Source organism: Heliophilum fasciatum (assembly GCF_004341395.1).
Lineage (GTDB): Bacteria > Bacillota > Desulfitobacteriia > Heliobacteriales > Heliobacteriaceae > Heliophilum > Heliophilum fasciatum.
On the sequence record NZ_SLXT01000001.1, the window covers coordinates 1 to 57,671 of the forward strand.

52 protein-coding genes, 5 tRNA genes, 1 rRNA gene, 1 pseudogene and 1 other annotated feature (1 of these 60 running past the window's edge) are annotated in these 57,671 nt (G+C 53.0%); of the genes and pseudogenes, 16 read left to right on the forward strand and 43 right to left on the reverse strand.

The window, feature by feature from the left end; translation table 11 throughout:
- Together EDD73_RS00005 and yunB are read right to left on the reverse strand one after the other, a co-directional pair.
- Positions 1-440: ribosomal RNA gene (locus EDD73_RS00005) — 16S ribosomal RNA — on the reverse strand; the annotation flags it as partial.
- A gap of 237 nt (positions 441-677) precedes the next feature.
- Positions 678-1,379: a sporulation protein YunB gene (yunB, locus tag EDD73_RS00010; protein ID WP_131917557.1), complete on the reverse strand. Its 702-nt coding sequence runs from the start codon at positions 1,377-1,379 to the stop codon at positions 678-680.
- 63 nt (positions 1,380-1,442) lie between these two features.
- Between yunB and EDD73_RS00015 the strand changes: the two genes are divergently transcribed.
- Positions 1,443-1,883, forward strand: coding sequence for an MgtC/SapB family protein (locus EDD73_RS00015; RefSeq protein ID WP_131917559.1), 441 nt, complete (start codon positions 1,443-1,445; stop codon positions 1,881-1,883).
- Positions 1,884-1,921: 38 nt separating this feature from the next.
- Here the strand turns inward: EDD73_RS00015 and tyrS are convergent, their stop codons facing one another.
- Positions 1,922-3,184: a tyrosine--tRNA ligase gene (gene tyrS / locus EDD73_RS00020; protein WP_131917561.1), complete on the reverse strand. Its 1,263-nt coding sequence runs from the start codon at positions 3,182-3,184 to the stop codon at positions 1,922-1,924.
- A gap of 310 nt (positions 3,185-3,494) precedes the next feature.
- Here tyrS and EDD73_RS00025 point away from each other — a divergent pair, with 310 nt between their 5' ends.
- Positions 3,495-5,954 carry a PBP1A family penicillin-binding protein gene (locus tag EDD73_RS00025; RefSeq protein WP_165876218.1) on the forward strand — a complete coding sequence of 820 codons (2,460 nt, stop codon included), beginning with the start codon at positions 3,495-3,497 and terminating at the stop codon, positions 5,952-5,954.
- A 32-nt stretch (positions 5,955-5,986) separates the two neighbouring features.
- Here EDD73_RS00025 and EDD73_RS00030 read toward each other — a convergent pair whose 3' ends face one another.
- Complete coding sequence (locus EDD73_RS00030; RefSeq protein WP_131917565.1) at positions 5,987-8,347, reverse strand: endonuclease MutS2; 2,361 nt, start codon at positions 8,345-8,347, stop codon at positions 5,987-5,989.
- 12 nt (positions 8,348-8,359) lie between these two features.
- On the reverse strand, positions 8,360-10,996 hold the full coding sequence (locus EDD73_RS00035; protein WP_131917567.1) for a U32 family peptidase: 2,637 nt from the start codon (positions 10,994-10,996) through the stop codon (positions 8,360-8,362).
- Positions 10,997-11,317: 321 nt separating this feature from the next.
- Here EDD73_RS00035 and EDD73_RS00040 point away from each other — a divergent pair, with 321 nt between their 5' ends.
- The gene (locus EDD73_RS00040; RefSeq protein WP_131917569.1) at positions 11,318-12,700 is read left to right on the forward strand and encodes a cytochrome ubiquinol oxidase subunit I; all 1,383 of its coding nucleotides are present in this window, start codon (positions 11,318-11,320) and stop codon (positions 12,698-12,700) included.
- Positions 12,697-13,719 (forward strand): cytochrome d ubiquinol oxidase subunit II, encoded by a 1,023-nt coding sequence (cydB, locus tag EDD73_RS00045; protein WP_243116729.1) that lies wholly within the window; start codon positions 12,697-12,699, stop codon positions 13,717-13,719. The genes EDD73_RS00040 and cydB overlap by 4 nt, the downstream gene beginning before the upstream one ends.
- Positions 13,720-13,779: 60 nt before the next feature.
- On the opposite strand, the gene EDD73_RS00050 is transcribed toward cydB, so the two are convergent.
- The 13 genes and pseudogenes from EDD73_RS00050 to EDD73_RS00110 all read right to left on the reverse strand — a co-directional run bounded on the left by EDD73_RS00050 (position 13,780) and on the right by EDD73_RS00110 (position 25,007).
- Positions 13,780-14,556 carry a copper amine oxidase N-terminal domain-containing protein gene (locus EDD73_RS00050; RefSeq protein ID WP_131917571.1) on the reverse strand — a complete coding sequence of 259 codons (777 nt, stop codon included), beginning with the start codon at positions 14,554-14,556 and terminating at the stop codon, positions 13,780-13,782.
- A 93-nt stretch (positions 14,557-14,649) separates the two neighbouring features.
- A complete protein-coding gene (locus EDD73_RS00055; RefSeq protein ID WP_131917573.1) occupies positions 14,650-15,606 on the reverse strand; it encodes a Nif3-like dinuclear metal center hexameric protein in 957 nt (318 codons plus the stop codon).
- 68 nt (positions 15,607-15,674) lie between these two features.
- On the reverse strand, positions 15,675-17,363 hold the full coding sequence (polX, locus tag EDD73_RS00060; RefSeq protein WP_131917575.1) for a DNA polymerase/3'-5' exonuclease PolX: 1,689 nt from the start codon (positions 17,361-17,363) through the stop codon (positions 15,675-15,677).
- A gap of 86 nt (positions 17,364-17,449) precedes the next feature.
- Positions 17,450-17,716 (reverse strand): cell division protein ZapA, encoded by a 267-nt coding sequence (locus EDD73_RS00065; RefSeq protein ID WP_243116730.1) that lies wholly within the window; start codon positions 17,714-17,716, stop codon positions 17,450-17,452.
- Positions 17,717-17,872: 156 nt separating this feature from the next.
- Positions 17,873-20,374 (reverse strand): phenylalanine--tRNA ligase subunit beta, encoded by a 2,502-nt coding sequence (gene pheT / locus EDD73_RS00070; protein ID WP_131917577.1) that lies wholly within the window; start codon positions 20,372-20,374, stop codon positions 17,873-17,875.
- A 34-nt stretch (positions 20,375-20,408) separates the two neighbouring features.
- Positions 20,409-21,431, reverse strand: coding sequence for a phenylalanine--tRNA ligase subunit alpha (gene pheS, locus EDD73_RS00075; protein ID WP_131917579.1), 1,023 nt, complete (start codon positions 21,429-21,431; stop codon positions 20,409-20,411).
- A 60-nt stretch (positions 21,432-21,491) separates the two neighbouring features.
- Positions 21,492-21,740: a binding site (T-box leader), on the reverse strand.
- A gap of 11 nt (positions 21,741-21,751) precedes the next feature.
- Positions 21,752-21,841: a YqzL family protein gene (locus EDD73_RS15555; protein ID WP_131917581.1), complete on the reverse strand. Its 90-nt coding sequence runs from the start codon at positions 21,839-21,841 to the stop codon at positions 21,752-21,754.
- A gap of 83 nt (positions 21,842-21,924) precedes the next feature.
- A complete protein-coding gene (locus EDD73_RS00085; protein ID WP_165876219.1) occupies positions 21,925-22,764 on the reverse strand; it encodes a TrmH family RNA methyltransferase in 840 nt (279 codons plus the stop codon).
- A 62-nt stretch (positions 22,765-22,826) separates the two neighbouring features.
- Complete coding sequence (gene rplT / locus EDD73_RS00090; RefSeq protein ID WP_131917584.1) at positions 22,827-23,183, reverse strand: 50S ribosomal protein L20; 357 nt, start codon at positions 23,181-23,183, stop codon at positions 22,827-22,829.
- Between the two features lie 52 nt (positions 23,184-23,235).
- Positions 23,236-23,433, reverse strand: coding sequence for a 50S ribosomal protein L35 (gene rpmI, locus EDD73_RS00095; protein ID WP_131917586.1), 198 nt, complete (start codon positions 23,431-23,433; stop codon positions 23,236-23,238).
- Between the two features lie 200 nt (positions 23,434-23,633).
- Positions 23,634-24,134, reverse strand: a pseudogene (gene infC, locus EDD73_RS00100) (translation initiation factor IF-3); the annotation flags it as partial.
- A 295-nt stretch (positions 24,135-24,429) separates the two neighbouring features.
- On the reverse strand, positions 24,430-24,750 hold the full coding sequence (locus EDD73_RS00105) for a hypothetical protein (protein ID WP_131917590.1): 321 nt from the start codon (positions 24,748-24,750) through the stop codon (positions 24,430-24,432).
- A complete protein-coding gene (locus tag EDD73_RS00110; RefSeq protein WP_131917591.1) occupies positions 24,747-25,007 on the reverse strand; it encodes a hypothetical protein in 261 nt (86 codons plus the stop codon). The genes EDD73_RS00105 and EDD73_RS00110 overlap by 4 nt, the downstream gene beginning before the upstream one ends.
- Before the next feature lie 262 nt (positions 25,008-25,269).
- Between EDD73_RS00110 and EDD73_RS00115 the strand changes: the two genes are divergently transcribed.
- From EDD73_RS00115 to EDD73_RS00155, 8 genes are all read left to right on the forward strand, one after another.
- The gene (locus tag EDD73_RS00115; protein ID WP_131917593.1) at positions 25,270-26,403 is read left to right on the forward strand and encodes a 3-dehydroquinate synthase II domain-containing protein; all 1,134 of its coding nucleotides are present in this window, start codon (positions 25,270-25,272) and stop codon (positions 26,401-26,403) included.
- A gap of 21 nt (positions 26,404-26,424) precedes the next feature.
- On the forward strand, positions 26,425-27,195 hold the full coding sequence (locus EDD73_RS00120; protein WP_131917595.1) for a 2-amino-3,7-dideoxy-D-threo-hept-6-ulosonate synthase: 771 nt from the start codon (positions 26,425-26,427) through the stop codon (positions 27,193-27,195).
- Between the two features lie 14 nt (positions 27,196-27,209).
- The gene (locus EDD73_RS15145) at positions 27,210-28,304 is read left to right on the forward strand and encodes a hypothetical protein (protein WP_243116731.1); all 1,095 of its coding nucleotides are present in this window, start codon (positions 27,210-27,212) and stop codon (positions 28,302-28,304) included.
- A gap of 15 nt (positions 28,305-28,319) precedes the next feature.
- A complete protein-coding gene (locus tag EDD73_RS00135) occupies positions 28,320-29,567 on the forward strand; it encodes a tetratricopeptide repeat protein (RefSeq protein WP_131917601.1) in 1,248 nt (415 codons plus the stop codon).
- Positions 29,564-30,892 (forward strand): phenylacetate--CoA ligase family protein, encoded by a 1,329-nt coding sequence (locus EDD73_RS00140; protein ID WP_131917603.1) that lies wholly within the window; start codon positions 29,564-29,566, stop codon positions 30,890-30,892. The genes EDD73_RS00135 and EDD73_RS00140 overlap by 4 nt, the downstream gene beginning before the upstream one ends.
- Positions 30,893-30,901: 9 nt before the next feature.
- Entirely contained in the window at positions 30,902-31,660 is a 759-nt protein-coding gene (locus EDD73_RS00145) for an amidohydrolase family protein (protein WP_131917605.1), read from the forward strand.
- A 16-nt stretch (positions 31,661-31,676) separates the two neighbouring features.
- Positions 31,677-32,957 carry a phenylacetate--CoA ligase family protein gene (locus EDD73_RS00150; protein ID WP_131917607.1) on the forward strand — a complete coding sequence of 427 codons (1,281 nt, stop codon included), beginning with the start codon at positions 31,677-31,679 and terminating at the stop codon, positions 32,955-32,957.
- Positions 32,958-33,183: 226 nt separating this feature from the next.
- The gene (locus tag EDD73_RS00155; protein ID WP_131917609.1) at positions 33,184-33,423 is read left to right on the forward strand and encodes a hypothetical protein; all 240 of its coding nucleotides are present in this window, start codon (positions 33,184-33,186) and stop codon (positions 33,421-33,423) included.
- 90 nt (positions 33,424-33,513) lie between these two features.
- Here EDD73_RS00155 and thrS read toward each other — a convergent pair whose 3' ends face one another.
- The gene (gene thrS / locus EDD73_RS00160) at positions 33,514-35,430 is read right to left on the reverse strand and encodes a threonine--tRNA ligase (protein ID WP_131917611.1); all 1,917 of its coding nucleotides are present in this window, start codon (positions 35,428-35,430) and stop codon (positions 33,514-33,516) included.
- A 137-nt stretch (positions 35,431-35,567) separates the two neighbouring features.
- On the reverse strand, positions 35,568-36,476 hold the full coding sequence (gene ytxC, locus EDD73_RS00165) for a putative sporulation protein YtxC (protein ID WP_131917613.1): 909 nt from the start codon (positions 36,474-36,476) through the stop codon (positions 35,568-35,570).
- Positions 36,477-36,606: 130 nt separating this feature from the next.
- Here ytxC and EDD73_RS15015 point away from each other — a divergent pair, with 130 nt between their 5' ends.
- On the forward strand, positions 36,607-37,158 hold the full coding sequence (locus tag EDD73_RS15015) for a GerD family protein (protein ID WP_131917615.1): 552 nt from the start codon (positions 36,607-36,609) through the stop codon (positions 37,156-37,158).
- A 111-nt stretch (positions 37,159-37,269) separates the two neighbouring features.
- Entirely contained in the window at positions 37,270-37,791 is a 522-nt protein-coding gene (tpx, locus tag EDD73_RS00175; protein WP_131917617.1) for a thiol peroxidase, read from the forward strand.
- A 109-nt stretch (positions 37,792-37,900) separates the two neighbouring features.
- Here the strand turns inward: tpx and EDD73_RS00180 are convergent, their stop codons facing one another.
- Both EDD73_RS00180 and EDD73_RS00185 read right to left on the reverse strand, forming a co-directional pair.
- The gene (locus EDD73_RS00180) at positions 37,901-39,313 is read right to left on the reverse strand and encodes a GTP pyrophosphokinase (RefSeq protein WP_131917619.1); all 1,413 of its coding nucleotides are present in this window, start codon (positions 39,311-39,313) and stop codon (positions 37,901-37,903) included.
- Between the two features lie 180 nt (positions 39,314-39,493).
- Positions 39,494-40,630, reverse strand: a complete 1,137-nt coding sequence (locus tag EDD73_RS00185) for a hypothetical protein (RefSeq protein ID WP_131917621.1) — start codon at positions 40,628-40,630, stop codon at positions 39,494-39,496.
- A gap of 214 nt (positions 40,631-40,844) precedes the next feature.
- Here EDD73_RS00185 and EDD73_RS00190 point away from each other — a divergent pair, with 214 nt between their 5' ends.
- Both EDD73_RS00190 and EDD73_RS00195 read left to right on the forward strand, forming a co-directional pair.
- Positions 40,845-41,570, forward strand: coding sequence for a LysE family translocator (locus tag EDD73_RS00190; protein ID WP_131917623.1), 726 nt, complete (start codon positions 40,845-40,847; stop codon positions 41,568-41,570).
- Positions 41,571-41,901: 331 nt separating this feature from the next.
- Complete coding sequence (locus EDD73_RS00195; RefSeq protein ID WP_131917625.1) at positions 41,902-42,612, forward strand: peptidylprolyl isomerase; 711 nt, start codon at positions 41,902-41,904, stop codon at positions 42,610-42,612.
- Between the two features lie 6 nt (positions 42,613-42,618).
- Here the strand turns inward: EDD73_RS00195 and EDD73_RS00200 are convergent, their stop codons facing one another.
- The 21 genes from EDD73_RS00200 to EDD73_RS00300 form a co-directional block, all read right to left on the reverse strand.
- A complete protein-coding gene (locus tag EDD73_RS00200) occupies positions 42,619-43,836 on the reverse strand; it encodes a threonine/serine exporter family protein (protein ID WP_131917627.1) in 1,218 nt (405 codons plus the stop codon).
- Between the two features lie 144 nt (positions 43,837-43,980).
- A complete protein-coding gene (locus EDD73_RS00205; RefSeq protein ID WP_131917629.1) occupies positions 43,981-44,946 on the reverse strand; it encodes a hypothetical protein in 966 nt (321 codons plus the stop codon).
- Positions 44,927-46,063: an AAA family ATPase gene (locus EDD73_RS00210; protein ID WP_131917630.1), complete on the reverse strand. Its 1,137-nt coding sequence runs from the start codon at positions 46,061-46,063 to the stop codon at positions 44,927-44,929. The genes EDD73_RS00205 and EDD73_RS00210 overlap by 20 nt, the downstream gene beginning before the upstream one ends.
- A 126-nt stretch (positions 46,064-46,189) precedes the next feature.
- Positions 46,190-47,473 (reverse strand): ATP-binding protein, encoded by a 1,284-nt coding sequence (locus EDD73_RS00215; protein WP_131917632.1) that lies wholly within the window; start codon positions 47,471-47,473, stop codon positions 46,190-46,192.
- A gap of 12 nt (positions 47,474-47,485) precedes the next feature.
- Complete coding sequence (locus EDD73_RS00220; protein WP_165876221.1) at positions 47,486-48,493, reverse strand: SpoIIE family protein phosphatase; 1,008 nt, start codon at positions 48,491-48,493, stop codon at positions 47,486-47,488.
- Between the two features lie 34 nt (positions 48,494-48,527).
- Entirely contained in the window at positions 48,528-48,917 is a 390-nt protein-coding gene (locus tag EDD73_RS00225) for an anti-sigma regulatory factor (protein WP_207668759.1), read from the reverse strand.
- The gene (locus tag EDD73_RS00230) at positions 48,910-49,305 is read right to left on the reverse strand and encodes an STAS domain-containing protein (protein WP_131917638.1); all 396 of its coding nucleotides are present in this window, start codon (positions 49,303-49,305) and stop codon (positions 48,910-48,912) included. Before EDD73_RS00230 ends, EDD73_RS00225 begins: the two co-directional genes overlap by 8 nt.
- Before the next feature lie 11 nt (positions 49,306-49,316).
- Positions 49,317-50,183, reverse strand: a complete 867-nt coding sequence (locus tag EDD73_RS00235; protein WP_131917639.1) for an STAS domain-containing protein — start codon at positions 50,181-50,183, stop codon at positions 49,317-49,319.
- Between the two features lie 158 nt (positions 50,184-50,341).
- Positions 50,342-50,428 (reverse strand) — tRNA-Leu (locus EDD73_RS00240).
- Positions 50,429-50,546: 118 nt separating this feature from the next.
- Positions 50,547-50,621, reverse strand: a tRNA-Cys gene (locus tag EDD73_RS00245).
- 35 nt (positions 50,622-50,656) lie between these two features.
- Positions 50,657-50,731: transfer RNA gene (locus EDD73_RS00250), tRNA-Gly, on the reverse strand.
- A 5-nt stretch (positions 50,732-50,736) separates the two neighbouring features.
- Positions 50,737-50,812, reverse strand: a tRNA-Phe gene (locus EDD73_RS00255).
- 4 nt (positions 50,813-50,816) lie between these two features.
- A tRNA-Asp gene (locus EDD73_RS00260) sits at positions 50,817-50,893 on the reverse strand.
- A gap of 52 nt (positions 50,894-50,945) precedes the next feature.
- On the reverse strand, positions 50,946-51,785 hold the full coding sequence (gene speE, locus EDD73_RS00265) for a polyamine aminopropyltransferase (protein WP_131917641.1): 840 nt from the start codon (positions 51,783-51,785) through the stop codon (positions 50,946-50,948).
- Positions 51,786-51,809: 24 nt separating this feature from the next.
- Positions 51,810-52,274 (reverse strand): pyruvoyl-dependent arginine decarboxylase, encoded by a 465-nt coding sequence (locus tag EDD73_RS00270; RefSeq protein WP_131917643.1) that lies wholly within the window; start codon positions 52,272-52,274, stop codon positions 51,810-51,812.
- Between the two features lie 143 nt (positions 52,275-52,417).
- Positions 52,418-53,623, reverse strand: a complete 1,206-nt coding sequence (locus EDD73_RS00275; RefSeq protein ID WP_243116746.1) for a glycosyltransferase family 2 protein — start codon at positions 53,621-53,623, stop codon at positions 52,418-52,420.
- Between the two features lie 171 nt (positions 53,624-53,794).
- Complete coding sequence (locus tag EDD73_RS00280) at positions 53,795-54,481, reverse strand: DUF421 domain-containing protein (RefSeq protein ID WP_131917807.1); 687 nt, start codon at positions 54,479-54,481, stop codon at positions 53,795-53,797.
- A gap of 120 nt (positions 54,482-54,601) precedes the next feature.
- Entirely contained in the window at positions 54,602-55,174 is a 573-nt protein-coding gene (locus EDD73_RS00285) for a lytic transglycosylase domain-containing protein (protein ID WP_243116732.1), read from the reverse strand.
- Positions 55,171-55,764, reverse strand: a complete 594-nt coding sequence (coaE, locus tag EDD73_RS00290; protein WP_131917647.1) for a dephospho-CoA kinase — start codon at positions 55,762-55,764, stop codon at positions 55,171-55,173. Before coaE ends, EDD73_RS00285 begins: the two co-directional genes overlap by 4 nt.
- 23 nt (positions 55,765-55,787) lie before the next feature.
- The gene (ytaF, locus tag EDD73_RS00295; RefSeq protein ID WP_131917648.1) at positions 55,788-56,462 is read right to left on the reverse strand and encodes a sporulation membrane protein YtaF; all 675 of its coding nucleotides are present in this window, start codon (positions 56,460-56,462) and stop codon (positions 55,788-55,790) included.
- Positions 56,463-56,534: 72 nt separating this feature from the next.
- Positions 56,535-57,671: the 3' portion of an ABC-F family ATP-binding cassette domain-containing protein gene (locus EDD73_RS00300; protein ID WP_131917650.1), read on the reverse strand. It continues 861 nt past the right edge of the window; the window shows 1,137 of its 1,998 coding nt (coding positions 862-1,998); the start codon falls outside the window, past its right edge; its stop codon occupies positions 56,535-56,537.

The following is a 57,671-nucleotide window of genomic DNA, read 5'->3' on the forward strand; positions in this document are numbered from 1 at the left end:
TTCTTCCCTGGAGACAAGGGTTTACAATCCGAAGACCTTCTTCCCCCACGCGGCATTGCTCCGTCAGGCTTTCGCCCATTGCGGAAGATTCCCCACTGCTGCCTCCCGTAGGAGTCTGGGCCGTGTCTCAGTCCCAGTGTGGCCGTTCGCCCTCTCAGGCCGGCTACCGATCGTCGCCTTGGTAGGCTCTTACCCCACCAACGAGCTAATCGGACGCAGACTCATCTCGATGCGGCTCAAAGCCTTTGATCCGTAAGGATGTTATGCGGTATTAGCAGCCCTTTCGGGCTGTTATTCCCCACACCGAGGTAGATGATCCACGCGTTACTCACCCGTCCGCCACTAAGCACTTCCATCGAAACTTCCGTGCTCCGTTCGACTTGCATGTGTTAGGCATGCCGCCAGCGTTCGTCCTGAGCCAGGATCAAACTCTCCATAAAATATGAAGTGTTCGAGTCAAGCTCGTTTACTTACTAACTGGAATTCATAAATTAAAAGGTTATCACGCTTTTTCCAACTGTTTGATTTTCAAGGACCAAGCTTGTCGATGCTTGTTAAAATTCATCTAACCATTGTTAAAATTTATTTAACCATCTCGCATCGGCAAGGAGTATGATAGCACAACGGCTTCTTATTCGTCAACCCCTTTTTTCAACAATTTAAGATTTCTTTTTCCCTCACTGCGACCCTGGTTGCTGAACAATCCCGCCCGGCGGAATTGTCACTGCACCCTGCAGATAGACATTGGGAACATCACCGTTAATGATGGTTGTTGCGACTGGCACTTGCGTAATCACCGGCAGTTCGGAAGAGACCAATGGCAAGGCTACGCGCATACGAGCTTCGATATCCAAGTTAACAACATACTTAGTTTGATTGATACCGGCATCCTCAAAGGTCTCACGAGCACTCACTTTTACATAACCAATCGGCAGCATCGTAACGGGAATGGCCGGGCCACTGTGCGCCAAAAGGCGCGTTCCGGTTACATGCCCTAAGGGAATCGTCAATTCCGTCAACGGCAATTGGTTCAATGTTTTCTGAATTTCCAGTGTTGTCTCGGCGGCCATCTGTTGGATGCGCAACGTATCCGGTTGTACAAGTACGATGCGTCCTTCCTGATCGGTTTTATAAAAAACAAGCTCTTTGCTGCCGCCAGCAGCGCCAATGTGACGGCGAATCGCTTCATGAATCGCTTCTGTCGCCATGCTTTGTACTTTATCTTCGGCCAGAACGAGTACTGTGGCTTTTAAACTTTTTTCCGCTAAAAATAGCGCCCCAACGATAATCATTAGGCCAACCAGTGCTATAATCAAACAACCGGTAGGTTTGCGGAAAAATTGTGATGAGCCAGGCATTCCGCGATAGCGTATTGACAATTCTGGCCACCCCCCTGCTTCGCCATCTTATGCGAACATGGATAAGGAGGTGCTCACTGCTTGATGGAACTTCAAGATTTTGCCGTACGAACGTTTTTGGCCTTACTCTTGGGCGCCATTATCGGTATTGAACGCCAATGGCACCATCGTTTGGCCGGACTTCAGACCAATGCCCTTGTGGCTGTAGGTTCTGCCTTATTTGTTTTACTTGGCCTCATGACCATACAAGATGAAAGCCCCTTGCGCATGGCCGCCCAGGTTGTCTCGGGGATTGGCTTTATCGGCGCCGGTGTGATCATGCGCGAGGGGATGAACGTACGCGGCTTAAACACAGCAGCCACACTTTGGTGTTCTTCAGCGGTTGGTTGCCTCGCCGGAACCGGCTTACTCGGTGAAGCTTTTATCGCCACAATGACCATTGTCGGTTCTAACGTTTTCTTATATAAAATCGCACGGCACATCAATCGCCAGCCAAAGAATCAAATCGATCATGACGAGCAATAGATGTGCCGTTACTAGGGTTACCCCTTGGGGTATCAGAGTTACTGCTGCTGGGGATTGATGATCCGCAAGAACTTACGTTTGCCCACTTTGATAATCGTGCCATCGGTCAAAGGGATTTCCGCTTCCACTTCTCGGACGGTTTCCTGATTGACCTTTACAGCGCCTTGGGTAATCATGCGGCGTCCTTCCCCGTTGGAAGCAACCATGCCGCCTTCGACCATGATCTTGATGATCCAAGCCGATCCGACCTGCGCCAGCTCTGCCGGAACATGATATTCAGGGATATCATCAGGAAGGTCTTTCTTCTGAAAGATGTTAATAAATTCAGCTTGTGCTTGTTCAGCCGCTTCTGCGCCATGATAATAGGCGACAATTTCTCGGCCCAGACGCATTTTCACATCCCGTGGATGCAATTGCCCGCTGGCCAGTCCCGCTTCAATCGCTTGAATCTCTTCGGTCGGTACCGCTGTGACCAGTTCAAAGTAACGGGTCATCAACGCATCGCTGATCGACATCGTTTTTCCGAACATCTCCCGTGGGCTCTCACTGATACCGATGTAATTCCCCAGGCTCTTGCTCATTTTTTGCACACCGTCGAGCCCTTCCAAAATCGGCATCATTAAGGCCACTTGCGGTTCTTGGCCATACTCTTTTTGCAACACCCGTCCTACAAGCAGGTTGAACTTTTGGTCGGTACCACCCAGTTCCACATCGGCACGAAGGGCCACCGAGTCGTAACCTTGCATTAAAGGATAAAAAAGTTCATGAATACCAATCGGCAGGTTTTCGCGAAGACGTTTGGAAAAGTCTTCCCGCTCCAGCATGCGCGCTACCGTATATTTACCGGCAAGCTGCAAAATATCGGCAAAGTTGAGCGGTTGCAGCCAAGTAGAGTTAAAGACCACTTCCGTTTTTGTCGGGTCAAGGATTTTAAAGATCTGCTCTTTATAGGTTTCGGCATTGCGCAGCACTTCTTCTTCGGTCAGTTGTTTGCGCGTTTCTGATTTCCCGGTAGGATCGCCGATCCGCCCGGTAAAATCACCAATCAGTAAGACCACTTGATGTCCCAGGTCTTGGAACTGACGCATTTTATGCAATACTACGGTGTGACCAAGGTGAATATCCGGGGCCGTGGGATCGAGGCCTAACTTTATCCGCAATGGTCGCTTCTGCAACAATGCTTTCTCAATTTTTTGTGTGAGTTCTGCTTCCGGTACAATCTCCGCCACGCCACGGCGAAGTTGGGCGATCTGGCGCGCTACTTCCGCTTGGATTTCTGCCGGTACTTGCTGATCTGCCATCACGGTTGTTCCCCTTCCTGATTCCATCATCATTCCATCATCTTGCTTCGATCTTGAATGGTCAGCGCCTACCGCTGCTTTATTTTTGTTCCTGTTGGAAAAACTGTTACAGGGGTCTGGCTATTATGCCAAGATATTCTATCACGCTTCTTCCCTGCTTTCAACAAAACCGGGGAAGGCGATTCCCTTTCTCCCCCAGCGGAAAACAATATGTTATAATTAAGTTTGTTTTCGCATCACCAATTACGGATGATGCGCCTATATTACCTGGGGATATGCCGATTCTTATACATATAGGAGGATGAATGATTTGGGACCACCTCGTCGACGATTGAACTATAAGCGCCTATCCATGCTGTTGATCACCATCACCCTGGTGATTACGCTGGGAGTCGGTTCCGGCCTGGTCTTTGCCTGGGCTACGGAAGCACCGTCTTTTGACCCCAATGAACTGGACGTGCAAACTACCAGTGTTCTTTATGACATGAATCAAGAAGAGTTTGCTCGTCTTCACGCCGGTGAGAATCGCACATTAGTTCAATTAAAGGATATTCCCCTGGTCTTGCGTCAAGCCTTCTTGGCCACGGAAGACAGCAATTTCTACGAACATCATGGTGTTGATTTTATTGCGCTGGCCCGGGCTGCGGTGGCCAATGTCACCGGCGGATTCGGTGCCCAAGGTGCTTCCACGATCACCCAACAACTGGTGAAAAATGCTTATCTCACACCGGAAAAAACCCTCAAGCGAAAAGTACAAGAGATGGTTTTATCTTTTCAATTGGAGCGGAAATTCTCCAAAGATGAAATCTTTCAAATGTATCTGAACCGAATCTTCTTTGGTGAAGGTGCTTACGGTGCACAAGCGGCCTCCCAAACCTTTTTCGGCAAAAATGTCGGCGATCTCACCTTAAGCGAAGCAGCGCTGCTCGCCGGCTTGCCCAATGCACCTTCGCGCTGGTCGCCCTACCGTAATCCCGATCTGGCGGAACAGCGCCGTCAGTTGGTCCTTTCCCGGATGGTGCAGCGTGGTTATATCACACCGGCCGAAGGTGAGGCTGCGAAAAAAGCACCGCCCCGCTTGCTCGATCGTCCGAAACGGACCGTTGCCGGCAACGATCTCAGATACCCCTACTTTGTCGATGCGGTGATTGAAGAGTGCATCGATAAATACGGTATCAGCGAGGATCTGCTTTACAAGGGTGGCCTGAAAATCTACACCACCGTCGATCCCCGAGCGCAAAAAGCGGCCGAGGCAGCTTTAGCCGATAAGGCCAACTATCCTCCTGCGAAGGATAATGTACCTGTGCAAGCGGCCATCGCTGTTATCGATAACAACACCGGCGAAGCCCGTGCGATTGTGGGCGGCCGTGAATATTATGCCCGTCGTGGTTTTAACCGCGCCACCGCCTTAAAACGTCAGCCCGGATCTGTCTTTAAACCAATTGCCGTCTACGGCCCGGCGCTGGAAATGGGCAAAACGCCGGCTACCGTCTTGGATGATGTGCCGGTCAAGTACGGCAGTTACGAGCCCGGCAACTATGACGGCTCCTATCGCGGCCTGATCACCATGCGTGAAGCGACGCAGTTTTCCGTAAACGTCTATGCCGTCAAAATGCTCAATGAAATCGGTGTGCAAAAAGGTTTTAATTTCGCCAAAGATCTGGGGATCAATCACCTTGATGAGAAAAACGATATGGTCCTCGGCTTAGCACTGGGCGGCATGTCGCAAGGCACGAACCCCCTCGATATGGCCGGCGCCTATAGCGCTTTTGCCAATCAAGGCGTCTGGAACCGCCCCCACCTGGTGACCAAAATTGTTGACAGTAAGAATACGCCTGTCGTCGATGCCAAGCCGAATCAGAAAAAGGTCATGAAGGAAACCACAGCCTATCTGATGACCAATATGTTGGAAACAGTCGTGAAGGCCGGTACGGGGACCAAGGCACAACTGGATCGACCGGTCGCCGGTAAAACCGGAACAACCGAGCTATCTCAGGATATTCCGCAATTTAAAGGGGTCACCGGCAACAAAGATGCTTGGTTTGCCGGCTATACACCAGAGTTAACCGGCGTCGTCTGGATGGGCTACGATGACACCGATCGTAATCATTACCTCTATAAAACCTATGGTGGTTCTTATCCCGCGCAGATCTGGCGCTCAGTGATGAGTAAAGCGCTGCAAGGCGTACCAATCAAACCGTTTGCTCGCCCTGGTGGCATCACCGAAGTAGCTGTCGATATCAAGTCGGGATTGCTGCCCAGCGCACTGACGCCACCGCAGTTCATCCGGACCGAACTAATGGCAGAAAACACAGTACCGCAAGAAACGAGCAATGTTTGGGTGGCTGCCGATCTTTGTGCCGACACGAAACAACCGCATACACCGGGCGACGGGTGCTCCCAAGTGGTCAGCGGCGTTTTCTTGAGTCGTCCTACGCCCTACACAGGAACCCAAGTGCCGCTCGATGCCGAATTGGAAACACCGATTCCTAAGACGGCTGCCGAAGCAGCACCGCCGCCGGAAGAAGTCACGGGCACGACCAATCCGGCAACACCAACAGCGCCGACATTGCCAGCCACCCCGTCAGCACCAACGTTCCTGCCAGGATCTCAGGAAAGTGGGCAGAAAAATACCGACAGCAAGACGACGCCTCAAGCGCCCGCCCCAGCTGCCGGTAAAGCCCCAAGTACACCTTCGGTTCCTAAAACGCCTTCCGTTACGCCTACATCACCAACAGCGACTACACCGTCACCAACAGTGAACCGATAATCTAACGATTGCCCGGCAGATTTACTGCCGGGCTAATTTTTTATCTCCACGACCGTCACACCCAGTCCCCCTTCGCTGGCATCGCCATTGCGAAAATGTTTGACATAGGCATGCTTTTGCAGGTAGTTACGGATGGCGGTGCGCAGCACCCCGGTTCCTTTCCCATGAATTAAGTAGACCGGAGAAATGCCCGCCAGGTAGGCATCGTCCAAATACTTGGCCACCAGTTCCAACCCTTCATCCACGGTGGTGCCGCGAAAATCAAGCTCTCGCGACATATCGCGAGCTTTATTGCTGGCCATCGCTGCATATTCCGTCTGGCCCGTTCGTTTTTTATCTTCTTTGGCCGCCTGAAGCTCTTGTAAGCGAACGGTCAATTTGAGAATACCGGCTTGAATCTGCAGTTCGCCCTGAGCATTGGGCAGCGTTTGCACCGTACCTTTTTGGTTGAGGCGCGGCACAAAGACCGTTTGCCCGATGCGCACACTGGATAATCCTGCTTCCGGCACGGTGCTTTGCAGTCGTTCACCGCCAATTTCACTTTGACGCCGGCGCAAGCGGTTGCGCTCGTTTTCCGCTTTGGCCAGCACATCACGGGAAGGCGCTTGGGCCAAGGCTTCTTTGAGGGAGCGGACAATCGTTTCGGCTTCTTCTTTCGCCGCCCGCACCAGCGAATAGGCTTCTTCCCGCGCCTTCGCCAGTAAGGCGCTTTCTTTTTCGCGCAACGCTTTTTCCCGGGCTTCCAAGGTCCTCCGGAGCTGCTCGGCTTCTTCATGGAGCCGCTCGGCACTTTCCCGTTCTTGCTCGGCTTGCGCTTGGGTGGTGTCGAGTTGTTCGATCATCGTCGCAATATCGCGATCTTCCTGACTTTGGAGCGCACGGGCCCGTTCAATGATCGGGCGCCCCAGACCAAGCCGTTGAGCAATTTCAAAGGCATTCGATCGCCCGGGGCGGCCGATCAGCAAGCGGTACGTGGGCGATAACGTTTCCACATCGAACTCGACGCTAGCATTTTCCACGCGCTCATGGGCATAGGCAAAGGCTTTTAATTCGCTGTAGTGGGTTGTGGCGATCGTCTTAGCACCACGTTGCTGCAAATACTCCATGATCGCTTGAGCCAGCCCTGCGCCTTCCACCGGATCGGTGCCGGCTCCCAGTTCATCAAGCAAGACCAGGCTCGACGGCGCAACTTCCTGTAATATCGTTACGATATTCGTCATATGGGAAGAGAAGGTACTTAACGATTGTTCGATCGATTGTTCATCACCGATATCGACAAAGACACGCTCAAAGATGGCCATCTCCGTGCCATGCTCCGCCGGCACATGCAAACCGGCCTGCGCCATCAGGGTTAAAAGGCCGACCGTTTTTAAGGTCACCGTTTTGCCGCCGGTGTTGGGACCGGTGATCACCATGGTGTCAAAATCGCCGCCCAGTTCCACCGTGATCGGCACGACTTTACCTTTGATCAACGGGTGGCGTCCTAAGCGAATATACATGCGCCCCTGACGGTTAATGGCCGGTTCGCCGCCGTCGTACGCTGCCGACAATTTGCCTTTCGCAAAGATAAAGTCAAGGCGGCTCAGCACATCGAGCGAGACCAGAATGTCATCGCCCTGTTGGGCCACTTGCGCCGATAATTGTTGTAAGATCCGCATCACTTCGGTGCGCTCCGCCGCTTCATGGCGCTTCCATTCGTTGTTCAGCTCGACGACGGCCATAGGCTCAATAAAAACGGTCGCACCGGAGGCCGATTGATCATGAATGATGCCGGGAATGTGCTGGCGGTACTCGGAGCGCACCGGCACCACGTACCGATCACCACGCTGCGTGACCAGGGCATCTTGCAAGTACTTTTGCGTGTCGCTGTTGCGCACGATGGCATCCAGTTTTTCACGAACGCGGCTTTGAATCGTGCGCATCAAACGACGCAGGCGATAGAGTTCCGGCGACGCATCGTCAAGCACTTCACCATCGGGGCCGATGCATTGCTCCACCGCTTTCTCAATCTCCCGATACACACCTAAACTCTCGGCCAGCGCCGCCAGCAGTCCTTCTTTCTCACCGTCACCAAGCAAAAAAGTACGCAGTTGGCGCGATGTACGCAATGTGGACGCGATTTGCAGCAACGCCGTCGGTTCCACGATACCGCCGATCGCCGCTTGCCGGACTGATGACCGAATGTCAAAAATGCCGCTTAAGGGCACATTGGGTTGGAGACGCAGGATTTCTTTGGCTTCCGTCGTTTCGGCCAGGCCTTCCTGGACTTGCCATAATCGTGTCGACGGGCGCAATTGTTCTGCCCGTTCTCGGCCCATCGCCGATACACAACGATCGGCAAGTTGTCCCAGGATTTTATCAAATTCAAGCTTCGCCAAGGTTCGTTCGTTCAAGCGTTTCTCTCCTTATTCTACGCCCCGGTACAGGTGGCCTTTGGTCGTACCGGCAGGATAAAGCTGTTGCAGTTGCGCCAACGCCGTCGATGTTCGTTCGGCCACGTTGCCCGGTTGGTGTGCCTGATCGATGATTTGTCGGTAGAGTTGCACGATCGTCTGCACCTTCGCCGGCGGTTCCGTACGCATCTCCATACGCCAGCGACCAATGGCCAGCGGTAGAAGATCGGCCCAAGATTCCAACAACGCCAAGGTCTTGGGGTTAAAGATATGCATCCGGCAAAAACCATCCATGTGCAACGGAAAAAGAAAATTCATGCGATCGCGCAAAAACAAGGGCGGCAATTGTTTACACGGTGCAGCGCAAGGCTTTTCTCCTCGCTGGCCGAGCAAGGCACCAGGCAGACAATACTCGGTAACCATCATCGGCATGGCTCCATGAACGATCAATTCGGCGGCCTCGATGGCGCGATTATCGTGCTGCGACAAGCAGCGCCCCATCACCGTCAATTGGCTTAAGGTCAATTCCGGGCTCACCGTGTAGGCTTGAGCTCCCCGCTCCAGCCAGTAGTGAACTGCTTGCGCATTAAAGCTCCATAGAGGATAGTCGGCGCGCCACTTCACCGGATGTTGTTGGAGCAATTCCAGATAGCCAAGATTCGGCACGACAAAATCGCTCGCACCGGCATGGACCCAACGTTCAATCAGTTGAGTAACCGACTCCTTTTGTTCCGGCCGATAAAGCCGCGGTAAGGCCACCACCGGTTGCACCTGTTGCCGGTGACACAGGGCAACGATCTCCGAGCAGTCATCGACGGGAAGATGGCGAAAGCCATCGGTGCCGATATAAATTTCATCGGCTCCGGCCCGGGTGGCAGCACGCACCGCTTCGAGTCCTTCGACAGCGACCGTGAGCAGCGGCAGTTGGGGAGCCGATTTTTTGGGCGCCATCTCCTTGCGCCCTTGTGGCGCCCCTTGACAAGCGCGGCGATAGTCGCGCCATTGCAGTTGCTCCAACCGTTGCTGCCACGTGGCTTCGTCGACTTCAATGCGCTGAAAGCGCTGTTGTCGCTCCTGGCTGAGCGCTTGGATCGCTTCACGACGCGCTTCATTGAGCAAGCGTACCGGTACCATGGCTTTGCCATCGCTTTGTAAGCTAAGACTTGCTAAGACAAAAGGCGTATTACCGAGCCGCCCCAGTTGCTCTTTTAGCGTCGCTTCGGTCAAGGGATGGCGCTGCGCCACTTGGGCCGGTTCGGTCGTCAACGCCGTGCCCTGATGGCCGGCTTCATCCCAAAAGGTAACTTCCACCGGTTGACCGACAAAAGCTCGCACGGTGGCCCTTAGGGCGGTGCGCCGCGGCGCCTCGGACGGACGAAGATAGGATGCCTGCGCCTCCGCCACCAACAAGTGATCTTGGGTTTTAAAAATGCGATCGCCCGGATGGAGCGTTGCTGCCCAGGGAATCAGCACTTCTTGCCCGGCTTGGGCCGATGGTACGGTTTTGCCTTGAACGGTCATCGTTTCTACCGTGGTCACTGTGCGGCCGCCGCGGGTCACCCACGCTTCCAGTTCATCGCCGGTATGCAACGGTTCTTCCAACAAAAGCAGCGCTTGACGACGACCGGCATCATAGCGCCGGATGCGCCCCAAAAAAAGCCCCCGGTGATTCGGGCGCTTGAGGCTCATCAATTCCTTACCCGGCGGCCCATAAAGGTACCCCGACGAGAAATCGCGATTAAAAATCTGTCGTAAGGCTCGTTCTTCGTCAACCGTCGGCGCAAAAGGCGCTTCTTGCTCGCCCCGGACTGTCTGCAGCGCCCGATCGAGAGCTTGCCGGTATTGCCGCACGGCGGTAGCTACATATTCAGGCCGCTTCATGCGCCCCTCAATTTTGAGCGACTTTACACCGGCCCGCAGGAGTTCCGGCAGCGATTCAATCATTTTAATATCGCGAGGACTTAATAGATAGGCTCCGGTCTGGCGGGCGTCCAGATATTCATGCCCTGCGGCATCGACAAGGCTGTAATTCAAGCGGCACGGCTGGGCGCAACGACCGCGATTGCCGCTGCGTCCGCCAATCAAACTGGACATGAGGCATTGGCCGGAATAACAGATGCACAAGGCCCCATGCACAAAAACCTCGATTTCTACACCGGGCAAGCGGGCAATCTGCTCCATCGCCTCCAGCGATAATTCCCGCGCCAAGACCACCCGCTGCACACCTTCCTGGGCCAGTCTGCGGGCACCTTCCACGTTACTAACGGTCATTTGTGTACTGGCGTGGATTACCATTTCAGGCAGCACTTGACGCAGAACGCGCAGCACGCCTATATCTTGCACGATCACTGCATCAACGCCAATGCGGGCCAAATCACGGCCATAGGCCGGCAGCGCGCTGATTTCTTCATCCGTCAGCAAGGTATTAACCGTCACATAGACGGCTACATCTCGTCCATGGGCATACTCCACAGCCTGCGCTAATTCATCAAGATCAAAATTCGCGGCATATTGCCGTGCACCAAATTGCTTGCCGCTCAAGTACACGGCATCAGCACCGTTTTCCACCGCCGCCCGCAAGGCCACCGGCGAACCAACCGGTGCTAATAGTTCCACATCAAAATTGGCTCTTTTTTTCTTTTCATTCATCTGCTTCTGTCGCCTCAAATTCGCCGTTTTTCTTCATTATAGCAAAGGCCTGACCCCACGCCAAACAAGCTTTGGGGATAAAAAGCTTTGCGCAATACCCCTGCCAGGTACCAAAACGGTTGGGTTTTTGCTACAATTTGTTTACACCATAAAAATAATACTTGTGCTATGATAACAATCGTGCAATGGAACGTAAACAGTTATTACTTTGTATTCTTCACCAGATGAAGGCCTGCCTTGCAAAGGTTTAGCCTTTAGCAGGTTTGACCTTTTATTATAAATTTTTATGTGATTCAACTTTACAGTGAAGGAGGTTCCCCAATGGATGCTGTTTTACTGTCACGTATCCAATTCGCGGTCACAGCCGGATTTCACTACATCTTTCCCCCATTGACCATTGGTCTGGCCTGGCTGATTTTCATCATGCAAACGAACTACATGCGCACCGGCCAAGCGAAAGACGGGTACTTGGCCCGCTTCTGGATTAAAATTTTTTCGCTTTCCTTTGCAGTGGGTGTCGCTACGGGGATCGTCATGGAGTTTCAGTTCGGTACCAACTGGTCCGAATACTCCCGTTATGTCGGTGATATCTTTGGCGCACCGCTGGCTGCCGAAGGCATTTTAGCGTTTTTCCTGGAGTCTGCCTTTGTCGGCGTGTTGATCTGGGGAGAAGGCCGCGTTTCACCCCGTTTGTACTGGGCCTCCACGTTGCTGGTTGCTGTTGGTGCTACCTTATCGGCCTTTTGGATCATCGTGGCCAACTCTTGGCAGCAAACACCGGCAGGCTTCGAAATCATCAACGGTCGCGCTGAGTTAACTGATTTTATGGCCGCCGTCTTTAACCCGTCGACGATCCCTCGCTATTTGCACGCCATCGACGGTGCCTTGGTCACCGGTGCCTTCTTTGTCGCCGGTATCAGTGCCCTGTTTTTGATCCGCCGGCGCCATGTGGAACTTTTTCAAAAATCGATGCGCATCGCTCTCACCGTCGCCTTTTGTGCTTCCCTGGCCCAATTAGCGATTGGCCACTCCCATGCCGTCCAAGTCGCGGAGACCCAACCGGAAAAATTGGCTGCTTTCGAAGGCTTATTTGAAACGCAAAGCCATGCTCCGCTTTTGCTCTTCGGTATTCCTGATCCAGAAACGGGAACCGTCAACAATGAGATTGCCATACCGGGCGGTCTCAGTATTCTTGTCGGCAACCGTACCGATACGGTCGTTCAAGGACTTAATGATTTTCCCCGGGAAGAATGGCCGCCGGTCCTGCCTACCTTTTTCTCCTTTCACATCATGGTCGCCTTGGGCACTTTGTTTATCATCTTGCCGGCGCTCGGCCTTTGGTTGCTGCAACGCAAACGGTTGATGCATAGCACCTGGTTCCTAAAATTATTAACCCTGACCATTCCTTTGCCTTTTGTCGCTAACGAGCTTGGCTGGATGGCTGCGGAAATCGGCCGCCAACCCTGGATCGTCTATCGCCAGTTGCTGACGATTCACGGTGCTTCCTTTACCGTTCCGCCCTGGCAGATTCTGGCTTCGATCATTCTCTTTGTCGTTGTTTATCTCTTCCTTTTTGCGGTCTGGTTTTACCTCGTCAACCGCAAAATCAATGCCGGTATTGACATGGTCACGCCGCTGACCGTGAAGACAAGTCTGATCGGGAACGGTCCTGCCAAGACGAATCCCAAGGGGGTGGCACAATGACAATGGAAATATTACAAATTACCTGGTTTTTGCTTGTTGCTGTGTTGATCGTCGGGTATGCGCTGTTGGATGGCTTTGACTTAGGCGTTGGCTGCTGGCACCTTTTTACCAACGATGATCAGGAACGGGAAACGATGATCGCCTCCATCGGTCCCTACTGGGACAGCAACCAAGTTTGGTTACTGACCGGCGGCGGTGCGATTTTTGCTGCTTTTCCGATGGTCTATGCCACCGTGTTCAGCGGATTTTACTTGGCTTTGATCCTCTTACTCCTAGGTTTGATTTTCCGGGCTGTTTCCATCGAGTTTCAGCACCAAGTCGATAGCCCACGCTGGCGCCATGCTTGGGATCTGGGCTTCAGTTTCGGCAGCATTTTGCCGTCCTTTCTCTTTGGTGTGGCCATGGGTAACATCCTTCGCGGTGTCCCCGTTGATGCTGCCGGCAACTATGCCGGCGACTTTCTCGGCTTGCTCAACCCCTATTCGCTGGTGATGGGTCTCCTCAGTTTAGCCATGTTTTCCATGCATGGCGCCGCTTTTTTGATCGCTCAGACCGACGGAGAATTAGTCAAAAAAGCGCGACTCTGGGCTCGTTCAGCATGGTTGAATCTGGCCATCGCCTTCGTCGTGGCCACCGTCTGGTCTTTTCTGGCCACGCCACGACTCTTTGCCAACTTCCAACAGATGCCCGTGCTGTACCTGTTCCCGGTTGCGGCGATCGCCGGTTTGGCTTATTTCCCGGTGACCCTCCGTGGCTCATCGCGCTTGACACCTTTGATGACATCGGGCATCACGATTGTTGGCTTGTTAGGCATCGTGGCTGCCGGACTTTTTCCCTACCTGGTTCCTTCTTCACTGGACTTGAGTTACAGTTTAACCGCCTTTAACGCCTCCTCTTCGGAGCGAACGTTGACGGTGATGTCCTTGCTGGCGTTGATTGGCTTGCCGATCGTTCTCGCCTACACTTTCTATATCTATCGCGCCTTCGCCAAAGCGCCCAAGTATCAACATCATAGCTAACCGGATCATCGATCACCGGATCATAAAAGCCTGCCTTCATTTTGAAGGCAGGCTTTTTGGCTAATGTGGCAACGATACGCACAATTGCGTGAGTTGGTCTTGGGTAAAGGTAAACTCATAGACCCAAGCATAACCGGAGTGCGGCAAGAAAAAAGAATGATATTCCCAGCGCGTCTGCTCGTTTTCAGCGGTTTCCATCTTGTAGGGGGTACCGTAAGCTTGGCGAACATCAGCCATCGTCGCGCCCAGCTGGATTTGCCGGGGAGTTTTTCCTTGCGGCAGCAATCGACGCTGACATTCTGTCGGATCATCGGGCAGTCGCTCAAAGTTCGGATCGTCATCAAGCGAAAGTACATCTTTTTCCTGCAAAAGCGGCCGATCAGTGATCCACACCGTTGGTTCGCCGTTGAATTCCGGCAAATAGTACACATATTTGCCTAAGGACTCATGAATCAGCCGCAACGGTACGTAGGTTACACCCTCAATGGTTCTTGCCGGCGCTTCAACGGCTACCGGGTTACCATTATGTTTGGCTTCCGCTGCACCGATCTGGATCTGGATGACTTGCCGTCCCTGCTGAATTTGCATTTGTCCATGTTCTTGATCCCAGGTGACATGATACTGAAACCGTTCGCTCAAATCAGCTAACGGTATGAGCAAGCGCTGATTCGTTACGTAGATAGGGCCACTTGTATGGATATACTGGCCGTATCCCTCGCCGCCGCCGGCGATCACTCGAACAAGCGGGGCCGGTGTTGCCGCATCAACGGCTTCGGACCGTTCCAGTCCCCACGGCATCATGATCACCAGCAGCGCCAGCACGATGTGCTTTTTCACTCCCCTGCGCCCCCCCACACGACATTTACGTCTCGTATAAGGACTATGCGCCAGGACGGTTGATTATGAGGGCTAGCTTGCTGATTGGGCCGCCTAGCCGTTGCGGCGCACGCGGATCAAACCGGCACAAGGCACAACGTCGATACCGCGCTCTTCCAGGGAATCCAGGAGCAAATTGATGCCCAGTGAATCACTGGCCATATGGCCGGCAATCACAACATTGATAAAGTGTTTTTCTGCTTCCTTACGATGCTTTTCGTTCATATGCATACCGATAATCGTGCCAATTCCCGCTTGCGCCAGCTTGGCGTAGGCATCTTCCGAACCGGATGTACCGCCGGTCATATCGACCATCACTTTACCGCAGCGCGCTTCTTTGCGCCCGACAAACAAGGTGGGGCCGGCGTCGTTTTTAGCGGCCTCTTGATACTCAGGAATCGTTTTTAAGAGCTTAAGAATATCACCGGCTGTTTCCGGGCGGCTTTCGGCAATGCGGTTTTCCAGGAAGTTCTGGACTTGATTGTCGGCCGGTGTGTGTACACACATCATGGCGAAGCCCAACAGTTTGGCCGCATCCACGGCCCGGTTGTGATTGAGCGGCGCTAAGCCCCGTTTGACTTCACTGATCCGTGAGGCCAAGAGCCCTTCGGCGACGTTGATCGGCACACCAAGCTTCGCTAACATATCTTCTTGCAAATGCATGACGTCATGGAGAGCGGCCAGCGATTTACCTTCGGGATGGTGAGCAATGATCAGATCGATAGATGTGCCTTTTTCACAGAGACGATCGGCTAAAAGCACTTCGCCCACTTCAATATCCACACCGACGAGCACCCGTTTGATTTCCTTGGCCGGATCACCGCAGAGGATGCGCGAATCGGCATAGGGGTTGGTCAGCATCTCCGGATCAAGTTCTTTTTTTTCTTCTTCCGTCAGTTGCTCTTGCTGCTGACGGCGTTTGGCCAGATAGGCTTCGACTTCGGCACGGCCCCGAGGATCAGCGTCGATCCCCTGATTGATCATCAGATCAAAAAGTTCTTGCATATTCATGGCAGTTCGCTCCTCTTCTGTCTTTAACACTCTATTACGCTCTCTAACACTCTCTAAGGTCTGGGTGATTACCCTTTGGACCGGTCAAGAAAGGCTTGCAGCTCTTTCAATGGCCGGGTGTTTAATACGTCCTCCGCCTCAAGCCCTGCGCGACGGGCCTGCGTAACACCATAGCGAATATCGCCCAGGCGGGAGCGGTCATGGGCATCGGTATTGATCACGATCGGAATGCCTAATTCGCGGGCCATCCGCGCATGAGCCGGTGCCAGATCGAGCCGATCCGGTGTGGAGTTGATCTCCAGCGCCGTGCCGGTCTTGGCGGCCAGTTCCAGCATCCATTCCACATCGACATCAAAGGGCTCACGATGACCGATCAATCGTCCCGTTGGGTGGGCGAGAATATCGACATGGGGATTTTTTAAGGCCGTTTCGATCCGCTGGTGAATCTTGCTGCGCTCTTGCCGTAAATGGGTATGGACCGACGCAATGACTAGATCCATCCCTTCCAACAGTTCATCGGGATAATCAAGCCGGGCATCCGGCAAGATATCCATTTCGATGCCAGCCAGCACGGTCATCGTTTTATCGCGCCCGCTGTACTGGCGGATCAGTCGCCGCTGCTCTTGCAGTTTCGCTTCCGAAAGACCCCGGGCTACCGATAAGGCCCGCGAATGGTCGGTGATGGCCATGTACTCATAGCCTTGCTCCCGGCCGGCTTGAATCATTTCTTCCAGCGTAGATACGCCGTCACTCCACCCCGTATGCATGTGCAGGTCGCCCCGTAAATCACCGGCTTCGATCAGGGCAGGCAGTTGTCCGGCGAGGGCTTGCGCCACTTCCTGGCCGTTGGCGCGCAGTTCCGGCGGAATCCACGGTAGACCCAGCGATTGATAGAAGGCTTCTTCGTTTTCCTGGGCGCTCAGATAGTGGGACCAAGAATTAGCGGGAGTCACGCTCTTCCGGCTTTGCAACTGCTGCCAGTGAGCGGCCGGTCCCGTCGTTTCTACCCAGCGGCGCGCAAAATCAGCTTCATCCACCGCTTCGATCCATAAAGGCAAACCAAAGACGTTGGCCACGCAAATGCTTTGGGGACCTTCGGCGAGTACCTTTTCCACCGAAGGATGGCGGCGCAGCAATTGCAGCACAGCGCTGACCGGATTGGCCACGATGAGAATCTGTACGTCCGTAAGCAGTTCCTGACCGCGACGAAGAGGTCCTGTGATTTCAGCGCGTTGTACTTCGGCAAGTTGGCGCAAAAAACGGCACATATCTTCAGCGATTGGTTTGACAATCCCAATCCCATATTTATCATGATGGCGGCGTAAAAATTCAATCCCGCGCAACACCGCTGCTTCGGTTTTCGGCCCCATCCCGGGCAAGCGGCGTAATTTACGGGCTCGCGCCGCTTCTTCCAATTCTTCCAACGTCGTAAAACCGTGGCGAAAAAAAAGCTGTACCGTAGCCACACCGATACCGGGCAGTTTTCCCACTTCCATGAGGCCCGGTGGTACTTGCTGGCGCAGTTTGCGTTGCCGCCGGCTAACACCGTCATGAACGATTTGATCAATTTCTTGAGCTACAGCCGGCCCGATGCCGGGAATTTTTTCGAGTTGGCCCCGTGCTTGTAACAAGGTTGCCGGGCTTTCCAGCCCTTCAACGACGCGGGCCGCTTTGCGCCATGACCAAGGCTTTTCTCCCTGAATCTCCAGGAGATCAGCAATCTCACTCAGTGCCCAGGCAATTTCCTGGTTATGCATTGTACCACTCCTCTGTACGGATAGGTTTCCCCAAAGCCGCACGGAAAAAATACCTGCAGCGCCTGGCGCTTTTTTGACTTACCTTTTTACTTGGCCCCACTGGTATCATCAAGCAGCTTCACGAGGTCATCATAGTCCTCCTGTAGCTTCAGCAGATCATCGGCAAGATGAAAGGCGGCCATGACGGCGATCTTCGCGACGGATACATTTTTCGATTTTTGGCCAATCTCCTGCATCCGCTGATCGACGATCGCGGCCAGCCGTTCCATATGTTCCGGGCTAGCTGGTCCCCGTAATTTGTATGTATCTCCAAAGATCTGAACAGTCGCTTTGAAGATTTCTGGTTCAGCCACGGGACGTGCCCCCTCAAAAAAGGATATAATATACTTTTTCTTTTCGCTACATTCGTTACAAAAACCTTCTTCTCGACAAAAATCGAGCTTTCCAATAAAAATCGCGATCGTCAACATGGCGATCGCGATTTTTGTGGTCAAGGGGCACGGAAACCCTTAGCGGAAGCGGGCACCCACTTGGGCCGTTAAAGCGGCTTTGATCGCTTCATGGGCTTGGTTGACTTCGTCATCCGTTAAAGTTCGATCACTTGCCTGATAACGCAGCGTGTAGGCCAAGGACCGATAGCCGGCAGGAATTTGTGCGCCTTGATAAAGGTCAAATAAGCGCCAGCGATCGACGAGAGTACCGCCGGTAGCGGCGATCACGGCTTCCACCTGGCTCGCCGGCACCGTTTCAGGCAACAGCATGGCCATATCGCGGTCCGTCGACGGAAAACGCGGCAGTGCCTTGTACTCGCCAAAAGCACGCGCCAGCATGGTGAGCAGTTGTACATCCAACTCCATCGCCACCGGTCGTCCCGGCAAATCATAGGCTTCCGTCACATCCGGATGAACCTCACCGATCCAGCCCAATTCCATCGTTGCTCCGTCCTGTTCAACCGTCAGCAGCGCCGCCCGTCCCGGATGGAGATAGGGCAACGCACCGGTGGCTTGCCAAGTAACGCCGTTGATCTTCAAGCAGGCCAGTAACTTCTCGATGACAGCTTTGAGATCATAAAAATCATAAGGACCGGGCTTTTGACGCCACCCGGCAGCAGGTTGACCCATCAGCAGGGCGGCCAGCTTTTTGCGCTCTTCCGGCAATTCTTTCAGCGGTTCCGGCGAGGCGGGATGAGCAAAAACGCTGCCCAGTTCAAAAATGCCGATATCGGTCGTGCGGCGACTGCTGTTACGAGCGGCTACTTCGAGCAGGTTCGGCAAGATGATGCTGCGCATAATGCCCTGCTCTTCACTGAGGGGGTTCGTTACGGCAACAACTTGGCGGAGCCGGTGATTTTCCGGTAACCCAAGCCGGTCCAGATGACGCGGGTTGATAAACGAAAAGGTAATCACTTCGCGCAGGCCCGAAGCGACCATGACTTCGCCCAGGCGCTCTTGCACAAGTTGCGGCCACGTGCGTTGGCCGACCGTGGTGGCCCCTTGCGGTAAGGTGGTGGGAATATTGTCATAGCCATAGAGGCGGGCCACTTCTTCCGCCAGATCGTGCTCGCCGGTAATATCGGGGCGATAGGTCGGCACTTCGACTACGCCTTGGGCATTCCCTTCTGGATCCGACCAGGTAACAGTCATGCCCAGACGTTGCCAGTAGTGGGCCATCGTCGCACCGTCTACGTTCGTTCCTAAAAGGCCATTGATGCGCTCGACAGAAAAAGCAACTGAAGCCGCTTTGCTCGGACGCTCATAGACATCGACATAGCCGGGAACCACGTCGGCTACACCCAGTTCCTCAACGAGTTGTGCCGTGCGGTCCAGGGCAAAAAGGATGGTATCGACATTGACACCTTTTTCAAATCGTTGCGACGCTTCCGAGCGCAGGCCCACCTGGCGGGCCGTACGGCGAATGCTGGCCGGGTTGAAATGGGCCGCTTCCAGCAATACCACTTTGGTGTTATCGGTCACTTCCGTAGCCAGACCGCCCATGACGCCGGCCAGGGCAATCGCTTTTTCCGGATCAGCGATCACCAGGTTGCCAGCATTCAACGTCCGTTCTTGCCCATCGAGGGTGGTCAACACTTCCCCGTCCTGAGCACGGCGAACGATGATCTCGCCTTGGGCAATGGTATGATAATCGAAAGCATGCAAGGGATGACCCAGTTCGAGCATCACATAGTTGGTGATGTCCACCATATTGTTGATCGGCCGCATACCGGCGCTTTGCAGTCGCTGCTGCATCCAGACCGGTGACGGTCCCAAACGCAAGTTGGTAAAGAGCCGCGCCGCATAGCGTCCGCAGAGGTCTCCATCGTTGATGGTGATGCGCACCCGATCCTGCGTGCAGCAGAGATCATCCTTGTTCCCAGTGCAGCCATCGCCGCCGTTGCAGCATTGATCGTCGGCACCGGCATATTGTTTGGGCAATTGCAAGGGGGCTTCAGTGATCGCCGCCACTTCACGGGCCACATTGAGCACGGCCAGGCAATCGGAACGGTTCGGCGTTAACTCCAGTTCCAGCACAGGAACATCTAAGCCTAAGGCCGCCGCTACGGGCTTACCGATCACCGCTGCATCACTGAGAATCAAAATCCCATCGCGGTCGGCCGGTGCGATCGTTTTTTCATCGAGGCCCAGTTCCTGGGCCGAGCAAAGCATGCCGGCCGAAGGAATGCCCCGAAAATCGACAGGCGTAATCGTCAACCCGTTCGGCAGACAAGCACCGGGCAGGGCCACCGGTACTTTATGGCCTTGCCGCACATTCTGGGCGCCGGTGACGATGGTCGTTTCCCCATTACCTGTTTCAATTTGACAAACCCAAAGTTTATCGGCAGCGGGATGCTTTTCGATTCGTTGTACCAGACCGACGACCACATGATCGAGTCCCCGATCCCGGCAGATCACATTCTCCACAGCGATGCCCGAACGAGTCAGTTTTTCCGCCAGATCGGTTGCCGTCATCTCATGGGCAACGTATTCTCCCAGCCAGTCCATTGATATCCGCATTCTTTTTCACCCTTCTGTTGGATTCCGTTCTTGATTAGAACTGTGCTAAAAAGCGCATGTCATTATCGTAGAGAAGCCGCATGTCATCGATGCCGTATTTGAGCATGGCGATCCGTTCGACACCCATGCCAAAGGCAAAGCCCGTCAACTCACGGGAATCATAGCCGCCATATTCCAGCACGCGGGGGTGAACCATCCCCGATCCGAGGATCTCCAACCAGCCCGAACCTTTGCACACACGGCATCCGCTGCCGCTGCAGATCACGCAGGAAATATCCACTTCGGCGCTTGGTTCCGTAAAGGGGAAAAAGGAAGGACGCAGGCGAATTTCACGATCAGCGCCAAACATCTGCTGGACAAACGCCAGCAAAGTGCCGCGCAGATCGCCGAAGGTAATGCCTTTATCGACGACGAGCCCTTCAACCTGATGAAACATGGGCGAATGGGTCGCATCGTCATCACGACGGAACACTCGTCCGGGGCAAATGATCTTGACCGGCAGCGTCGGCTTCAGACGCTCCATCGTCCGAATCTGCACTGGCGACGTATGGGTGCGCAGCAAGATTTCCGGTGTGATATAGAAGGAATCTTGCATATCCCGGGCCGGATGATCTTTCGGCAAATTGAGCGCTTCAAAGTTATAGTAATCCGATTCGATCTCAGGACCTTCTGCGATTTGATAACCCATACCGAGGAAGATCGCTTTGATCTCGTCGATCACTTGGGTAAGGGGATGCTTGCTGCCCAGCATGGTCACCGCACCGGGTAAGGTGACATCGATCGATTCCGATTGCAGCCGTCGTTCTTTTTCCCGCTGCTTGATCCCTTGCGTTTTCGCTTCTAACAGTTCCTCCAAGTTGGCCCGCACTTCATTGGCGATAGCGCCGATGATCGGACGTTCCGCTGCCGACAAACCACCCATACCGCGTAAAACCGCAGTCAGCTCTCCTTTTTTACCTAAATAACGGACGCGCCATTCTTGTACTTGCTCCAGGTTGTCCAGGCCTTGCAATTCTCCGGCGGCTTGTTGCCGGATCGCTTCCAGTTGTTCGCGCATTCTGTGCCCCTCACTTTTATCTTGCATCCTTGTACTCATACAAAAAAACCCTCCATCCCTGAAGGGGACGGAAGGTTCTTTCCGCGGTACCACCCCGTTAGACTGCCAGCAAAGTCAGTCCTCTCGGTCGACGAACGTCGCTCCCCGCTAACGGTGGGAATCCGTCTTTGCTTACACACCGCCACCTGCGGCTTCAGCATACTGCTCCCGGGTGAACTTCCCTTGACTTGTCGCAACGAGGCTTCCAGTCTACGGCCTCATCTCCCTGACCGCCAGGCTCAAGGTACTTTTCCCGTTCATCACATTTGTCCATCTCGGCCTTACTGCATGATCAACTTACGATACAAGAGATAAGCAGTAATGGAGCCTGTTGTCTCAAAGATACGCCAGAATAAGTCCGCCGAAAACATCCAGCATCACTACCTTCCTGCGTTCCAAGACCTAATGGGCAAATTATAGCACACCCTGTCAGGGTAAGCAACCGAGGCAATGATTAGGTACGGCGTTGTTTGGCCGCTTCAAAAAGCAACAAGGCCGAAGCAATGGCCGCATTCAAGGACTCTACTGGTGCGCAGAGGGGAATCCGCACGATCTCGCTGGCGCCTTCCAGCCAGAGTGGTTCCGGTCCCCGCGCTTCACTGCCGACGACAAGAGCCATTTTCGGCACCGTCCAGTCCGCCTGGTCATAACGCCGCTCGCCGTGAGCGTCCGCGACAAAGACCGCCATGCCTTGATCAGCAAGCACCTGGCGCAACTCATCCGATGACGGTGCGCTGGCCAGGGGTAAGCGAAACACCGAGCCCATGGCCGCCCGGATCACTTTCGGATTAAAGGGATCAACCGTACCGGCCGTCAACAGTACTGCCTGTACACCGGCTGCTTCGGCCGTGCGCAGCATCGTGCCCAAGTTGCCGGGATCTTGTACGCCGTCGATGATCAGCAGCAGTGCTGCCGCTTTTTCTCCGGCTTTTTGACAAACCTCTTGCCATTGATAGCGGGGCAAATCGGCGATCATTACAATCCCTTGACACTGTTCCGTTTCACTGATCGCCTGCAGAACCCGGTCCGTCACCAGTACCATGTCCACACCGCCGGTGCGGAGCTGCCGGTAGAGCTGTTGTCCCCGTTCGCTGTTCAGCAAGCGTTCGCTGTAAAAGCCTTCATGCAAGGGGATTCCCGAAGCAAGGGCTTCTTCCACCAGGCGTACACCTTCCAACAAAAACTGTCCCGCCAAGACACGTCCTTTTTTGCGGTTCAGATCCTTGGCGCGCTGGACGCGAATGTTTTGTACCGACGTGATCACCGTGGCCGGTTCCTCTCGATAGGTAGGCATAAGTAACCTCCTCAATAGAAAAAAGGCATGACACCGCTTCTGCCGGGTCATGCCTGATGTACTTAGGAATTTTTCGCTTTTGCCGCTTCTACGAGGCGGTTGAATGCCGGCAGGTCATTGACCGCCAGGTCAGCCAGCATCTTACGGTTGACCACGATGCCCGCTTGTTTCAGGCCGTTGATCAAGCAGCTGTAAGAAATGCCGCTCATCCGAGCTGCAGCGTTGATCCGAGTGATCCAAAGACGACGGAAATCGCCTTTGCGCTTTTTACGGTGAGCATAGGCATAGGTCAGCGCTTTCATCACCGTTTGGTTTGCTGAACGGAACAGTTTGGAGCGGGCGTTGCGGTAACCGCGAGCCAGTTTCAGAATTTTCTTATGCCGTTTACGGGACATGACGCCCGTTTTTACACGTGCCATACGAAGACCTCCTGTAACGCATCATGCGCAATAATCAATGGGAAACTGAATTCTAGAGATAAGGCAGCAGCAGATTGAGTTTCGGCGTATCGGCCTTATCGATAACGCATGTGCCACGGAGTTGGCGTTTCCGCTTTGCCGATTTTTTCTCCAGGATGTGACGGGCATAGCCGTTTTTGCCTTTGAACTTGCCGGTTGCCGTCTTCTTGAAGCGTTTCGCGGCTCCGCGGTGGGTCTTCATCTTGGGCATATTGTCTCTCTCCTCATCGTTGAGTTATCGATCGAAAAGCCTTACTTGGCGTCGTTCTGTAACGCTTCGATCGGCTGAGCACCGGCAGCAGGTGCGCTCGGAGTCGCGGTTGGAGCGACTGCCTCCTGATCGGCCTTGGCAGGGGTTGCTTTGGCCTCCCGCGGCTTTTCGGGCTTGGCCTCACGAGCCGACTCGGATTTCGGTGTCAAAATCATGATCATGTTGCGGCCTTCGACTTTGGCGTCTCGCTCAACATTAGCCAGTGGTTTACATACTTCAGCTAAGCGTACACAAAGTTGTCGACCCAATTCGGGATGGGTAATTTCCCGTCCCCGGAACATAATCGTTACCTTGACTTTGTCCCCGTCTTCCAAAAAGCGAATCGCATTGCGCGCTTTGGTCTCAAAGTCATGGTCCTCAATGTTGGGACGCAGTTTGACTTCTTTAATCGAGACAATTTTTTGCTTTTTACGCGCTTCCCGCTCACGCTTACTTTGCTCAAACTTGAATTTGCCGTAATCCATGATCCGACAAACGGGCGGTTTGGCTGTTGGCGCGACCTCGACCAGATCAAGGTTTTTTTCTTGGGCAATACGCAAGGCTTCCCGAATGTTCTGGATACCTAGCTGATCACCCTCGGGACCCACCAACCGTACTTCACGGACGCGGATCTCCTCATTAATGCGCAGATCCTTGCTGATAAATGCTCACCCCCTGAATTCTTACCGAGACAAACAAAAAAGCGGGTGTTTCCACCCGCGCTCCACACAAAACCACAGCATTGCCCTGCCGGCTATGACCAGGTCAGAGCAAGCGAACAAAAGCGGCTTTAACGGATTAACCCAACGAACTGTATGCTGCTGGGTGAGAAGCGGATGGCTTCTGCTTGTTTGTCATCACTTGGATACTGTAGCATAAACCACCTTGCCTGTCAAGCCGCTAAAATCACGGCAAAAGCAAAAAGCACCGATCGCTCGGTGCCTTTTCTTTTGCCGTTTACTTGCCCCTTTCCCCCTGATCGGTAATCTTGATCTCCCTTCCTGCTTCCCAGGCCGCGATCAACGGATCCATGATCACACTCCAGGTAAACGCCAAAAAGGCGACGCCAAAAGCAAACTCGCCCCAGCGAATCAAGCTATCCACGCCTTGCGACCAGGGCCAGACAAAAAGCCCGCACCAAAAACCCTGGCAAAAAGGACAGCGCAGCAATTTACGCAGCAAATAATGCTGCTGATCGAGCCAAAGGCGCACCGGCCGGAAGAGGATAAAGTCAAAAAAGAAAAAACGCAGCGATAGCGCAAAGAGGTACTCCATCATTTTTGTTCGTACTCCAAAAACAACCGAGCTAATTTGCGAAACTCGGCATCGGTCAACTGGACGGTGCCGCCATGTTGATCATCGATGCGCAACTGGGAAGCCACGCTTTGCCCTTGTTGATCAATGAAAGCACGCAGTTCGGCTTTGGTATGCTCCGTCCGGCCGCCGTAATCATCGGTCAACATGACACGGTCATCGTCGCTGTCTACCCAGACCGTGGGACAGTTACTGGAACAACATAAATTGATCAATGGCATAAAGTTCACTCCTTACTTTATTTTTGGTTTTCCTGCCGGTTCTCTTCGATACGATCACGCAGCAGAATCCCTTAGCAAGGTATGCAACCTTTCCTTGTTTGGCTTCTCTATTGGCAAATCATTCCACAAACAAACAGTTCCCCCTACTGCATTTTGGATCCATTCATTGGCAATTCCTCCTCCGGCGAGGAACCGCTGCTTGTCCATCGGCATAGGTAATAACGTAACCTGGAAATAAAATCCAACATGGAGGTCAATGCTAATGAGTTCTACCCAAAAAAGCACCCGTGAGTTTTGGTTTGACGGGCGTACCCTTCCCCTGGACGATCACGCAACCTGGAGTTTAGTCCACAACTCCCCCATCGATCGCATTGTCCTCACGACGGCCCAACGCCAGGAAATGCATTTACCCCGGAAGACTGTTCCCATCACCGCCATCACCGCCATCGATGATCTGGAAGTGATTCCTGAAGGTGAGATCGTTTTGTCCGCCGAGCCGTCCCTTCTTGACATGGCTGCCCAACGGGGCTATCGCACTTGCTTATCTTTGTTTGTGCAAGGTGGGCAAGGAGAACTGGCTGATGCCTGGCAAAACGCCGCCCGCTACGATTATGCCATCGTTGATTTCGATTTGCCCACCAACATTCCCTTGGAATTGATCATCGCCCGCTTGCAAGAACGCAAAACGGTCCTGCTCAAAAAAGAAACTACCGTCATGGGCGTGGAAATCGCGTACGGCGTCATGGAAAAAGGCAGCGACGGTGTTCTGTTCGCCAGCACCGATTTGCAGGAAATCAGCCAAGCCGGTCAGTACCTCGCCACGGTGCGCCAGGAATCCATCGAACTGGTTCCCCTGTGCGTAGAAGCCGTTCGCCATATCGGTATGGGCCTGCGGGCTTGTGTCGATACGACCGGCATCATGACGACCGATGAAGGAATGCTGATTGGTTCCACATCGAACGGTGGGATCTTTGTTTGCTCGGAAACCCACTACCTTCCTTATATGAATCTTCGCCCCTTCCGGGTCAATGCCGGTGCCGTTCATTCCTATGTATGGATGCCCGGCGATGCTGCCGAATACCTGACGGACCTCAAAGCCGGCAGCCAAGTGCTTTGTGTGAATACCCAAGGCCAAGTGCGTACGCTCACAGTTGGCCGCGTCAAGATTGAAGTCCGTCCCTTACTGTTAATCCAAGGCACAGCGCGCAACAGCGCCGGCATCGACATCCCGATCAACGTTATCGTCCAAGATGATTGGCACATCCGCATCATGGGTGCCGACGGCAAACCCTTAAATGCCACTACGATTCAGCCGGGTACCGAATTGCTCAGCTATATCAGCATCCCCGGTCGTCACGTCGGTATCAAAGTCGATGAAACCATTTTAGAACGCTAGAAAGGTTGAGAGGTGATTGCATTGAGCGGCAAACTCATCCGGCTCAACCGGCTTATTAAACCCCATCGTCCGCTGTTATCCGTTCCGATGGATCATGGCCTCACCATTGGGCCTGTTTCGGGATTAACCGATATGGGCCGCATCGTCAGTCAAGTGGCCGCCGGCGGCGCCGATGCAGTAATCATCCATAAAGGATTAGCACGCCAGATCAGCCAACACCTGCCGGAAACGTGCCACCTAATTGTGCATCTCTCGGCTTCGACGCAACTCGCTCCCGATTCGACGCACAAAGAACTGATCGCTTCCGTCGAGGAGGCTGTGCGTCTGGGTGCAACGGCTGTTTCCGTCCATGTCAATCTGGGCAGTGCTTCCGAGAGTCAGATGCTCAAAGACATGGGCTTCGTCGCCGAGCAATGTGATCGCTGGGGAATTCCCCTGCTGGCCATGATGTATGTGCGCGACGGCAAAAAAGAAAATGAATACAATCCGACGAAAATTGCCCACGCCGCCCGTGTGGCTGAAGAAATTGGTGCTGATATTATCAAGATCAATTATACCGGTGATCCCGACAGCTTCCGCATGATCACCAAAGCTGTGCAGCCGCCGGTCGTCATCGCCGGTGGCCCCAAGATTGACTCCAACGAACGCCTGCTGTCCATGATCCAAGATGCGATGCAAGCCGGAGCGCGCGGAGTCGCCATCGGCCGCAATATTTTCCAAGATCCCGCACCGCAGCAATTGACCGCCCATATTCGTTCGATTCTGGATCAGCCGGGACGGTTTCTCCATTAAGAAGGAGGCTTCTCATGAGCAAACCCAAAAAACGCCGCCCAGGGTATTCACCGGCGCAGTCTTCGCCGGCACGCAGTTGGTCGGCCGTTCGCCCTTCCAAGCCGACTTTACCTGCAGTAACGCCTGCAACTCCTCCTGCCACCGCGCCAGCAGTTCCGCCACCGGCCATTCCTACCAACAGCTCTTCCGCGCCGGTATCAAAAGTTCGCAAAAAACGTAAAAAAGGCTCCGCCGCGCCTGTCACTTATCCCGTTCCGGTACCGCTTGCCAAACCAACAGTTATACCCGTTCCCGCACCTGTGCCCAAACCGGTAACCGTACCTGGTGCCCCTTCCTACTTCACACCGGTATTCCCGGCAGTGTCCCCTCCGGCCAGAAAACGCAAACACAAAACAGTTCCACCGCCCGCTGCACCGCCGGCAGCGCCGGCATCCCCACCTCAGCCTACACCGGCTTACCGCCCGGTTGTTCCTCCCTACACTCCTCCGGCCCCGGCTGCCCCGACTGCCCCGGCTGCCCCGACTGCCCCGGCTACCCCGGCTGCCCCGGCTGCTCCGGCTACCCCGGCTGCCCCGGCTGCCCCGGCTACCCCGGCTGCCCCGGCTACTCCGGCTGCCCCGGCTGCCCCGGCTACTCCGGCTACTCCGGTTGCCGCACTGATCCCTAAAGCCGACCTGGATGCGGCCATCCAATGGCATAACGCCGGCGCTGACGGCAATAAAGAAGCGGTCATCAAAGCCTATGAGCTGCTCGAAAAATTGCGTAAAATCAACAATCAAGATCCTCTGGTCAACGCCTATTACGGCAGTACGCGATGCTTACTTGGCCGTGATGCCGACAATCCCACGCGACGTTTTTCGCACGTCATGGTCGGCCTCAAAATCCTCGATCAACTCCTGCAAAACGATCCCGATTTCATCGATGCCCGGCTCTTGCGCAGCCAAGTTAGTTTCCAAATACCGGAGGAATTTTTCCATCGCACCCGCACAGCCATTACCGATTTCCAATACCTGCTTCAGCACGCTTCCGCATACCCCGACAAACTCAGCGCCGATTTTATCGAAAAAGTCAAAACCGATTTAGCCGCTGCCCAACAACGGATTCGCTAATTAAAGGAGGCGGCCATGAAATCCAAGAAAAAACTACGGCCTTCGCCCCGCTCCTACTCATTTATTCGCCCGTCACAGCAAGAAACGCCTTGGGGTTTCGAACCCCCGGTGATTACACCAGCGCCTGCCGGTGCCGTCACCGCCTCCCCCGCTGCTGCACCATCCCGCTCTGGCACCAAGGCCAAAACCCCCAATACCAAACAGGCCATCGAATGGCACGGTCTCGCCCTCCGGGGCGACCGTGCCGCACTCCAAGCAGCCCTTGCTTTTTTTCAACAGCGTCACAAACGGTCTCCCTTGCTTACGGCCTATTACGCGGATTGCCTTTCCTTAGCCAGTCGCCATGGTACCGATTACAATTCCATGTTTAAAGACGGTCACCAAGCCATTGCCCTTTTTGATCAGGCCGTCAACGCCGCGCCCGATAATGTGGAAATCCGTCTTCTGCGGGCCCGGCAAAGCCTGCGCCTGCCGGAAGGATTTTTTCGCCGCACCGCCACCGCGATCGGTGATTTAGAATATCTGATCGCACGTTACGAAGAAAATCCCCAACTCTTTTCACAAGAACAATACTGGCAGTTACTCTACGACCTCGGTAACGCCTACCGCATCTTGGAAATGGATGAAGAGTGCCAGAGCACCTGGGCCAAACTGCTCGAGCTTAACCCTCCCGCTTCCTATGCCGAACAAATCGAGCGCCAACGCCCTCGTTCTGACGAAAGCTTAGTCCAGACGATCGATGCCATGAACAACAGCAACGCTTTGATCACTGAAGGCATTCGCCTCCATGATCTTGCCGCTGAAGGTGCCGCCTACGCCGCCGCTCCTGCTCACAAAGCATTGCAAAAAGCCTACGAATTGGCACCGAATCAGCCGCTCCTGCTTGGCTACCTCGGCAGCGCCACAGCACTGCTTGCCCGCTATGCCCTGGAACCGTCCACCCAATTCGGCAACACCATCCAAGGCATGCGTATGCTCAAAGAAGCCATCGAAAAGGAACCCAGCAATATGACCCTACGCTGGCTACGGGGCCGTCTGACGGCCCATCTGCCGGAAACCTTTTTCCCGATGGCCCAAAAAACGATTGAAGACTTCCAACTGCTGCTCAAATCCTATAAACGAGGCGCCTCGGGCCTCTCCCCTGACCAATACAGCTATGTGTTAACAACGCTCCTCCGCGCTTATGAGCAAGCCGGCGACAGCCACAATGCCACCCGCATCCGGCAGTTGATCGCCCGTGCCCAAGGGAGGAATCGCTCATGAATTTGCCATTCTCCAAACGCATCAGCCAGGCGCGCACTCCTGCCTGGCTGATGCACCACCTTAGCGGGCCCGATATTGACAACATGACACCAGAGGCCCTGGAAAGTTATCAAAAAGCAGCCCTCACCGAAGTCATTCAACAAGCTTACGAACACTCTCCTTATTACAAGCAAAAATTCGATGAGCGGGAAGTTCATCCCAAGGACATTCAAGAACTCGCCGATGTTGCCAAACTGCCCTTTACCACCAAAAGCGAAATGCGCACCGATCCCTGGCTGCTGCTGGCCTGTGATCGCCAGGATATCGCCATCATCCATGTCTCCACCGGCACGACCGGCGGCAACCCCATTTATGTCATGCAAACCTGGCGCGACTACTACCTCCATGACCTGGCACCCGGTTACGCTACGTTAGTACCGGTAGAAACGGGGGACCGCTGCCTAAACGCCCTTCCCTATGAAATGAGTTCCGCCGGCCTAGCCTTTCATAAAACCTTGATGAACAGTTGTGAAGCGACAGTCATCCCTGCCGGCAAGGGCGGAGCCTACTCCTCACCGGAAAAAACAGTACGTTTAATGAAAGATCTCGCACCGACGGTCGCCGTCACCAGTCCCTCCTATGCCATCAACCTGGCTGAGACAGCCGCTGCCGCATCCTTTGACATCCGTGATTTAGGCCTCAAACAAATGTGGCTCACCGGCGAAGGCTGCTCATCAGCTTTTCGCCAACGTGTCGAACAACTTTGGGGCACGAAAGCCAACTTTTACTACGGCTCCTTAGAAGGCGGCGTCATCGGTATCGAATGCGCCGATCACGACGGCTATCATATCGCTGCGGGCCACTCCCTCGTCGAGATCATTGATCCCGGCACCGGTGAAGTGCTGGCCCCCGGTGAAATCGGCGAAATTACAGTGACCTGTCTTCTCCGTTATGACACGCCGCTGATTCGCTATCGCACGGAAGATCTCGGCTATCTCGATAATACGCCTTGTTCTTGCGGTGTCGCCTTGCCGCGACTGCAATTGCGGGGACGTAAAAATGATCAGATCCACATTGACGGCACCGACTTTTCACCTTTTTATCTGGAAGAATTTTTAATGCGCATCGCCGAGATCGGCAACTGGTATCAATTTGTCACTCGCCAAGCGCAACCTGACAACTTGCTGATCCGCACCGAATTAGCGTCCGGCGTCACACCGAGCGACCGGCTGGCCGACAAAATCGCCAGCCGCATGGAGTACGCCGCCGGACTGCCCTGCACCATTGAGTTTGTTTCCTCCATGCCCCGCCCCGGCGGAAAAACCGTCCGTGTAATCCACGAATAGGAGGATGCCATGATCATCGACGCACACGCTCATATCTCCGATACAGACTACGGCAGTGCTGCCCTGTATCAAGAGCAAATGGACATCGCCGGCATCAGCGGCGCTGTATTCGTCCCCGGCGGCATGATGGATGTCCGGCGCATGACCGACTATGTGACGGGCAAACGGGGTCCGGAAAATATCATCCCCGACAACGCTACCGTCGCCTCGGCCGTAGCTGCGAACCCGGCCATGTTGCGTGGTTTTGCTTGTGTGGACCCTCATGAGCCGGAAGCAGCGGAAGAATTGGCCCGTCTTTTTGCCGAAGGTTTTCGCGGCTTGAAGTTATCGCCCATGAGCCACCAGTTTTCCTTTGGCAGCAACGCCGTCGCCGAACTTGTGCAAGTCTGCTGGCAGTATCGCTGCCCTGTCTACAGCCACGTCGTCTACAGTCCCGGCGCTTCCACGGCCCGCTTTGCCCAACTGGCCCGTGAAAACCCGCAAGTTTCCTTTATTCTGGGCCACATGGGCTTTGGCCCCGCAGATCGGGAAGCCGTCGAAGCCGCCAACGAACTCCCCAATCTCTACTTGGAAACTTCCACAGGCAACTTGATTCACTTGCAAAATGCCCTGGACCAACTTGGCCCTGGCAAGCTGATCTTCGGCTCGGAATTTCCCCTATCCAACCCGCTGGTCGAACTGGCGAAGATCCACATGCTCCGTATCGCCGGCAGTGGTATCGATCAGATCCTTGGTGACAACATCCGTTCCTTATTGCAATGGTCCTAGGGAGGAGGCAGGAGCCATGACCTCCGTCAACCAACCGCAACTGACCGCACTCAATCAAGCCATCGCCCGGGCACGGCAAGCTCCCTTTTATCATGATCGCTTGCCCGCAGAAGAACTGACTGATCTGCATCAACTGAAAACACTGCCTCTCGTGACCAAAGACGATCTGCGCCAACAGTCCCCCTGGGGACTGCTGGCGACGGATCGCCGGCAACTGCGCCAGTATCATGAATCCTTCGGTACGACCGGCACACCGGTCTCCACTTGGCTGACAAGCGCCGATCTGGCCGATAACGCCTGGCAGGTCAACCAATGCGGCATCGATTTTCGCCCCGGCGACCGTGTGCTCATCCGCTATCCCTATGCCCTCTCCTTGATCGCCCACATGATCCACCGCGCAGCCCAGCAAAAAGGCGCTACCGTCATTGCCGCCAGTTCTCGCAATACGATCACTCCCTTTGCCCGGGTGATCCAGTTGATGCAAAAACTCGACATCACCGTACTGGCTGCGTTGCCGATGCAAGCGATTCTCCTGGCGGAAACAGCAGCCATGCTCGGTAAAGATAGCCGCAGCGATTTTCCGGCCTTACGGGCCATTGAAGTCGGCGGTGAATTACTGACACCGCGCAAACGCCGCTGGATCGAAGATCTCTGGCAAGTTCCCGTCATTGAACTGTACGGAATGACCGAAGCCGGTACTTGCCTGGCCGACTGCGGCAACGGTCGATTGCATCTGATCGAGGATCATTTCATCATCGAATTGCTCGACGACAACTGGCAAACGGAAGTGCCCGATGGACAAATTGGTAACTTGGTGATCACCACGATCACCGAAAAAGCAACGCCGTTGATTCGCTTTCGCACCGACGATCGCGCCCGCAAAATTCTCAGCCCCTGTGCTTGTGGCCGGGGAGCAGCTTATGAACTGCGCGGCCGCCGCCACGATCTGATCACCATTGCCGGCCAAGAACTCGACCTCTGGGATCTTGATGAACTGGTCGGCACCTTGCCGGGCCATCATCTTTGGGTCGCCGGACCCAGCGGCCCGCCGTCGAAGGGTTTGTCAGGAAACATCCTCCATCTCGTCATTGAAGAAACAGTTGATCCCTTGCCGCCCGATTGGACGGCTCAGTTGCAAGCCCGTGTACCCTTTCCCCTGCAGTTAACTGCTGTTCCCTACGGCACCTTATATAACCGGCAAAACTTGCTCTCTACAGCCGAAGTAGGCAAACCACGTTATCTTTTTACAGCCGAAGAGATGGATGAGCAGGCCTACCGCTCCTGTACCCGCTTATAGCAACTGGTCGCTCATCGTGAACTGATATCCCATCGGGCCCGTTCCTTTATTGATGAAGGAGCGGGCTTTTGGTGCGTTCTAGCGAGCTTTTGCTGTTCCTGCCGGATCCGGTCAAAGGATGGACAACCGCAACCATCTAAACTTTTTTTGGTAATAATTAACAATTTCTTCTTTGCCGAATACCTTGATATTGGGTACTCGATCAATCAATAAGGAGGCTGACTGAATGGAAAAATCCACAGTAGACCAGGCGGTCCAAAATCTGCGCAGTCGCATCGCGGCTGCAGGTAAAAATGCCGGGAATAAAGGGGCGGCGATCCAACAAGCCGTGACCGACATGCTGCAAGGGATGGGTATTCCCGTAACGCCAACGCAAGTTGCCCAACGTGCTGCCGGGGTCATCCAAAAAACCAAAAGCTACGCTCATTACACCCCGGTGGCCAGAAAAAAATCCGGCAAAGGCTAACGCTCCTTACGTCAACATCAACGTCAACAACACCGCCAAAGCAAAAAGCTCGCCCCTTCATTAATGAAGGAGCGAGCTTTTTCAATGGCTTTAGCTATGGGCTTTTTCCGCCACTTCTTGCACCAGTTTGTCCACAAAAGCATCGAGAGCCATGGCACCTTGATCGCCGGCGCCAAACTTCCGCACCGCTACGGCGCGGTTTTCCGCTTCTTTGTCGCCAACGATCAACAGGTACGGGATCTTCTGCACACCGCCCTCGCGGATCTTATAGTTGACTTTTTCGTTGCGGTCATCCAGTTCGACCCGCAATCCCTTGGCTGCCAAAGCGTCGCGGACCTCAACGGCATAATCACGGTGACGATCGGTAATCGGCAGCACCCGCGCTTGCACCGGTGCCAGCCAGGCCGGGAAAGCACCGGCGAAGTGCTCCGTCAAAATGCCAATAAAGCGTTCAATCGAACCAAAGACAACGCGGTGGATCATGACGGGACGATGCTTTTGCCCGTCTTCACCGACATAGGTCAAATCAAACTTCTCCGGCAGTTGGAAATCGAGCTGAATCGTACCGCACTGCCATGTCCGGCCCAAGCAGTCTTTTAAATGGAAATCAATTTTCGGCCCGTAGAAAGCGCCGTCGCCAGGGTTAAGCTTATAGGCAACACCTTTAGCTTGCAGGGCTGCTTCCAGCGCTTCCGTCGCTTTTTCCCAAGCTTCATCGCTGCCCATGGAGTTTTCCGGGCGCGTCGACAGTTCTACGTGATAAGAGAAACCAAAGGTCGAATAGAAGTGATCAACCAGATCAATGACGCCGATGATCTCCTCTTTAATCTGCGATGGCAGCATAAAGATATGCGAGTCATCTTGCGTAAAGCAGCGCACACGCATCAAACCGTGCAACGCACCGGAAAGCTCATGACGGTGTACCAAACCCAATTCAGCCAAGCGCAAAGGCAATTCACGATAGGAATGGATATCCTGCCGGTACACAAGCATACTGCCGGGGCAGTTCATCGGCTTAATGGCATATTCCGCTTCATCGATCTGCGTGGTGTACATATTTTCCTTGTAGTGAAACCAGTGACCGGAACGCTCCCAGAGCGATTGATTCAAGATAACCGGCGTACGAATCTCTTGATAGCCCGCTTTTTCATGGGCTTGACGCCAGAATTTCTCCAATTCATTGCGCAGAATCATGCCTTTGGGCAGGAAGAAAGGGAATCCAGGTCCTTCTTCCAAAAGTGTGTACAAGCCCAGTTCTTGGCCCAGCTTGCGATGGTCACGCCGCTTAGCTTCTTCGATGCGATGGAGATGCTCGTCCAACAGCGTTTTCTTCGGGAACGACGTACCATAGATGCGCTGGAGCATCTTGTTTTTCTCACTGCCCCGCCAGTACGCGCCGGCCAGGCTCATCAGCTTGAGCGCTTTCATGGCGCCGGTGGAAGGTAAGTGGGGACCGGCGCAAAGATCGATAAAATCCCCTTGCGAATACATCGAAATCACGGCATCTTCCGGCAAATCCCGGACCAGTTCCACTTTATAGTTCTCGCCTTTTTCCGTAAAAAAGCGGATCGCTTCTTCCCGGCTTACTTCCCGCCGTTCGATGGGCAGATCGGCTTGAACGATGGCGGCCATTTCTTTTTCAATGGCGGCCAAGTCTTCCGGCGTAAATACATGGTCCGAGTCAAAATCATAATAAAAACCGTCTTGAATGGCTGGCCCGATCCCTAACTGTGTGCCCGGGAACAAGCGCTGTACCGCTTGCGCCAGCAAGTGCGACGACGAGTGGCGGTACACTTCCCGGCCTTCAGGATCATCAAAGGTATAGATCTCGACAGCAGCGTCAACGTCAATCGGTGTATTTAGTCCCACGACACGGCCATTGATGCTGCCGGCCAGGGCATTTTGCGCCAGTTTGCGACTTAAGGCAATGGCGACTTCGGCGACGGTCGTTCCTAGCGGAAATTCCCGAACAGCGCCATCTTTTAAGGTTACTTGAATGTTGCTCACAATGTCCACTCCTACATCCGAAAAATCAAACCTCCCGCTTGACAAGTCAGCGGGAGGCACATGATTTGCCTCTGATTCTGATTGTAGACGCCCCCGATTCGCTTGTCAACTGATGGCACAATGACCAGGTCTATGTTCTAACGCTCTCCTTGCTGCACCGATGCACGACAACGGTCGCATCCGGTACAGTAATGCAGGCGCTCCCCAAATACGGCCTGTAAGGTCGTGATCGCTTCATTGGTCCGGTAACCATCAATAAAATGGACGATCACTTCCTGCGGCGCTAACGTCACCAGCGTACTGATCAACACATCTTCATTACCGACGTGCTCGTCGATGCGCATTGATGTCGCTGTCCATTCTTCCCCCAGCAACGAAGCCCCCTGTCGGTCAAGCAATTCGAAGTGGCCCGTTCCGTCAAGATACACATGGGCTTGGGGAATACGGTAATCTTGCCCTTCCAAAAAAAATTGTAATAACCCGACGAAATCACGATATTCTTTTTCCATCGCCAGATCATCGACGGCCATCAACACCGCATCAGTGATGGCCATGCGGTATTCCTGCATGCGAAATCGCAAAAAACCGTCTACATCCACCTGGTGTTGCTCTTGTAAGATCGCACCAATCATCTCGATCATCTGCTGACGGTAGCCCATCCGGTAAAAAAGATAATTTTTAGATGTTTTCTCACCTTGTTCTAAGGCTTGGCAGGCCCGGGCAACGGCCTCATCCTCCTCATCCCCCTCAAAGAATCCCCGGTATTGTGCTAATTCCTCGACAATCAACAATCGTTGCCATTCCGTCATGATCCAGTCGACGAGCAAACGTGTAAGAAATTGTCGTAAAATCATCACAATTTCTTCGGCTGGTTCGCACCCTTCCCCGTCATCCAACAAGCAAATCAGTTGCTGCCCCAATGATGTCGCCTTGATCTGTACCGCCAAGTGCCAATGTTCGCCTGGCAACGGCGCCATCTCCCGCTGCAACTGCTGCCCCAAATTTCGCAAATCGCGGCTCGCTCCTACCGAAAAAACGGCTTTCAAGGAGGTCACCCCTTTCCCAACGATGTAAGTAGTATATGAGCCCCATTACAGGCGTATACAGTTTCCCCTCCTCGGTATAGCTTTGCACTGGCAGAGAAAAAATAAACCATCAAGAAAGGGGACAAACATCATGGGGACAGGCTTATATCGTTGGGGCATGATCATCGTTTCCGTAGGGATGTTGCTGGCCATGACAGCATGCTCCACAGGGCAAAAATCATCAGATGCGCAAAAAAGTCAGGAAACTCAAAAAGCCGACTATCAAGACAAAAAAGCGATGATGATCGACATCATTCAGACCGATGAATACCAACAGCGTCTCGCCCGCCTGATCCGCAATCCGGAATTTCAAAAGATGGTCGCCACCCAAGATCCCCAATTTGAAAAAATCATGCAAGAAATTCTTCGTGATGAAAAGTTCCAGCAAAATCTCGCCCTGGCCATGAAAGAAAAAGAAGTGCAAAAAGCGATTAAAGATGTCATGAAAGACGCCCTGGATGATCCGGAAATCAAAAAGAAACTGCAGTCCGCCAAAAGCAGCAGCGGTGGTAGCAGCAGTGGCGGCAGCAGCGGTGGTGGCGGTAGCAGCAGCGGCGGCAGCAGCGGTGGTGGCAGCGGCGGTGGCGGTAGCAGCAGTGGCGGTAGCAGCGGTGGTGGTGGCGGGAGCGGCGGCAGTGATTAAGATTTCAAACACCGAGAGAAAATTGTCAGGAAATATTTCTACCGTTGTCCCGTTGTGCTATGATCAGCTTGTATTTTCCTTAGTTTTCAATGATAAAGGAGGATTCCGTCCATGATCGAACGTCCTGAAGCTGCTACCTTTGCCGGATCTCCCATGACCCTGATTGGTCCCATCGTTCAAGTCGGCGAAACAGCGCCCCCTTTTACGGTCATCGCCAATGATCTCTCCATCAAAACACTGGCCGACTATGCCGGCAAGGTACGCTTGATCAGTGTAGTTCCTTCCTTAGACACACCCGTATGCGATATGCAAACTCGTCGTTTTAATCAAGAAGCTGCTGCCTTAGGATCGGACATTGTGATTTTAACCATCAGTTGCGATCTCCCTTTCGCGCAAGCTCGCTGGTGTGGTTCCGCCGGCGTTGATCGAGTGATCACACTTTCCGATCATAAACATGAGGAGTTCGGTCGTGCTTTTGGCGCATTGATCAAAGAATTACGGCTTTTGTCGCGGGCCATCTTCGTCATTGACCGCAATGATCGGGTGACCTATACCGAGTATGTACCGGAAATCACCTCTGAGCCGGACTATGACCAAGCATTAGCGGCTGCCAAGGCGGCACTGGATCAATAAGCATTCCATGAAAAAGAACCTTGCCCAGTATAACGCTGGACAAGGTTCTTTTTGAACAAGCAAGCGATTGTTTCGAAGCAAGCCTGTTTCCATTCCGACATTGACTCCGTTAAGCCAGTAAAGAATTGCGTGCTTCATGAAGCAATGCCTCGATTTGCGCAAACACACGTTCCAATTCCGTATCGGCAATCACCAGCGATTCCTGTTCAACTAACTCCGGTTCATGGAACTCATCCCATTCAATTTCCGGATAACGGTAGATGAGATTGACTTTGCCGGCAATGCGATAATTGAATTTAAAGTAAATTGATAAGGTTTCCGAAACACCGTATTTGGGCTCCCAGTCCGAATCAACTTGTAAGGTCAATAAATCACTGACGACAACTTTCAATAAGGTGACAGAACCTACATCCAGCACGCCAGGATTGACGATGACCCGCTCATTACGAAACCGCGCTACTTGCTGCAAACGCTGGACCAAGGGATTTTGCACTTTTTCGACGAAAAATTGATGCAATTTGCGGTTCAAACTAGCTTCTTCTTGCTCGGCAACCCGCAATCCTTGATTGCTGCCGTTGATCAAAGCAAATTGATGACGCAATAAGGGAAGTACCAGAGAAAAGCAAACATTACACATACGGACTGGTTCATTGGCATCTTGTACCAACCCCGTAGCAAGTGAAAGTACTTGCACTTCTTCATGGAGCAATACAGGTGTATGGCAACAAGCACAGCGTGCCAAACGATGACCGTGAAAGCGTTGTGGATCCATGCCATTACGCCCTAATAAAAAGCTGAGCTCTAAAATTGTCATGGACGTGAAATAATTGGCTGGATCGTGCTTCGTGGCATCCTTTCCTTGTTGCCGAAGCAAATCGACAAGATGAAATACATAAGCACGGGCGTTGTCCGTTTTGAGATCACGGGAAACGGCACGTCGCATGGCCATCATTTTTTCATCAGTATTGTTCGTCTCTTGCGCCAATAGCCGCAGATTTTCAGCAATGTGCGGCGGTACATCAAGACCGTATTTGTACATCATCGAATGTTGCAAAACAGCCCAAAAATGTTGTCCTACGGTGCGCACTTGAATTTCCGCAAAACGCGTGATCGCTTGGTCCGGCGTATGGACCGTATATTCGATGATCAGGTGATGACTGCGATAGCCGCTTAACTTCGGAGTTCGGACAAAGTCCTTTTCATTGACCACACGCATATCGGTACGCTGGCGAATGATACCAACGACAAGATCAACATCATCCAGATGCTGGACGATCACACGCAGACCGGCTATGTCTTTGATCCGGTTCACGATATCATCATTAAGACGCCAGCCATAACGCCGCGCTTTCTCAATCAGACTGTTGGACTTTTTCGTGCGGCTTTCCACAAACAGAATGACCGGACGACCGTACTTTGCTTCCAGTGGTGCTTTCAGTGCTTCAAGCTTTACGCGAACTTCCGTTTCCAACTGTTTATACATTGTTAATATGCTGTCGAGCTGTGTACAAGTAAGTTCCACAAAGTCACCTCCCTCTTGCCTTTTTGTCCAAGTACAACTAAAATAGAAAAGTTAATTTCCTGTTAATCTATTTCGGCATGCTTCCACCCGATTCCTGCTGTATTTCACGTTTATTTTAAACGGGAAAGACGCTCCTTCGAGCGTCTTCTTTGTTTCCCTTCACTTTTTCGAGGACAAACCCTATTTTGTATATGCCGGGTTGCGGTTCCAGAGCTTTTGGAACCAATTGCGTACACCGCGCTGATTCTGTTCAACGAGCATGCGCTGCCGCCATTTCATAATCATTTCAGTGGAACGATCGACCGATCGCTTCACGCCGTCGACACTGACTTTGACATCATCCATTTGCTTAGCGATTTTTTCTGCCCCCTTTTCCTGGGAACTGGCAATTTGTTTGAGTGATTCGTTGAAATCAAGCATTACCTTTTTGACTTCGTTTACCGTGGCTTGATTATCTACGGCCAATTTGTGGACGAAAGTCTGCCGCATCTCCGTATCGGACTGTCCGGCAGCCACCTGCTCTAAGGTGTCGCATACCTGACTTAAAATCTTTTCGGAAGCCGACTGCCAACCGCTCATACCGGCATGAACGTCATCGAGTTCTTCGCTGATGTTATGGCGAAGCCGTTCCAGCGATGAACGAACTTCTCCGGTAACCGTGTTTTGCACGGTAGCCATTCTGCCTTCCACTTTACTTAAGTGTTGATGAACACCTTTCTTCAACCCAAGGACATCTGATTGAACCTCAACGATCTGCTCAAGCAGTTGTTCCATTTTTTCTTCCCATGCCGGCATGGTGCTCACCAATTTGCTTAAGTTCTCCCTTATTAACCGATTCTCTTCGTCGATATCTTCCCGTACGTTCGGGTTCAGCGCTTGCGTCACAGCGGCTCCGGACAACTCCGGCACAGTGTCCCCAGGTACAACGGTTTCCTTACGAGAACCTTTCTGTTGGGCAGTGCTCTCCGTCTTGCTGCTTGCAGTTTCAGTTCCGGCCGACTCATGATTGGTGTTATGAAAGGGACTTTGCGCCAAAGGAATGAGGCGCAACTCACCGGGAGTTGTCGTCTCTTCTTTATCAGGCGCACCTTGGTGGAACTTGTCCACCGCCTCTAACCCAAGAATAGGAGAGGTAATTCCACGGCGTCGACCAAACTCGCGCAATGCTTCAACCGAAACCATATACATAAAACCACCTGCAATTTTTTGCTGTCGTGCGACCAATTCTCCACGATGAATTGCTTCGCGGATTGTATACCGTTGCAATCCTGTCGCTTTGGCAGCTTGTACCACCGTCATATCACCTTGCAAATTCATCATGTCTCCCCCCTCTCTTACTATACATTCGCTAAGACAATGGTTTTTCCTTCCATCATCATGATTTATTTCCATTTTTTTCTTTGCTTTTTTCTTAAAACCCTCCCGGCGAAGATTTTGTTGGCACATATTAACAGCTGCCTTGGCATTATGTTATAATAAGCAATCATCAGTAGATGCTTGCCCGATCACATTCACGAAGGGAGAACCTCTCATGGTTTACGCCTTGCCGCCGTTGCAGTTGGCCCCGCTTCAAGGTTTCCAAGCTTTACTCAGCGGATTGTTACTGGGTATCACCTTGGCCATGCCCTTAGGGCCTACAGGGATGGAAGTATTGCATAATTCCATGCGTCACGGTTTCTGGGTTGGCCTGGCTGTGGGCACAGGCGCAATTATTGCTGATGCCTGCTATCTCCTTTTTGTGCAATTTGGCCTTGTTCCTTATCTTCAATTGCCCTGGGTGCACTTGCTCTTCGGGTTGGCCAGCGCTGCCGTACTCATCATTCTGGGGATCTCATTGCTTCGTTCACCGGGACATGCATCGTCATTATCCGAAAGCGAGTTCTTACCCGATGTCAGTAAAGATGAAGTGAATCCGCTGTTCTCGCAACTGCCCGGCGGGCTGCGCATCGGCTCAACGACCAAACGAGCCGTCTTAAACGGCCTGCTGCTTACCGGCCTGAATCCGTTGACCTTAACCCTTTGGGTCGGTGTGGGCACAACGGCCATCGCCAGTTGGAATTCAGCTTCTCCCTACTTAGGAATGCTTTTTATCTTAGGAATCCTTTTTGGACAAGAACTTTGGTTTGCGACAATTTCCCGCTTGGCTCGGACGCGTTTTTTTCGCTGGCAACGACGCTGGCTCCCCTATATTCAAAAAGCTTGCGGAATCGCGATGCTGGTCGTCGCTGCTTGGACGCTTTGGACGTTATTTATTTAATCCCTAACGATACCGGATGCCCGATGCTCATCAAACCTGTTGAATTGGAATCAAAGCTACACCTACTGCCACCTTCGGTGTTCGGGACTTGCACCCTAGAGACAGCGCCCATGCCGGGCGCACATAAAAAAGACGATTCTCTTTCGACTTTAGATTGAGAATCGTCTTTTTTGTTTAGCATGTCAATGTAAGGTTAATTGGAGTTTACGTGTAGGCCCTTGGACTTCTTTGGCGAGATGGGCCGCCCGTACAGTTGCGTTGAAATCAATCGTTTACATGGGTATACTGTAACTGTTGTCCAAATGCTAATAGAAGAAAGGATTCAGACACGATGAAACGAAAAGCAATCGCTTCACTGATGGCGGCCATGCTCACCGGTTCGATCCTGACCGGCTGCGGCTCGTCTACCCCCAATACGCCGGCACCGGAGGCTCCGGCTCCGGCCCCTGCCGCCCCGAAGAACACCCCCGCACCGAATACGGCTTCCCCCAATGATACGGCCTCGCGCAACAACAAATATACGTCCGCACCGGCCATGACGATCGATCCCGCCAAAAGCTATACGGCTTATGTGCAAACCAATAAAGGCAACTTTACCATCAAGCTCTTGGCCGCCGAAGCGCCTACGACCGTCAATAACTTTGTCTTCCTGGCCCGCGACGGCTTTTTCAACGGCATTCGCTTTCATCGCATCATGAAAAATTTCATGATTCAAACGGGTGACCCCTTAGGCAACGGCACCGGTGGCCCCGGTTACACATTTAAAGATGAATTGCCGCCCAAAATCGCTTATGCGCCCGGCGTCGTCGCCATGGCCAATCGCGGCCCGAACACGAATGGCAGCCAGTTCTTTATCTGCAACGGCGACAATGCCCGAAACCTGAATAAAACGCCCAATTATACCGTCTTTGGCCAAGTCACCGAAGGTATGGATACAGTATTAAAGATCTCCGATACACCGGTACAAGCCGGACCGACCGGTGAATCCAGTAAACCAACAGAAAATGTAATCATCGAAAATATCACCATTGAAGAAAAATAACCTGGACTAGGGCCGGGTCTTCAGATAACGTACGACCGATGTAACCACAGCGACACCGGAGCCAATCGTGATCACACCGATTGCGCCTTGAAAGATCGAGCGAAAACCGTCGCCTAAGTCACCGACGGCTACGGCCAGCAAGGCATGGTAAAACCACAGGCCCGGTAGCAAGGGAACAAAACCACTGATCACAAAGGCCGTCACTGGTAACCGCAACCAGCGCGCCAGCCACTCACTGGCGGCCGCCGCTGTCATAGCCCCTAAAAAAAGGGCCAGGGCAACCGGTGCACCGTTGGAGATCGCTGAAAAGTGAACGGTACGGGCCAGTAAGGCCGCACAACCGGCAGCAGCAATCGAAGACGGCGGCCCTTGCTGATGCAAGTTAAAGAGTGCCCCGGCAAAGAATGCCAGCGCCACATCGAGCGCACCGTTACCGGTGCCTGCACCTGTCCATTCCGGCAACGTATGTAGGTACCCGGTCAAGGCCAGTACGGCGCCCACACCGCCAAAAAGTGCACCTGAGAGCGCCACGGACTCTAAGGCGCGGGTTGCACCGGCGATCAAATCGCCAGCAACAATGTCACGAATCGAATTGGTTAAGTTGGCACCGGGCAGAGCTACCAGCACTACCCCGGTGATCACCGGCGCCGCATGATAAGGCATCAACGATTGACCGGCAATCGCCAGGGCAGCACTTACGGAGCCGATGACCAGTTCACGAAAGAAAGGGACTTGCGCAACGACCGGCAACTGACCGATCACACCAAAGACAAGGACCCCTACAACAAAAGCGGCCAAAAGGTCCAGCCCGTTGCCGCCATTGAGCAAAGAAAGCAGCGCCGTACTTGATGCCACCGCGCCGATATTGGCAGCCAGCACATACTGCCGCGGCTGTTCTTCCAAACGCCGGAGTTTTTCTATCGCTTCCTGTACCGTAATATCACCGGCAGCAAACTGCCGTGAAAGCTGATTGATCCCAGCGATATGCTTGACATTAAAGGCGCGCCGAGTAATCCGCCGTACCACAGTCCATGATTTGCCATTTTCATCGTAGTAACTGAAAATCATACCGGTCGGCGTACAGTAGGCGTTAATGTCTTTTAACCCCACCGCCTGCCCCATGCGCAGGATCGTCTCTTCCACCCGATAGATTTCCGCGCCTGCCGACAGGAGCAACTGTCCTGCCTTAACCACAAGATCAACGGAAGATACCACTACTTTCACCTATCCTTCTCCTTGGGGGCCGTCACTGGCTTTATTCTAACAAGGAACTCAATATTGTGCCAACGCCAAGATCAAGGACCTGTTTTCCGCCAGGAAAAGCAGGTCCTTTTAATGTACCGGCAATAAAAGAACGCCAATGCAAGATTACTTAGGATAGCGCACTGTCGGCAATTTTTCACCGATATGGCCGATGATCGCCCCTTGACGCTCAGGATCGTCAGCAAAAAAGATGCGCCATTTTCCCGGCGTCAACCGTACATGCCAGGAAAAAAGCCGCCATTCGCCGTCCGGATCAAGAAAAGTATGCTCCTGCTCATAGCGCTGCAACGTTTCCGCAGTTTCCGGTGTCACTTTACTGCCAATCAAGGTCAGCGGCAAGGCCGATGCGGTATCCCTTTCCGCAGCGTTTTGAAAAGCCTGGTTCAGCGCATCGAGCCGCTTATAGATGGGTTGCAGCACTGCCGGATCACAAGCAGCCAATTGGTCTTGCACGCGGGGACAAAAGCGCAACGCCGGAAACAAGGCTTTGCGCCGCTGCCACAGTTCTTCGCCGGATGTAATTAAGGGCTTGCGTTCTTTCTCCATCCATTGCCGATGCTCCTGCAAATGGGCAAGCGAAGTAGCATGAGGAACCAGGACCTCTTCTTCTTCCAACTCCTCATCGTCGCGCAGCGCCATCATCTTCAAAAGCACTTCGTGCATATGCCAGCGTTCATGAGCAGGCAGGCTCACCGCTAACCCGCCAAACAGGTAGGCCGCCCCCAGGGCCAGCGCTTCCTGCCCGTCGAAGTTGAATTCCACACATCCCTGATCATGGTCAAGAGCCTGTAGAAAAGTACCTTTGCCGATGAGCGCTTTAAACAACTGCTTTTTTTCCTTCTCCACGTGAGCATCATTAAGCCACCGCACCAAGGAATAGCCCGGCATAATCTCCAGCGCAAACAAGCTTTCCCGTGTGCGCAATACCCGCTCAGCCCCTTGAGCGATCGCAGCCCGGCAAACATCAAGCATCTGATCCATGACTTCTCGGCCTGCAAGTTCAACAGGCTCTTCAGGCCCTTCAGCCACACCCATATAAGTCGCCGACAGATCATTGAAAAACAGTTCCATGGGGGCCTCCTTCACTGGGCAAGTCCAGCAAGGCATCTAAACTTTTTTCCCACTGGTCAAAAAAACCGTCGGGCCAGACATCGAGGCGTCCTTGACGATCGATGCGCGGCGAGAGCACCTGATGGGTCATCTGATGCTTCTCAAAATAGTGAATCGCCGTTTGTTCCGGTGCCAACACCCGCCGGCGAACGGCCAAACGAATGCCGTTTAAAACATGATCACTGTGGGTTTCCACGATCACCTGGACACCGCAAGCCGCTGCCATCGCCAGCAGTTGCCCCATTTGAAACTGTCCGGACGGATGGAGGTGCGCTTCCGGGTTCTCTAAGAGCAGCAAACCGTCAGGGCCGGTGATCAACAGCACTAACAGCACAGGCAACGTATAACTGAGGCCAAAGCCGACATTGCAGGCACGAAAAGGCTGAGTCAGATCGCCACCTTCGGCAAAACGATAGCGCAAACTCACCAGATCCAGTTCTTGGTGCTCACTGACATTGATCCGAGCACCGGCGCTGACCATGGCCAACCACGCGTTGAGTTGATCGATCAATTGCAGGGAAACCGCTGCAGGATGGGCTAATTTTTGATTGACAATCGGTTCCTCACCAAAGGCGGCCAGGTAATGGGCCGCATATTCGCCTTGCGTACCAATCTGACGATGTTTGCGCACTTGCGTATTCGAGATATCAAAGGAAGTGCGCGGCCCCATCCGCTCGGCCATCAGATAATGACAGTGATCGCCAAAAAGGCTTTGCCGATAGATCCGCAAATCATCATTGACCGTTTGTACCGGCAGCACATCACCGTCCGGCTCATAACCAAAACGCCAACGTGCTTGGTGGCCTTCTTCCGTCTCCAGATTCATACCAATCTCTTCGATGGTGGCCCACTGATAAAGCACGTCCTGGCCCGCTCCAAGTGCCACCAAGTCCCCGTTCAAAAGCAATCCTTGAACTTCCAGCATCTTTTTCATCGCCGACTGGCGCAAGAGCAGCAGCGATTGAATCACCGATGATTTGCCCATGCCATTGCGGCCGCAAAGCAACGTCAACGGAGCCAGCTTCCAAGTTTGATCGGCAAAACATTTGAAATGCAGTAGACGCAGTGAGGTTAACATGCCAACACCTCCCCAATCAGCAGCAAAATTGCTTACGGTCCTGCTTATTCTTCCCCAACGCCCGCGCTCAATGTATAAAAAAAAGCACCCTGTTACAGGATGCTTACAAAAAATGCATTAATCGCTTTAACCCCCATCGGGGAGGATTAAAGGAATCGAAAACCAAAAAGTAGACCCTTGTCCTTCTTGACTGTTCATACCGATTTCGCCACCCATCAGTTCAACTAAGCACCGTGAGATGGCCAGGCCTAACCCTGTGCCGCCATAACGGCGGGTCATCGAACTATCGACTTGGCTGAATGGTTGAAATAATTTGTGCTTAACGTCAGCGGCCACCCCAATCCCGGTATCACGGATGGAAAAAAGCAGGATGCCCTTTTGCGGAGATTGCACCGTGACGACGATAGTGCCTTTTTCCGTAAATTTGATGGCATTGCCAATCAGATTGATCAAGACTTGATGCAAGCGCACGGGATCACCGTAGATCATCCGAATCGCTTCCAACTGATTATCGATGACAAAATCGATGCCTTTACGGCACGCCTCTTCATTCAACGGTTGGCAACAAGAGGCGAGCCGTTCAGACAGATCGAATTTCACACATTCTAAGTTCAGCCTACCGGCATCCAGCTCTGAAAAGTCCAGAATTTGATTGATGATTTGGAGCAGATCATAAGCGGACTTCAGCAAGGTATCGGACCAATCCTTTTGTTCTTGTTCCAGCGCTGTCATCATGATCAATTCCGCCATGCCAATGATGCCGTTCATCGGCGTGCGCAACTCATGGCTCATTGTCGCCAAAAACTCGCTTTTCGCCCGGCTGGCCGCATTCGCTAATTGCATCGCCCGCTGCAGTTCGGCATTACGCAGTGAAAGCTCATTGTTTTTTTCTTTAAGTTCCCATTCCCGTTGCTGCAAAAGCTCCATCGCTTCGGCCATCTCATGGTTTTGCTGCTTTAATTCATCCAGCGCCGACCGCGGTTTTTCCATCCGCAAACTGGTTTGCCAGCTTAAAATCATATCGGCGGTAATCCCCCTGGCCGTGGGCGCGATGCGCTTGGCCAAGGTAATGCTCTGTCGATTATATCCATTTTGCTTTACTTGGTAGATATCAACAAGTCGCTCATACCGCACCGGATTGGTATCTCTAAAAGAACCATCACCCATATAGGTCATGGCTTGAAAGCTAATCACGGCCTCCAGGTACTGCTGTCTCCCCTGTTCCGTGATTGAAAAGACGATATCACCGTTACTGGCAGTCATCGCCAAGCGGACAATATCGGAAATCGCACTAATCCATCGTGTTCGATCATTTTCCGAAAAGCCAACTCTCTCGCCCAGCATGCGCGCATACTGGCGTATCGTTACAATATCTTGTTCATTGTTCAGCTCCATTTGAAGGATTAGCATCGCGCACACCTCCTAGTTCTGCTGAACAATCACGACGGTGACATCATCGGTATGCCGGCAATAATCACGATAAAGAACTGCGGCCTGCGTTGAACAAGCGTGACGCTGCAACCCGGGATACCCATTCCAATCCCAAGGATAACGCATCCCGTCGGAAGCCATCACGAGCCGTGCCCCCTCCGTCCAAGGATAGGTATTCTCCGCCCATTTACGGACATTGAGGCCGACGATACCCTCGTGAGAAAGGCACCCCCACTCTTTCTCGGCGCTCACCACCCTGCCGATAATGTTACCAACTCCACAATAAGTAACGATTGCTCGCTCCAGATCAATGGATGCTACCGCCACTGCCGCGCCGCGGGAATTACGCAGTGCTTCATGCATGGCTTGCACCGTCGCCAGCGGCGATGCCTCCGGCATCGTTGCTGCAACAGCTAACGCTTGCTGCGCGGCCTCCGCCGCCATTGCCCCATGACCGAGGCCGTCGACGACACTCACGGTGATTCCCCGGTAATCCTGATGAAGCAACCACCCATCACCGCATTCCGTTTCTCCAGGCTTCGGTAAATGCACAACACCGTAATCGAACTTGTCCTGGTCGAGCCGTTCTTGTTGTCGATGCAAAACTTTTGCTTGAATGATGGTTCCTTTTTGCGACTGTGAGTAAATATCCATCACCTGTGACAGTCGATGAATCGCCCCAAGTCCCGTTCCTGGACTGCCTGCCGTGGAAAAACCATCCTGTACTGCTTGTTCAACACAAGCAATACCTGGCCCTTTGTCAATACCCAACAATTCGATCTCCTGCTGTCCCCCATTGATAACAGGGCGCATTAAAATCTCCCCTCCTGAACGGGTATGCTTCAGAAGGTTCGTAGCCATCTCCGTTACGACAATGGAAGCTCCTTCGATCTCCAAAGCAGAATAGTCCATCAAACGGGCTAACTCACTAATGGCCCGCCGCACTTCACCAATCTGACTTGCATCGTCAAGCAGATATTTCCTTTGCCGGAGGTTCACATTCACCATTCCTCACCTCGATCCCGCCGGTCATTTATATCCGCATGGCAATGATCACCCGTGTGCCTTGCCCTGGTGCCGACACAATCTCAAAATGATCAACTAAGCGCTTCGTTCCCGGCAAACCTATACCCATACCGGAGCCAGTGGTATAGCCGTCTTGCAATGCCTGTTCAATATCAGCAATACCAGGCCCCTGATCTTCAAAAATGATCTGGAATTCACGCCGCGGACCATCGATGGCCGAAAAAAATACGGTCCCTGTGCCTGCATAGACCAGGATATTCCGGGCCAGTTCGCTCGCCGCCGTCTGCATTTTGACCGTTTTTAAGGTGCTAAGTGCATACGTTGCCGCCCATTGACGCACCTTCTGGCGCACCCTGACAAGATCTTCTTCCACTGCAACCGGTACGATATCAATCACCTTCATGGGCCTCATCGTCCGACTCAGCCTCAATTTTTCCCCATGCCCGCAAGCGTTCTATGGCCTTTTCCACGTTCAAGGCTGTATGAACACCACCCAGGGGCAATCCTAACTCCACAATGGTGATCGCTACCGCCGGCTGCATACCAACAACGAAGGTATGGGCATCCATCACCGCTGTCATGGCCGCAATCGTGCCTAACATCCGCCCGATAAAGGAATCCACCATATCCAGTCCGGAAATATCGAGAATAACACCTTTGGCTTCCGTCGTTCGCACCATGTTGGTAATATCTTTTTGCAAGTCCATGACCAGTTGGTCATGCATGTCCAGTTGAATCGTGACCAGCAAAAGATCACCGATTTTCAGAATCGGAATCCGTTCCACTGCCCTCCCTCCTAGCGCTTGGCGTTATGTACAACCGTCAATTGACGCATATCAAAGGCCCATTTCAAGGCGCCAGCCAGTGTCGCTTTGGTTTTGATCTGCGAAAGATCGACACCAAGATGGACAATCGTCTGAGCGATTTCCGGGCGAATGCCGCTGATGATGCACTCTGCTCCCATCAACCGCGCGGCAGCCATCGTCTTTAAGATGTGCTGAGCTACCAGCGTATCGACCAAGGGAACACCGGAGATATCGAGGATCGCGATGTCCGAATTCGACGACACGATTTCCTGCAACAACGTTTCAGTGATCACTTGTGAACGGGAACTGTCTAACGTACCAATCAACGGAAGTACTAAAATTCCATCCCAGACCCGAATCACCGGTGTCGATAAATCAAGCATCTCTTGCTGCTGCCGGAGAATGATCTCTTCCCGGGTTTTCACATAGGCACTGGTGGCGATCAGGGCCATCTCATCTAATGCATGAGTGATGGTCACAACTTCCGCAACAAAGCACCCAATATCGTCCGGCTGTTCTTGACGCAGTATTTCGATCAGCACGGTTTTTAAGGCAAACACGTAAGTAACTGTTTCCATCACCGAAAAACCGGTGCGCGTACGCTGAGCCGTAATTTCGGCCACCAAGTCAGCCACAGCTTGCCATTCAGGTTTGCGTACCGAAGCAAAGCCCACTTGCCCTGCCGCATCTATCATTGCCTCAAAGAGATCATTAGATTGCCGGTAAAGTTCTCGTTCCCCAATTCGTTCATACATACCACGGTAACCGTTTTTTTGTTGGCTTTCGAGCCACATGCGCAAGATGTCGTCCCGCCGATTGCTAAAGATCCCGATGACCTTTTCCGCCCATTCGGACATCGTTATTGCCTCCTTTTCGAATCATTGAAGCCTCTTTTTATTGTGATAACATGATCATTCGCGCTTTTTGGCAACTATCCTGCTGAAATTTAAAAAAAGCATAATAAGTACAAAAAAAGCACCCCGCTAACGGGATGCTTTTTTTTCATCAAATAAGGTGGTGCGAGTGGCCGGACTCGAACCGGCACAGCCTTACGACCGGCAGATTTTAAGTCTGCTATGTCTACCTATTCCATCACACTCGCATGATTTTGCCAGTGAAGACACCAGCGAAGAGGATTATAACACAAGCAGCCATCAAGGTCAATCGCTGATAGGCTGATAAGAAAAGCCGCTCCGGTGAGCGACTTGCTTACATTGTTATGGAGGCGGCACCCAGATTCGAACTGGGGAATAGAGGTTTTGCAGACCTCTGCCTTACCACTTGGCTATGCCGCCGATATTCACGTTGCACGAGGCAACGGAGTAAGCTATGGAGCGGGAAACGAGATTCGAACTCGCGACCCTCGCCTTGGCAAGGCGATGCTCTACCGCTGAGCTATTCCCGCATAGATGGTGCCTCGGGGCGGAATCGAACCACCGACACGAGGATTTTCAGTCCTCTGCTCTACCGACTGAGCTACCGAGGCAAGATGGCGGAGCAGACGGGATTCGAACCCGCGATCTCCAGCGTGACAGGCTGGCATGTTAGGCCTCTACACCACTGCTCCCTACCGACGAGGGAAATTATATCGCATCCCTCGCCGCATGTCAATCACTTTTTTAATCTTTTTTCGTCAATGCTTCAACAAAGCGTGGCAGTTGAAAAGCTGCTTTATGCAATGCCGGTGTATAGTAGCGCGTTTCAATGTCCGGGGCTTTCGACAAGTCAGCCTGCTCCGGATCATAGACTTTCGAACCCATGGTAAACGTCCAGAGCCCCGACGGATAGGTCGGGATCGAAGCCGTGTACAGCTTAGTCACCGGGAAGACGCTTTGGATGTCCTGAAAGACACGACGAATCAAGTCAGCGTTAACAAAAGGTGATTCCGTCTGAGCCACCATGATTCCATCGGGTTTTAATGCGCGGTAAACGTCTTTGTAGAACTCCAGCGCAAAAAGACCTTCCGCCGGGCCGATCGGTTCGGTCGAGTCGACCATGATCACATCGTATTCGCCGGCGTTTTCTTGGATATGTTTCACGCCGTCAGCCACAAGAACTTCCACTTTCGGATGACCAAACAGTGCTGAAGCGATCTCGGGCAGATACTCTTTCGACGTTTCAATGACTCGTCCGTCGATTTCGCACAGCACGGCTTTTTCCACCGAAGGATGCTTGACGGCTTCACGAATGGCACCGCCGTCACCGCCACCGATGATCATCACTTTTTTGGGATTGGGATGGGTATTCAGCGCCACATGGCTGATCATTTCATGATAGACAAACTCATCGTTGATCGTCGTCATAACCATGTTATCTAAGACCAGCATACGACCCCATTGTTCCGTATCGATGATCGCCAATTCTTGAAAAGGCGTCGTTTCTGTATGCAGCGTCTTGGTGAACTTGCAGCTATAGCCAAGATTGGGCGTTTGTTTTTCCGTATACCAAAATCCGGACACGGGCTGATCCCTCTTTCCCCTCGATTAATACCAGAGCGGTGCAGCCGCAAAAGCGCAACCGATTTTTTCGACAACATGATCGACCGCATTGACTTTGACTTCTTTGAGCGCTTTGCCGCGTACTTCAAAGGCCTCTTCAACCATGCGGGTAATCGTCGCTTCCGCTTCTTCCTTGGTGCATTTGCCGGTGTACTCCATGATCACACCAAAACTGTCAGCATCAACACCGATACCAACGGCAATAGCCGCAGCGATCCGCTCGCCGGGGATTTCAGAAACAATCGAACCATAAGCGGTCGGTACCAGCGACCCGGGGGGAATTTGCATTCCTGGCGTAAATTCTGCTTCCGGCGGCAGGATGCTGCTCACCCGCAGCAAGTTGACATTACCGATGCCTGCTTTAAGTAACGCGTTGTCAAAGGCAGTCAGTTTGCTTTTGCCTTCCGCCTCAGCGGCGGTAACAAAATATTTCTTGGGCACGGGCAGCATAGGACATTCCTCCACAATCTATAATCGGTTTGCTTCGTAAACCTCGTATATTATAACAGACCTAGGTTAAAAATAAACAACAAAATTCGAGTGATTTCGGTTAAGAGCGCATAAAAAAGAGAAGGCTTGCGCCTTCTCCTCAGCTACTTAACCACTTCGTTGTAGGAAAGACCACGAGTATGCACCGTATGGCTCCACTCCCGGCGGTTGCGATGCAAGAAACCAAGAAATACGATCGGCACCCAGCTATAGATGAAGATCGGATAGAGCAGTACATACTTGTAAGAACGACGATCGACTTTGTCCAACATCAACGCGATCAGCGGCTGTGCTAACTGAATGTACGACAAGATCTTCCATACATTCAAATCATTCATTACATTAAAAACCAAGGTATAGTTCGAATGAAAAGGTTCGATATAAGACATGACCATAAAAAACGTCACGAAAATGACGAGCAGCGGTTGAAAAAGATGCATCGCTCCGTCAAGCATACGGAAATCACCGGTGGTGATCCCTTTCCACACCAGCTTGGGGAAATAACGAAGGAAGATGTCTACGTGACCTTGAGCCCATCGTTTGCGCTGGTTCCAGGACTGCATAAAGGTCAGGGGTTTTTCGTCGTAAATGACCGCTTCGTGCGCCCAGACCGTTTTAATCCCGTTCATCAAGGCTTTCATGGAGAACTCCAAGTCCTCGGTCAAGGACGTGGCACCCCAGCCATATTCACGCAGTAGCTTTGTTGTAATACACATGCCAGTACCGCCGAGAATATTGGACAACCCAATATTATAGCGGGCTAACTGCAACAGGCGATTGCAATGCCAAAAAGCGATGGAGAAGGTAGCCGTAACCCAGTTGTCAAAAGGATTCTTGGAATCAAGGTAACACTGGACAATTTGATGACCTTCCATGAGCTTGTTGTTCATTTCCGTAAGAAAGTTGGCTTTTACCAGGTTGTCAGCGTCAAAGATGACAACCGCATCGAATTGGCGCTCCATGCGAAAGATTTTTTCAAACATCCACTCGAGCGCATACCCTTTGCCCCGTTGCTGGCGGTTGAATCGCTCATAGACTTCCGCCCCCGCTTCCCGGGCGATCGCTGCTGTTTGATCGGTACAGTTATCAGCGATAATAAAGATTTCATACAGTTCGCGGGGATAGTCCATTTGCTTGAGATTCTCGACCAACGGACCGATGACCGCTTGCTCATTGTGAGCTGCCACAACCAAGGCAAACTGTTTGCTTGGCGGGGCCACTACCTTTTCTTTCTTTTTCCAGAGGCCGAAGAAGGAAAGAAACAAGTAGTAAAAGGTACAGAAAATGATGAGAAACTGCAGCGGTACCATAATTGGGTCATACGTTTGGGCAAATAGGTGGTCCCACAAATCCAAGGTTTTTAACTCTCCTTTCCCTGCCCGTCCAAATAAGCTGGAAGGTTCAGGCGCCCAGTGCATCCGGTTATATTGTACCTAAATCTACCTCAGTACGTCAATGACTACCATTTGTCGAATTACAATTCATTCTACCTGCACTTGCGCTTGCCCCTTTAGTTGGCGTCGACTCACATACAGTTGCCCCTGCGTATCGATGCTTGCAAAAAAAACATCGGACTGCTTCGTGATCCCCTGCCGGAGCAACTCTTGGCGTAACCACGCCTCATCAAAACCGATCATCTGTAGGACCCGGTGATTCACTACGCCATCCATGATCAAGGGTGAAACCAAGCCTTCATAAGCCGTTGGGATGTTTAAATCCTCCGGTGTGGCCGGACGCTTTTGTGATTTAAGCAACACCGATAATTTCCCTGATGTTTCCAGTAAAGCAACTTCCACATCGGCAATATTAAACACATCTTTTTCCCGTAACTGAGCCAACAGATCGTTCAGGTTGTAGCGCGTCCGCCGCATCTCATCATCGAGCAATTGACCGTCCCGGATGATCAATGTGGGCGAACCATCAAGAAAACGGCGCATCGGCATCCAGCGCATGGCAAAGTACGAAAAGGCCAATTCCGCGAAAGCCAAAATGGCGATCGGTAATAAGCCGTGATGCAAGGGCCTTGAAATATCCTCCATCGGAATGGCTGCCAATTCGGCGATCATGATCGCCACCACCAGATCAATCGGTGAAAGCTGGCCAATTTCCCGTTTGCCCATGATCCTCATGATCAACAAAACAGCAAAATAAATCGTTAAGGTGCGCATTAACACCAAGAGAAATTCTGTGAACAAGGCATCTGTCACCGCTTTTTGTTTCTACCTTCAAGTGTAGTGTGGACAGAAGCCGCTCTTCCTATGCACCGGTCCGCTTTGTCACCGGCCCGCTCAATCATAGAGGCGATGATACATCCCGTAATCGTATAATACGTTCCGCACATAAATGCGTGTCTCCGGAAAGGGAATCATGTCGAGCGTCTGCTCCCGTCCGGACCAGCGATGCTCTGTCAGCCACTGCCGCACATTGCCGCGACCGCCGTTATAGGCGGCAATCATCAAGGCTTGATTCCCATGGAACTCCCGCTGCAAGCTTGCCAAGTACCAGCAGCCCATCCGGATATTCACTTCAGGCTCATAAAGCTGATCCGGCGTATAGCCGGGCAAGGGCATTTGCTCCGCGATCCACGCTCCCGTTTGCGGCATGATCTGCATCAGACCTTTCGCGCCGCGGTCGCTTTCGGCCCAACTCCAAAATTTGCTTTCCCGGCGGATAATCGCCGTCACCAGGTAGGGATCGAGTTGATATTCTGCCGCATATTTCATGATCTCCTGGCGATGCGCGATGGGGTAGATGATTTTTTGGACAGCCGAGCTATACCAAACGATATTGCCTAGCACCGCTAACGCCAGCGCCACCGCAAAGACCCGTAACCACGATACACCCCAGGCTACCCATTTCAAAGGCTCTTCTCCTTCCAGAGCTGTTCCACTTGTTGTAACATGACTTCCAGTTCCGCTTGCCCGTCGATCACCTGATCGGCTCGCTTTAGTTTATCGGCCAAGCTCATCTGCGCAGCGATACGAGACCGTGCCGCTTGTTCATCCAACTTGTCACGGAGTTGCAATCGCTGTACTTGCGTCGCTTCATCGGCTGCGACAACCCATACTTCATCAACCATACAGTCCATGCCCGTCTCTAAGAGCAAGGGAATATCCAAGACCACCAAGCGATGGCCCGCCGCGCGCAGCCGCTCGATCTCCCGTTGAAAGACCGCCTGCACCTGCGGGTGCACGATTTGATTCAACTGTTGCCGGCTGGTAGGATCGGCAAACACAAGCGCACCCAGCGCCGCTCGATCCAGCTTGCCGTCAGACAAAAAAACGCCTGGGCCGAAAGTTTGGCGAATTTCCCGCCAAGCTTGTTGACCAGGCTCCACGACCTGCCGGGCAATCACATCGGCATCAAGCACCGGTGCACCTAACCGCCGCAGATGCGTGGCGACTGTGGTTTTGCCGCTGGCAATCCCGCCGGTTAAACCGATGATTTTCAATCGTTCGCCCTCTCTTTCTATACTCAAGTCACAATTTTACTTAACCCTAGGCTGCAGAGGATGGCCGCCGCCAAGTAGGTCATCCAAAGGGGGTTCCACCGCCTTGCATAGGAACGACCAATCCCGAGCCCCGTCGTCACAAAAAGCAGTTGCATCACGCCTACCGCCAACGGTAAGAGCCATCCATGATTCGTAGCCAAAGCCATACCAAAGCCGGCCGCTGTGGCATCGATATTTAAGGCCAGCCCTAGCAAAAAAGCTTCCCATGGGCCAATCTCACCGGAAGCGTCCAAATCAGCCGACGTCGGTTCCCGCAACACCTGAATCACCAAGCCAAAAGGCGGTAACGAAATGGCCCACACCGGCTGCACCGGCCCCTCGCCGCCGTCCATCACCGGCTTCGTGATTTCTTTGACCTTGGCGGCGTTGTCACCGGCTTTGATCGCCTGGTAGATTTGAAAGATGCCCAGCGTCACCAGCAAGATGCCGCCCACCTTCGTCAGCCAATCGGTTTGCAGCCAATCGGCGAGGCTGCGCCCTAACAACAGGGCAATCAGCATTGCGCCGGAAGAACAAAAGCAGATAATCAGCAGCGCCGACAGCGGTACGCGGATGCGCTTCGCGCCATAAGCTACACCTGCACTAAAACCATCCAAGCTCAAGGCTATCGCCAGACCCCATAACGACCATAACGACACTTGTCATCCCTCCGGACCTGATCTCACGCCCATACTATGCGTGCAGATCCAAAGGGGAACAAAGCGCTCGCCTTAGTCTTCCAATAACGCTTCCCACTCTTCATACACAAGAGCAAGCTCATCTTGCACTTGCGCGAACTCTTCCTGGCAAGAGCGCGCCCGTTCGCCATCACGATAGGTTTCCTCATCGGCGAGTGCTTCCGTCAACTGCTGAAGCCGCTCTTCCAGGCGAGCGATCGTTGCTTCGGCCGCCGCAATCGCTTGCTCACGCTTCCAGGGGTTGGTCGGTTTTTTCTTGGCCCCTCCGGCCGGTTTGGCGCCGGACCCCACAGCGCCGTCATCGGCGCTGTCGCCCCCTTCCGCCCCTCCTGGCTGCGACGCTGCTTCGGCTGCCGCCTTCGCGGCTTCCTTCCTTGCCTGCGCGGCAGCAGCTTCTTGGGCCACCGCTTGCGCCTCTGCTTTACGATCACGGTAGTCGGAATAGTTGCCTAAGTACTCGGTAAAAGTGCCCTTTTCCAGTTCCAGCACCCGATCGGCCAGTCGGTCCAAGAAAAAGCGATCGTGGGAAATCACCAGCAGCGTTCCCGGGAACTCTTCCAATGCTTCTTCCAGCGCTTCTTTGGCCTCAATATCTAAGTTATTCGTTGGTTCATCCAATAAGAGCAAGTTGGCACCGGTTAAAAAAAGTTGCGCCAAGACTAAGCGGCTTTTTTCCCCGCCACTCAATACGCCCACTTGTTTGAATACGTCATCACCGCGGAACATAAATCGTCCCAGCAGCGTCCGTGCCTGTTCTTCCGTCATCGGCCGCATGTTGCGGATCGTTTCCAAAATCGTCTGGCTGCCGATCAAGTGCTCTTGTTCCTGGGCGTAGTAGGCCGGCTTGACTCGTATGCCCAGCACCACATCACCGGCTTGAGGCGCCAATTCGCCCAGCAAAACCTTGAACAGTGACGTTTTGCCGGTGCCGTTTTTGCCGAGAACGGCCACACACTCACCACGGCGTATCGTCATATTTAAGCCGGAAAAAAGCGGTTTGCCGGGATAAGCCGCCGCCAAGTCATGAGTTACAATCACCTGTTCCGCACTGGGCGTCTGCGGGATAAACTTGAGATCTTTAAGTCGCAAGCCTTCCATCGGGCGCCCAACCCGTTCACGGCGAGCCAATTGTGATTCCCGGCCCCGGGCTTGCTTGGCATTGACGCCGGC

What these genes read in the sequence shown, in the direction of transcription:
- EDD73_RS15015 (WP_131917615.1), top strand. Translation starts at nt 36,607, where the DNA reads ATGGGGACAGGCTTATATCGTTGGGGCATGATCATCGTTTCCGTAGGG.
- EDD73_RS00110 (WP_131917591.1), bottom strand. Translation starts at nt 25,007, where the DNA reads ATGCCATTGATCAATTTATGTTGTTCCAGTAACTGTCCCACGGTCTGG.
- pheS (WP_131917579.1), bottom strand. Translation starts at nt 21,431, where the DNA reads ATGCGCGAACAACTGGAAGCGATCCGGCAACAAGCCGCCGGAGAATTG.
- EDD73_RS00190 (WP_131917623.1), top strand. Translation starts at nt 40,845, where the DNA reads ATGGTTTACGCCTTGCCGCCGTTGCAGTTGGCCCCGCTTCAAGGTTTC.
- EDD73_RS00085 (WP_165876219.1), bottom strand. Translation starts at nt 22,764, where the DNA reads ATGCCTACCTATCGAGAGGAACCGGCCACGGTGATCACGTCGGTACAA.
- EDD73_RS00040 (WP_131917569.1), top strand. Translation starts at nt 11,318, where the DNA reads ATGGATGCTGTTTTACTGTCACGTATCCAATTCGCGGTCACAGCCGGA.
- pheT (WP_131917577.1), bottom strand. Translation starts at nt 20,374, where the DNA reads ATGCGGATATCAATGGACTGGCTGGGAGAATACGTTGCCCATGAGATG.
- EDD73_RS00185 (WP_131917621.1), bottom strand. Translation starts at nt 40,630, where the DNA reads ATGAATTTGCAAGGTGATATGACGGTGGTACAAGCTGCCAAAGCGACA.
- EDD73_RS00140 (WP_131917603.1), top strand. Translation starts at nt 29,564, where the DNA reads ATGAATTTGCCATTCTCCAAACGCATCAGCCAGGCGCGCACTCCTGCC.
- EDD73_RS00205 (WP_131917629.1), bottom strand. Translation starts at nt 44,946, where the DNA reads ATGGAACTGTTTTTCAATGATCTGTCGGCGACTTATATGGGTGTGGCT.
- polX (WP_131917575.1), bottom strand. Translation starts at nt 17,363, where the DNA reads ATGCATAACCAGGAAATTGCCTGGGCACTGAGTGAGATTGCTGATCTC.
- tyrS (WP_131917561.1), bottom strand. Translation starts at nt 3,184, where the DNA reads ATGGCAGATCAGCAAGTACCGGCAGAAATCCAAGCGGAAGTAGCGCGC.
- rpmI (WP_131917586.1), bottom strand. Translation starts at nt 23,433, where the DNA reads ATGCCCAAGATGAAGACCCACCGCGGAGCCGCGAAACGCTTCAAGAAG.
- EDD73_RS00135 (WP_131917601.1), top strand. Translation starts at nt 28,320, where the DNA reads ATGAAATCCAAGAAAAAACTACGGCCTTCGCCCCGCTCCTACTCATTT.
- EDD73_RS00145 (WP_131917605.1), top strand. Translation starts at nt 30,902, where the DNA reads ATGATCATCGACGCACACGCTCATATCTCCGATACAGACTACGGCAGT.
- EDD73_RS00210 (WP_131917630.1), bottom strand. Translation starts at nt 46,063, where the DNA reads ATGTTAACCTCACTGCGTCTACTGCATTTCAAATGTTTTGCCGATCAA.
- cydB (WP_243116729.1), top strand. Translation starts at nt 12,697, where the DNA reads ATGACAATGGAAATATTACAAATTACCTGGTTTTTGCTTGTTGCTGTG.
- EDD73_RS15145 (WP_243116731.1), top strand. Translation starts at nt 27,210, where the DNA reads ATGAGCAAACCCAAAAAACGCCGCCCAGGGTATTCACCGGCGCAGTCT.
- EDD73_RS00015 (WP_131917559.1), top strand. Translation starts at nt 1,443, where the DNA reads ATGGAACTTCAAGATTTTGCCGTACGAACGTTTTTGGCCTTACTCTTG.
- EDD73_RS00105 (WP_131917590.1), bottom strand. Translation starts at nt 24,750, where the DNA reads ATGATGGAGTACCTCTTTGCGCTATCGCTGCGTTTTTTCTTTTTTGAC.
- EDD73_RS00155 (WP_131917609.1), top strand. Translation starts at nt 33,184, where the DNA reads ATGGAAAAATCCACAGTAGACCAGGCGGTCCAAAATCTGCGCAGTCGC.
- rplT (WP_131917584.1), bottom strand. Translation starts at nt 23,183, where the DNA reads ATGGCACGTGTAAAAACGGGCGTCATGTCCCGTAAACGGCATAAGAAA.
- EDD73_RS00195 (WP_131917625.1), top strand. Translation starts at nt 41,902, where the DNA reads ATGAAACGAAAAGCAATCGCTTCACTGATGGCGGCCATGCTCACCGGT.
- EDD73_RS00235 (WP_131917639.1), bottom strand. Translation starts at nt 50,183, where the DNA reads ATGTCCGAATGGGCGGAAAAGGTCATCGGGATCTTTAGCAATCGGCGG.
- EDD73_RS00150 (WP_131917607.1), top strand. Translation starts at nt 31,677, where the DNA reads ATGACCTCCGTCAACCAACCGCAACTGACCGCACTCAATCAAGCCATC.
- EDD73_RS15555 (WP_131917581.1), bottom strand. Translation starts at nt 21,841, where the DNA reads ATGTTTTCGGCGGACTTATTCTGGCGTATCTTTGAGACAACAGGCTCC.
- EDD73_RS00270 (WP_131917643.1), bottom strand. Translation starts at nt 52,274, where the DNA reads ATGCTGCCCGTGCCCAAGAAATATTTTGTTACCGCCGCTGAGGCGGAA.
- tpx (WP_131917617.1), top strand. Translation starts at nt 37,270, where the DNA reads ATGATCGAACGTCCTGAAGCTGCTACCTTTGCCGGATCTCCCATGACC.
- EDD73_RS00275 (WP_243116746.1), bottom strand. Translation starts at nt 53,623, where the DNA reads ATGGTACCGCTGCAGTTTCTCATCATTTTCTGTACCTTTTACTACTTG.
- EDD73_RS00115 (WP_131917593.1), top strand. Translation starts at nt 25,270, where the DNA reads ATGAGTTCTACCCAAAAAAGCACCCGTGAGTTTTGGTTTGACGGGCGT.
- EDD73_RS00035 (WP_131917567.1), bottom strand. Translation starts at nt 10,996, where the DNA reads ATGAATGAAAAGAAAAAAAGAGCCAATTTTGATGTGGAACTATTAGCA.
- EDD73_RS00280 (WP_131917807.1), bottom strand. Translation starts at nt 54,481, where the DNA reads ATGCGCACCTTAACGATTTATTTTGCTGTTTTGTTGATCATGAGGATC.
- EDD73_RS00215 (WP_131917632.1), bottom strand. Translation starts at nt 47,473, where the DNA reads ATGCTAATCCTTCAAATGGAGCTGAACAATGAACAAGATATTGTAACG.
- EDD73_RS00055 (WP_131917573.1), bottom strand. Translation starts at nt 15,606, where the DNA reads ATGAATATGCAAGAACTTTTTGATCTGATGATCAATCAGGGGATCGAC.